The sequence below is a fragment of the Streptomyces sp. NPDC007907 genome (assembly GCF_042959365.1).
GTDB lineage: Bacteria > Actinomycetota > Actinomycetes > Streptomycetales > Streptomycetaceae > Streptomyces > Streptomyces indiaensis.
Genome location: NZ_JBIBKR010000003.1, coordinates 952818 through 1008164, shown reverse-complemented (window position 1 = coordinate 1008164; position 55347 = coordinate 952818). Strand labels below are relative to the sequence as shown.

The following is a 55347-nucleotide window of genomic DNA, read 5'->3' as shown; positions in this document are numbered from 1 at the left end:
CGTATGCACGGATCCCCGCGCTCCGCAAGGGCCGTCCGGGGGCGAGGCATGGCCGACAGGCGCCTGGCATCGAACCGGAACAAACTGGTACTCCTCCTGAGTCCGCCCGCAAACCCAGGGAGTCACCCATGCCCGAGGCCCCGCGCCGGGACAGCAGGACCGCACCGTCCGACGAGGAACTGCGCACGCTGGACGCCCACTGGCGGGCCGCCAACTACCTGGCGGCCGGTCAGATCTATCTGCTGGCGAACCCCCTGCTGACCGAGCCGCTGCAGCCCGAGCACATCAAGCCGCGGCTGCTGGGCCACTGGGGCACCTCACCCGGGCTGAACCTCGTCCACACCCACCTCAACCGGGTGATCAAGAACCGCGGGCTGGACGCCCTCTGCGTCTGGGGCCCGGGCCACGGCGGGCCGTCGGTCCTCGCCAACTCCTGGCTGGAGGGCAGCTACAGCGAGAAGTACCCGAACGCCTCCCGGGACGCGCGGGGCATGGAGCTGCTCATGCGGCAGTTCTCCTTCCCCGGCGGCGTGCCCAGCCACGTCGCCCCGGAGGTGCCCGGCTCCATCCACGAGGGCGGAGAACTCGGCTACTCCCTCGCCCACGCCTACGGTGCCGCCCTCGACAATCCGGATCTGCTCGTGGCCTGCGTGATCGGCGACGGGGAGGCGGAGACCGGGCCCCTCGCCGGTTCCTGGCACGCCAACAAGTTCCTCGATCCCGTCCACGACGGCGCCGTCCTGCCGATCCTGCACCTCAACGGCTACAAGATCGCCAACCCGACCGTGCTGTCCCGCCTCCCGCAGGAGGAACTGGACGCGCTGCTGCGCGGCTACGGCCACGAACCGCTCCACGTCGCCGGTGACGACCCGGCCACCGTCCACCGCGCGATGGCCGAGGCCATGGACACCGCACTGGACCGCATCGCCGCCGCACAGCACGCCGCCCGGGAGGAGGGCGCGACCGAGCGCCCGCGCTGGCCGGTGATCGTGCTGCGCACCCCGAAGGGCTGGACCGGCCCGGCCGAGGTCGATGGCGAACCGGTCGAGGGCACGTGGCGCGCCCACCAGGTGCCGCTGTCCGGCGTCCGCGACAACCCGGAGCACCTGCGGCAGCTGGAGTCCTGGCTGCGCTCGTACCGGCCGGAGGAGCTGTTCGACGCGGACGGCCGCCCGGTCGCGGACGTCCTCGCCTGCGTCCCCGAGGGCACCCGGCGCCTGGGCGCCACCCCGTACGCCAACGGCGGGCTGCTCGTCCGCGACCTGCCCGTTCCGTCGCTGGACGACTTCGCCGTGCCCGTCGACAAGCCCGGCACGACGCTGCACGAGCCGACCCGGGTCCTCGGTGACCTCCTCGCCCGGGTCATGCGCGACACCGCCGACCGCCGCGACTTCCGCCTGGTCGGCCCGGACGAGACCGCCTCCAACCGGCTCCAGGCCGTCTACACCGCCAGCGGCAAGACCTGGCAGGCCGAGACCCTGCCCGTGGACGAGCACCTGGAGCGGCACGGCCGGGTGATGGAGATCCTCTCCGAGCACCTCTGCCAGGGCTGGCTGGAGGGCTATCTGCTCACCGGGCGGCACGGGCTGTTCTCCTGCTACGAGGCGTTCGTGCACATCGTCGACTCCATGGTCAACCAGCACATCAAGTGGCTGCGCACCTCGCGCGGGCTGCCCTGGCGGGCCCCCATCGCCTCCCTCAACTACCTGCTCACCTCGCACGTGTGGCGGCAGGACCACAACGGCTTCTCCCACCAGGACCCCGGCTTCGTCGACCACGTCCTCAACAAGAGCCCCGAGGTCGTCCGGGTCTATCTCCCGCCGGACGCCAACACCCTGCTGTCGGTCGCGGACCACGCCCTGCGCAGCCGCGACTACGTCAACGTGATCGTGGCCGGCAAGCAGCCCTGCTTCGACTGGCTGTCGATGGACGAGGCCCGGGTGCACTGCGCGCGCGGCGCCGGCATCTGGGACTGGGCGGGCACCGAGGACGGCACCGAGCCCGACGTCGTGCTGGCCTGCGCCGGTGACGTCCCGACCCAGGAGACCCTGGCCGCCGCCCATCTGCTCCGCCGGCACCTGCCCGAGCTGTCCGTCCGGGTCGTCAACGTCGTCGACCTGGCCCGCCTGCTGCCCCAGGGGGAACACCCGCACGGCATGAGCGACTTCGAGTACGACGGCCTGTTCACCACCGACAAGCCGGTGATCTTCGCCTACCACGGCTATCCGTGGCTGATCCACCGGCTCGCCTACCGCCGCACCGGCCACAAGAACCTCCACGTGCGCGGCTACAAGGAGGCGGGGACCACGACCACGCCCTTCGACATGGTCGTCCGCAACGACCTCGACCGCTACCGGCTCGTCATGGACGTCATCGACCGCGTCCCCGGCCTCGCCGTCCGCGCCACGGCCGTACGCCAGCGGATGGCCGACGCCCGCACCCGCCACCACGCCTGGATCCGCGAGCACGGCACCGACCTGCCGGAGGTCGCCGAGTGGAGCTGGAACGCCTGAGCCCCGGGGGACGTCCTAGAAGCCGGTAGGCTTCCCGGGGTCGCAGGGAAGCTCAAGGAAAGGAACCGGCGTTGCACGTCCAGGAGTGGCTCGAAACCGTACCCGCGGTCGCCGTCTACGCGCTGGTCGGGCTGGTCATCGGCCTGGAAAGCCTGGGCATCCCGCTGCCGGGCGAGATCATCCTCGTCTCCTCGGCGCTGCTCGCCTCCCAGCACGGCGAGATCGACCCCGTCGTCCTCGGCGCCAGCGCCACGGCCGGCGCGATCATCGGCGACTCGATCGGCTACGCCATCGGCCGCAAGGGCGGGCGTCCCCTGCTGGCCTGGCTGGGCAACAAGTTCCCCAAGCACTTCAGCGAGGGCCACATCGCCACCGCCGAGCGCTCCTTCGAGAAGTGGGGCATGTGGGCCGTCTTCTTCGGCCGCTTCGTCGCCCTGCTCCGCATCTTCGCGGGCCCGCTCGCCGGTGTGCTGCGCATGCCGTACTGGAAGTTCCTCATCGCCAACGTCCTCGGCGGCATCGTCTGGGCGGGCGGCACGACCGCGGTCATCTACTACGTCGGCGTCGTCGCGGAGTCCTGGCTCAAGCGCTTCTCGTGGCTGGGCCTGGTGGCGGCGGTCCTGGTGGGCCTGACGTCCATGTTGGTGATCAAGCGCAAGGCGAAGAAGGCCAACCAGAACCTGGAAGCGACCGGGGCGCCGACTCCCTAGGGGCGCGGGGCTGTGTTCCCATGCGGCTCCGCCGCGTGGGCGCGACCAGCCCCCACGGCACCGCACCCGCCGATAACCCTACGCATGCACCTCACGATGGGCCTTCGCCAGCTCGGCGTACATCGTGCCGTTGAGGGTGACCCCCTGCCGCTCCTCCTCCGTCAGCTCCCGCCGCACCTTCGCGGGAACCCCTGCCACGAGTGACCCGGCCGGCACCACCATCCCCTGCGGCACCAGCGCCTGCGCCGCGACGAGCGAACCGGCCCCGATCACCGCGCCGTTCAGGACCGTCGCCCCCATCCCGATCAGGCAGTCGTCCTCGACCGTCGCCCCGTGCACCACGGCGTTGTGCCCGATGGACACGCGCTCTCCCACCGTCACGGGAAACCCGGGGTCGGCATGAAGTGTGCAGTTGTCCTGCACGTTGCTGCTCGCCCCGACGGAGATCGACTCGACGTCGCCGCGCACCACGGCCCCGTACCAGACGCTCGCGCCCGGCCCCAGCGTCACGCCCCCGATCACCGACGCCGTCGGCGCCACGAACGCCGACGCGTCGATCTCCGGCTCCCTGCCGCCGATCCCCGTGATCATCGCCCGCTGCGCCATGTCCGCCTCCAGGAACGTCGTAGACAACGCGCACACCGTACGCCACACGGTGGGGTGAAGATCACAGGCCTCCGACGCCGCGGCCGGGGCTACCGCTGAGTACCGTGAGCTCGTGCCGAAGCGCAAGAACACGTTCTCATCCTGGCGGCGGGGCCTCACCCAGCGGGCCGTCCACGCGGGCTGGGCCTGGGTGCAGCGCACGGGCTCGGTGACCGCCGAGCACCCCGGCCGCTACCGCTTCGGCGCCATGGGAACAGGTACCAGACTGGCCTTCCCGCTCGGCACGGTCTTCGGCGAACCCTGGATCCACGTCGGCTCCCACTGCATCATCGGCGAGCAGGTCACCCTCACCGCGGGGCTGATGCCCGACCTCGACCTCGGCCCGGACCCGATCCTGCGCATCGGCGACGGGGTCGTCCTGGGCCGCGGCAGCCACGTCATCGCGGACACCACCGTCACCATCGGCAGCGACTGCTACTTCGGTCCGTACGTCTACGTCACGTCCACGAACCACTCCTACGACGACCCGCACGAGCCGATCGGCAAGCAGTGGCCGCGGATGGAATCGGTGGAGATCGGGCCAGGCTGCTGGATCGGCACCGGAGCGGTCATCCTGCCGGGCGCGCGGATCGGACGGAACGTGGTGGTGGCCGCGGGCGCGGTCGTGCGGGGAACGGTGCCCGACCACGCCGTGGTGGCGGGCGCACCGGCGCGCGTCGTACGCCGCTGGACCCCCGCGGACGGCTGGCAGCCGCCCCTGCGCACACCGGCGCCGGTGCCCATACCGGAGGGCGTCACGCCCGAGCAGCTCCGGGCGCTGTCGGAGCTGGACGAGGAGACGGCGGCCCGGCTGGCCGCACTGGACGAGGAGACGGCGGCCGATCTCGCGCAGCTGGAGCCCGGTTCCTGAACCGCCCGGTTCAGCCCGACGCCAGCAGTACCGTCCCCACCAGGGCGAGCCCCGCTCCAGCGGCCTGGATCGCCCGCAGCCGTTCCCGCAGGACACCCCGCGCGGCCACGGCCGTCACCACCGGGTACAGGGAGGCCAGCACGGCCGCGACCGTCACCGGACCGTGCTGGGCGGCGATCGAGTAGGTGCCGTTCGCGGCGACGTCCGCGAGTCCGACGAAGGCCAGGGCGGGCAGCGAACGCCAGGGGAAGCCGTCCGCCGGCAGCGCGGGCGACCCGCGCCGCACCGAGACGCAGAGGGCCAGTCCGCCTGCGGCGACGTTCGTGACCCGCTGGACGAACAGCGCGAGGAACAGACCGGTCAGCGTCGTCGACGCCTCGGCGATCAGCGCCATCACCGCGCCGAAGCCGAACGCCGCGAGCAGGGTCAGGGCGATGGCCTGGCGCTGGACGGGGGCGCCGCGGAACTGGGGGCCTCCGGCGAGGCACACCCCGGCGACCGCCACGAGAATGCCGAGGAACTGCAGCAGGCCGGGCCGCTCGCCCAGCACCAGCCCCACCCCGACCGGCACGGCCACGCCGAGCGACCCCAGCGGCGAGACCACGCCCATCGGGCCGAGCGCGAGCGCCTTGTAGAAGGCGAGCATCGCCACCGGTCCGACCAGCCCGGCCGCCACGGCGAACCACAGCTGCGGCCCCGCCTCGCTCCAGCCGCCGGTCGCCACCACGACCGCGCCGAGCACCACCACCGCGATCGACTGCGAGACCACGACCACCGTGAGCGCGGGCGTGCGCCGGGTCAGCAGACCGCCGCCGAAGTCGGCCAGTCCCCACAACAGGCTGGTGGCCAGGGCGAAGAGCGCTGTCATGGGACGGATACCTCGCAGTACAGTTCAGTGAACGATCAGGTGAACCACACCATAGTGCAGCCCGCTGTACTGTGTCATACAGAATATTGGACGGAATGTGTCGGACCTCGACCTGCTGACCCAGTCCCTGGCGCGGAGCGTCAAGCACTGGCGCGCGGTACGCGGCTTCACCCTGGACGTGCTCGCCGCCCGGGCGGGTGTCAGCCGCGGCATGCTCATCCAGATCGAGCAGGCCCGCACCAACCCCAGCCTCGGCACCGTCGTGAAGATCGGCGACGCGCTCGGCGTCAGCATCACCACCCTGCTCGACTACGAGCAGGGCCCGAACGTCCGCATCGTCCCGGCCGAGCAGGCCGTACGGCTGTGGCACACCGACGCCGGCAGCTACAACCGGCTGCTCGCGGGCACCGAGGCGCCCGGCCCGCTGGAGATGTGGGACTGGCGGCTCATGCCCGGCGAGAGCAGCCCGTCGGACCCGCACCCCGCCGGCACGACCGAACTGCTCCACGTCACGGCGGGCGAACTGACCCTCACCGTCGACGGCGTCGAGCACCGCGTGCCCGCGGGTGCCAGCGTCCACTTCGAGGCGAACGTCCCGCACACCTACGGCAACACCGGCGACGCTCCCATGGAGATGGTCATGGCCGTCTCGGTGCCGCCCGTGACCTGAGCGGCCCGGTCCCGCACCGGCCCGCTGTTGTTAGCGTGCGGCCATGCGCGCACCCATCGGACACTTCGACGACGCCCGCCCGGCCCCCGCCTGCCTCGACGAACTCACCGCCCCGGTCGCCGACGCCGTACGCAACTGGCGGGGCAGCGTCCCGGCGGAGCAGATCGTCTACGTCGACACCGACCCAGAGTGGGCCGACACCGCCACCTTCGTGGAGCACTACGGGCAGGACCTGCTGGAGCGGTCCGCGAACTGTGTGGTGGTCTCCGGCAAACGGGGCGGCGAGTCCACGCTCGCCGCATGCCTCGTGCTGTCCACCACCCGGGTCGACGTGAACGGTGTCGTACGCCGCAGGCTCGGCGCCCGCAAGGCCTCCTTCGCCTCCATGGACACGGCGACCGGCGAGACCGGCATGGAGTACGGCGGCATCACCCCGCTCGGGCTGCCGGACGGCTGGCCGTTGCTGGTGGACGCGGCCGTCGTCGACCTGCCGTACGTGCTCGTCGGCAGCGGCCGCCGGCGCGGCAAGCTGCTGGTCCCGGGCAAGGCCTTCGCTGAACTGCCCGGTGCCGTGGTGCTGGAGGGCCTCGGGGTCTCCTGACACGACGCCACGGCGAGCCGGCCTGCGGTGGATCCGGCGGCAGCTTCTGTCTCTGCCGGTCTACGCCGCCATGTGGTGGGCCAGCGGCAGATGGGGGTCGCTCTCGCCCGGGGCCGGCTCCGGGTCCGCGTGCACCAGGGCCGCGGTCAGGCGCGGTACCGCGTGCAGCAGCGCGTGCTCGGCGTCCACGGCGATGCGGTGGGCCTCGCGCACCGTCACGTCGCCGTCCACCACGACCGCCACCTCGGCGCGCAGCCGGTGACCGATCCAGCGCAGCCGCAGTTCGCCCACCCCGCGCACCCCGGGCACCTCGGTCAGCGCCCGCTCGGCCCGGTCCACCAGGGCCGGATCGACGGCGTCCATCACCCGGCGGAACACCTCCCGGGCCGCGTCCCGCAGCACCAGGGCGATGGCCGCCGTGATCGCCAGTCCGACGATCGGGTCCGCGAGTTCCCACCCCAGGGCCGAGCCGCCGGCGCCCAGCAGCACCGCCAGTGAGGTGAAGCCGTCGGTGCGGGCGTGCAGGCCGTCGGCGACCAGTGCGGCCGAGCCGATCGAGCGGCCGACGCGGATGCGGTAGCGGGCCACCCATTCGTTCCCGGCGAAGCCGACGAGCGCGGCCACGGCCACCGCCGGGACGTGCTGCACCGGGCGCGGATCCAGCAGCCGGTCCACAGCCGTCCAGCCCGCGAAGGCGGCGGACGCGGCGATGGTCAGCACGATCACGAGACCGGCCAGATCCTCGGCCCGGCCGTAGCCGTAGGTGAAACGGCGCGTGGCCGCGCGCCGGCCCAGCACGAAGGCGATCCCGAGCGGGACGGCGGTCAGCGCGTCCGCGGTGTTGTGCACGGTGTCCCCGAGCAGCGCCACCGACCCCGACACGGCCACGACGACCGCCTGCGCCAGTGCCGTCACGCCGAGCACGGCGAGTGAGACCCACAGCGCCCGCATACCGCGGGACGAGGACTCGAGGGCGGAGTCGACCTTGTCGGCCGACTCGTGGGAGTGCGGCGTGAGGAGGTGGCCCACCCGATGACGCAGGCCATGGCGGTGCCCGTGGCCGTGCTCGTGCTCGTGTCCGTGGCCGTGCCCGTGATCCTTCCCATGCCCATGCCCATGCCCATGCCCGTGGCCGTGTCCGTGCTCGGGCGGGTGGGAGTGGGTGTGCTCGTGCCGGTCGTTCACGTGGATCCCCTTCCGGTGCGCGCGGGAGTGGACGTACCCGTGCCCTGGCGCCATTATGTGCGTATGAGCGCACGCATGCACCTGTCATCTGCGCACGATGCGCATCCGCGCAGCCCGGGCGAGGAGCAGTTCGCGCTCGCCGCGGAACTCCTCGCCCTGCTGGGGGACCGGACCCGGCTCGCCCTGCTGCACGCGCTGACCGGGGGAGAGGCCGACGTCACGACCCTCACGGAGGCGTGCGGGGCGGCCCGGCCAGCCGTCAGCCAGCACCTGGCGCGACTGCGTCTGGCGGGCCTGGTGAACACGCGCAAGGAGGGCCGCCGGGTGATCTACTCACTGCGCGACGGCCATCTGCGCCGCCTGGTCGACGAGGCGCTGAACGTGGCCGACCACCGCCTCAGCGACCGCCCCCTGCACGACTGACAACGGCTCGCACACCGGCGCCGCAGTCCCGGCGCGCCGCTCGCTCAGTAGCGTGTTGCCGTCCCCAGGTACCGCTCGGCGAAGGCGGCGGCCGCGAGGGGCGAGGTGAACAGACGGCGCATCCGGGCGAGCGCGGTCCCCGCACGGAACGGGTCGCCCGCCGCCGTGCCGTGGAACACCTCGGACAGCCACTGCGAGAACTCCTGGTAGTCCCACACCCGCCGCAGACACGCCTCCGCGTAGCCGCCGAGGCCGCTGTCGTCGCCGGTGGTCAGCCGGTCCACCAGGGCGTCGCCGAGCAGGAAGGCGTCGTGCAGGGCGAGATTCATGCCCTTGGCCGCGATGGGGGCGACCAGATGGGCCGCGTCTCCGGCGAGATGGAGCCGGCCGTGCACCATCGGCTCGACCACGTAGTCGTGCATGTCCAGCACGCGCTTCTCGATCAGCCGCCCCTCGGCCGGCGGCGGCACGCCCACCGCCCCGAGCCGCTGCCGGAGCTCCGACCAGACGCGCTCGTGCGGCCAGTTGTCCGGGTCGTCGCCCGGCGGGCACTGGAGGTAGTAGCGGGTCACCTCCGGGCTGCGGGGCATCTGGCCGGCGAACCCGCGCGGGTGGCAGCCGAACAGTACGCAGTCGGAGGACGGCGGCGCCTCGGCGAGCAGGGCCAGCCAGCCGATCCCGTAGTCGTGCCGCGCGATCCGGACCCGCTCGGGAGGGAGCGCGGCCCGGGTCGCTCCGCGTGCCCCGTCGCACCCGGCGACGAAGTCGCAGTGCACGACCCGGTGTTCACCCGTCTCGGCGCAGGTGTACGACACCGACGGCCGGTCGCTGTCGATGTCGTGCAGCTCCACGTCCCGGACGCCGAAGCGGATCTCGCCGCCTCGGACGTCGGCGTACTCGCGCACCAGGTCCGTCACGAGCAACGGTTGCGGGTAGACGAAGTGGTGACTGTCCGTCAGCTCACCGTAGGGGAACCGGTAGCGCTCCCCGTCGAAGCGGAACTCGCACGCGGTGTGCAGTTCCGCGCGGTCCAGGAGGTTCCGGGCGAGGCCCCGCTTCTCCAGGCCGCGTACGGCCCATTCCTCGATGACTCCGGCGCGGGGCCGCTGTTCGATGAACGCGCGGCTCTCCGCCTCCAGCACCAGACAGTCCACGGATGCGGCCCGCAGGATGTTGCCGACGGTCAGACCGGCCGGACCGGCGCCCACGACGACGACCGGGAAGCGTTGCGGGGCGCCGGAGTCGAGAGGCGGGGAGGGGCGCATGCGCACATTATGAAGGCCGGTCTCAAAACCGCGGGATCTCGATGGCCGGGCAGCGGTCCATCACCATCTCCAGGCCCGCCGCACGGGTCCGGTCGTACGCCGCCTCGTCGATCACGCCGAGCTGGAACCAGACGGCCTGCGCGCCCTTGGCGACCGCCTCGTCCGCGACGGCACCGGCGAGGTCGCTGTTCACGAACACGTCCACGACGTCCACGTCGAAGGGGATGTCCGCCAGGCTCGCGTAACCCTTCTCCCCGTGCACCGTCTCCGCCTTCGGGTGCACCGGCACGACACGCTTGCCGAAACGCTGGAGCACGGCGGCGACGCCGTACGCCGCGCGCTGCTGGTTCGACGACAGGCCCACCACGGCCCAGGTGTCGCCGAGCTCGGTGAGAATCCTGCGGACCGTTGCCTCGTCGCCGTACACCGGCGGCCTCCTCGTACGTCGTGGACGAACTGCTCTCCCTTTTCAACGGCGGCGGGTGCGGGGGGATTCCCCACAAGGCGGGTGCGCGGGGAATCCCCCGGACGGGCCCCGAGACGGCTTGCCGGGGCCAGTCGCACCCATGTGCGCGGGTCAGGGAATCCGGTGCGAATCGGGAACTGACGCGCAGCGGTGAGGGGGACGGGCGGGGCCTCGGCCACCGAGGCTGGTCCGATCGCGCCATGATGGCCGGAAAAGGTCGGTCCTGCCTGCGCAGGCCCGGCCACCCGCCTACGCTCGCCTCGTGCTGCGCATCATCGACGCCCGAACCCGTGAGCCGGTCGCCGCCGCTCCGGCCCGCCGGGGCCTGACCCGCGTCCAGGTGCACGCGTCGGACTCCGACACGACCAACCTGCGGGTGCTGCTCGTCGGCGACCTGCTCGTGCGGACCCTGGAACTCGGCGGCACACCGGTGTGGGCCCTGCTGACCGGCGGCACCCGTCAGGCGGAGTTGCGCGCGTACGCCACGACGCTCGGCGTCCGCCCCTTCGAGGACAGCCCCGACGTCGGTGCCGGCCTGGGCGAGTCCCAGGTCGTCCACGTCGCCGCCGAGGGCGGGACGGCACCCGACGGGGTGCGGATCGCCGTCGCGCCCGTGGAGTCGGGCCCGCCGGGCCCCTCCGACCCCGCCGTCCTGCGTCTCGCCCTGCTCACCCGGCACCACAGCGCCCCCCTCCGTCTGGAGACGCCCGCACTCGACGACGCCCGCGCCACCCTCGCCCGCTGGCGCACCGCGGTCGCCCGCTGGGCGGGCCGGCCCTCGCGGCCGGTCCCCGACGGCGTACGGGAGCGGCTGCGCGAGGCCTGGGAGGACGACCTGGACGTGCCCGGGGTGCTGGACGTCCTGCGGCAGGTGGAGACCGAGCCGGACCTCGCGGACGGCGCCCGCTTCGAGACGTACGCCTACGCGGACCGGCTCCTGGCCCTCGACCTCACGCGCGACCTGGGATCCTCGTCATGATCGAACGCGCCGGAGCCGGCCCGCTGCGCCGCCTGGTCCTGCTGCGGCACGCCAAGTCCGCCTGGCCCCTGGACGTCGCCGACCACGAGCGCCCCCTCGCCCCGCGCGGCCGGCGGGACGCCCCCGCCGCCGGGCGAGCCCTGGCCGACGCCGACCTCCTGCCGGACCTCGCCCTGTGCTCCACCGCGGTCCGCGCACGCCTGACCTGGGACCTGGCCGCCGCGCAGTGGGGCACGCCCCCTCCGGTCCGGCACGACCGGCGGCTGTACGCCGCCGGGCCGTCGGGCCTGCTGGCCGTCGTGCACGAGGTGCCCGCCGAGGTGGAGACGCTGCTGCTGATCGGGCACAACCCCGGACTGGAGGACCTCGTCCTGGCCCTCGCCGGGGACGGCCTCGACGACACCCTGGAGCAGGTCCGCACGAAGTTCCCGACCTCCGCGATCGCCGTCCTGTCCTGGCGCGGCACGACCTGGCGGGCGCTCGCCCCCGGCACCGCGCTCCTCACGTCCGTGACCGTGCCCCGGGGCCCCAGGCACTAGCCCGGACCGTGGGGCCCGAAGCCACGGCCCCGACCCAGCAGCCGGGTCCCGGCATGCGGCCTTTACGGTGATGTGTGCCCGGTGCGCGCTGCGCCCACGTCCCGCGGCGGGTAGGCGTCTGCGTCGAACGGCCTTGCCGATCCAGGAGGAGAGCAGCCATGCACGCAGTGATCCGGCGGTACGAAGGAGTGACCGACCCGGCCGAGGCGGGACGCCGGGTGGACGAGGAGTTCCTGCCGATCGTCCGCCAGGTCCCGGGGTTCGTGGCCTACTACTGGGTCGACGCCGGCGGCGGGGTGATGGTGTCGACCGGTGTCTTCCAGGATCGCTCCGGAGCCGAGGAGTCGACCCGCAGAGCCGGGGACTTCGTGCGGGACCGGCTCGCCGAACTGCTGCCCAACGCGCCCCAGGTCACGGCCGGTGAGGTCGTGGCCCACTCGTAGCGCCGGGCCGCCTGGCCTCGGGGGGGCGGAGCACCCCACCGGGGCGCTTCCGGCCACGCGACTAGGCTGGCCGGATGCAGGACGAATACCGCACGGTGGCCGCCGCCGGCGTGCACGAGACCGAGGTCAGCCGTTCCCGCTTCCTGTGTGCCCTGGCCCCGGCGGCCACCGAGCAGGAGGCGCAGGACTTCATCGCCGCGGTCCGCAAGGAGCACGCCGACGCCAACCACAACTGCTGGGCCTATGTCATCGGCGCCGACGCCTCCGTCCAGAAGGCGAGCGACGACGGCGAACCCGGCGGCACCGCCGGCGTCCCCATGCTCCAGATGCTGCTGCGCCGCGACATGCGGTACGTCGTCGCCGTCGTCACGCGCTACTTCGGCGGGGTCAAACTCGGCGCGGGCGGGCTCATCCGGGCGTACGGCGGAGCGGTCGGTGAAGCGCTGGACGCCCTCGGCACCCGCACCCGGCGCAGGTTCCGGCTGGCCACGGTCACCGTCGACCACCAGCGGGCCGGCAGGCTGGAGAACGACCTGCGCACCACCGGGCGCGACGTCCGGGCCGTGCACTACGGCGAGGCGGTGACGATCGAGATCGCCCTCCCGGACGCCGACGTCGACGCCTTCCGCTCCTGGCTCGCCGACGCGACCGCCGGGACGGCCGGTCTCGAAACGGGCGGGGAGGCGTACGGGGACGCGTGAGGGCCGCTCGCCGAAGTCCCCGGTTGCCCCGTCCCTGCATGCTCCCGTCCCGCATGCCCCCGTCCCCGCATGCTCCCCTCCCGGGTTTCAACGTGCCCCGGCGCTCCCGGGATGGTGATGCCGCCGCTCTGACGGCATCGCCCCGGGAATGGCCTGCCTCACAGCCCAGTTGTGGACATACCGCCTGAATTGCTGCCGGACAGGGGTGACAGTCCGGGGTTCGTGGTGGACCGGGTGCCCGCACGGGTTAGCGTGGTGGGGCTGACGGCGGGCCGGACCGGCTCCCGTCGCCGACGAACGGACAGTAGGGGGAGACATGCGGGTCGGAGCGGCGTCTTGAGGCTGCTGCACACCTCCGACTGGCATCTCGGCCGGGCCTTCCACCGGGTCAACATGCTCGGTGCCCAGGCCGAGTTCATCGGCCACCTCGTCACGACCGTGCGGGAGCGTGCCGTGGACGCCGTGGTCGTGTCGGGGGACGTCTACGACAGGGCGGTGCCGCCGCTCGCCGCGGTCGAGCTGTTCGACGACGCCCTGCACCGTCTCGCCGACCTCGGCGTGCCGACGGTGATGATCTCCGGCAACCACGACTCGGCCCGCCGGCTGGGCGTCGGAGCCGGGCTGATCGGGCGGGCCGGCATCCACCTGCGGACGGAACCCGCGGCGGCCGGCACTCCGGTCGTGCTGGCCGACGCCCACGGCGACGTCGCCTTCTACGGACTGCCCTACCTCGAACCGGCTCTGGTCAAGGGCGAGTTCGGGGTGGAGAAGGCCGGGCACGAGACCGTGCTGGCCGCCGCCATGGACCGGGTCCGCGCCGACCTCGCCACGCGCCCGCCCGGCACCCGCTCCGTCGTCCTCGCGCACGCCTTCGTCACCGGCGGCGAACCCAGCGACAGCGAACGGGACATCACCGTCGGCGGCGTCGCCGCGGTACCGGCCGGGGTGTTCGACGGCGTCGACTACGTGGCGCTCGGGCACCTGCACGGCTGCCAGACCCTCACCGACCGCGTCCGCTACTCCGGCTCCCCGCTGCCTTACTCCTTCTCGGAAGCCGCCCACCGCAAGAGCATGTGGCTGGTCGACCTGGCCACGGACGGCTCGGTCGAGGCGGAGCGCGTCGACTGTCCGGTGCCCCGCGCCCTGGTGCGGATCCGCGGCACGCTGGAGGACCTGCTCGCCGACCCCGCCCTGGCGCGGCACGAGGAGGCGTGGATCGAGGCGACCCTCACCGACCCCGTCCGCCCGTCCGACCCGATGGCCCGGCTCGCCGAACGCTTCCCGCACACCCTCAGCCTCGTCTTCGACCCCGACCGCGACGAGGACGAGTCCGAGGTGTCGTACGCACGGCGTCTCGCCGGCCGCAGCGACCAGCAGATCGCCGAGGACTTCGTCGCCCATGTGCGCGGCACCGGGCCCGACCCGCACGAACAGGGCGTGCTGCGCGACGCGTTCGACGCGGTACGGGCCGACGAGACCGTACGGGAGGTGGCCCGGTGAGGCTGCACCGGCTCGCGGTCACCGCCTTCGGTCCCTTCGGAGGCACACAGACCGTCGACTTCGACGAGCTGTCGAGCGCCGGGCTGTTCCTGCTGCACGGACCCACCGGAGCGGGCAAGACCTCCGTCCTGGACGCCGTCTGCTACGCCCTCTACGGCTCGGTGCCGGGTGCTCGGCAGGGCGGCGGCCAGGGCACGGCCCTGCGCAGCGACCACGCCGCACCCATGACCCGCACCGAGGTCACCCTCGACCTCACCGTCGCCGGGCGCCGCCTGGAGGTCACCCGCCAGCCGCCCTGGGAGCGCCCCAAGAAACGCGGCACCGGCACGACCCTGGACAAGGCCCAGACCTGGCTGCGCGAGTACGACGCGACGGCCGGGACCTGGAAGGACCTCAGCCGCTCCCACCAGGAGATCGGCGAGGAGATCACCCAGCTGCTCGGCATGAGCCGGGAACAGTTCTGCCAGGTCGTGCTGCTGCCGCAGGGCGACTTCGCCCGGTTCCTGCGCGCCGACGCCGAGGCCCGCGGGAAACTGCTGGGCCGCCTGTTCGACACCCGCCGCTTCGCCGACGTGGAGAAGCGCCTCGCCGAGCGGCGCCGCACCACCGAGGCCCAGGTGCGCGACGGGGACGCGGAACTGCTGGCCGACGCCCACCGCATGCAGCAGGCCGCCGACGACGCCATGGCACTGCCCGAACTCGCCCCGGGCGAACCGGGGCTGGCCGAGGCCGTACTGAGCGCCGCCGCCGTCGCCCGCAGCACCGCCCGCGAACAGCTCACCGTCGCCGCGTGCGCGCTCACCGCCGCCGAGTCCGCACAGGCCGCCGCCGGCCGCGTCCTGGACGAGGTACGCGAACTGGCCCGGCTCCAGCGGCGCCACGCGCAGGCCCGGGAACGGGCGGCGGGCCTGGAACAGGGAGCCGAGGCCTATCGGGAGGCCCAGGCGCTCATGGAGCGGGCCCGCAAGGCCGAAGCCGTCGCGCCCGCCCTCGACCTGCGGGAAGCCGCCGAAGCCGAACACCGCCGGGCGGCCGCCGCCGAGGAACGCGCGCGTGCCCTGCTGCCGGAGACCTTCGCCGACGCGGGCGCGGCCGGGCTCGCCGCAGCCGCACGCAGGGCCGCCGAGGAACTGGGCGGCCTCGACTCGGCCCGCCGCGCCGAGCGACGCCTCGCCGAACTCCTCGCCGAGCGCACCGACCTCGACCGACAGGACCGCGCGGACGCCGACCTGCTGCAGGACGCCGAGGGCTGGCTCGACGGCTGGGAGGAGCGGCGCACCACGCTCCAGGCCGGTGTCGACTCCGCGCAGCAGGCCGCCGCCCTCGCCGAACAACTCGCCGTGCGGCGGGAGCCCGCGCAGCAGCGGCTCCGGGCGGCCCGCCTGCGCGACCAGCTCGCCCAGGACACGGACCGTGCCGTCGCACGGGTGCGCACCGCGCAGGAGGCGACGCTGCGGGCCAAGCAGCACTGGCTCGAACTCAAGGAGCAGCGCCTGAACGGCATCGCCGCCGAACTGGCCGTTCACCTCGCCGACGGCGCCCCCTGCGCCGTCTGCGGCGCCACCGAACACCCCGCCCCCGCCCGCAAGGTCGCCGGGCACGTCGACCGCGAGGCGGAGGAGCGGGCCCTCACCGCCTACCAGCGGGCCGACGAACAGCGCGCGGACGCCGAGCGGAAACTGGGGGTCGCACGGGAGGCACTGGCCGCCGCCACCGCGGAGGCCGGTGACACCCCCACCGCGCAACTCGCGCGAGAAGCAGAGGAGTTGGACGAGCAGTACACGCGGGCCCGCGGCGCCGCCGCCGAACTCCACGCCGCCCAGGAGCGGCTGCGGCAGGCCGCGCAGGAGCACGAACGCCGCCTTGCCGCCCGGCAGGAGACGGCTGTGCGGACCGCTTCCCGGGTCGGTCACCGGGAGCGGCTGGACCGCGAACGGGCGGCCCTGGAGGAGGAACTGGACCAGGCCCGGGGGGCCCTGGGCAGCGTCGCCGCGCGGGCCGCACAGCTGGAGCGGCGCACCGCGCTGCTCACGGACGCCGCCGACACCGCCCGCGTCGCCGAGGACACCGCCCAGCGGCTGAAGGACGCCGACGCCCGCCTCGCCGACGCCGCCTTCCGGGCCGGCTTCGAGACCCCGCAGGCCGCGGCCGACGCCCTCCTCGACCGTGCCGCCCACCGCGAGCTGCAACGCCGCCTGGACGCGTGGCAGCACGAGGAGGCCGCCGTACGGGCCGTCCTCGCGGAGGCCGACACCGCCGCGGCGGCCCGCGAGCCGCAGGCCGACCCGGACGCGGCGCAACGGGCCGCCGACGTGGCGGCCCGGCGGCTGCGCGACGCCGCCTCCGCGCATGACGCCGCGCAGCGGCGCTGCGCCGACCTCGACCGCCTCTCCGCCCGGGCGGCCGCCGCCGTACGCCGGCTGGCACCGTTGCGCCAGGAGTACGACCGCGTCGCACGGATGGCGGGCCTCGCCGCCGGGACCTCGGCGGACAACGAACGCCGGATGCGCCTGGAGTCCTACGTCCTGGCCGCACGGCTGGAACAGGTCGCCGCCGCCGCGACCGTACGGCTGCGCCGGATGTCGTCCGGCCGCTACACCCTCGTCCACTCCGACGACCGCACCGGGCGCGGGCGCAGCGGGCTCGGACTGCACGTCGTCGACGCCTGGACCGGCCGTGAACGCGACACGGCGACGCTGTCGGGCGGCGAGACGTTCTTCGCCTCGCTCGCCCTGGCGCTCGGCCTCGCGGACGTCGTCACGGACGAGGCGGGCGGGGTGCGGCTGGACACCCTCTTCATCGACGAGGGCTTCGGCAGCCTCGACGACCAGACCCTGGACGAGGTCCTCGACGTCCTCGACTCCCTGCGGGAACGCGACCGGAGCGTCGGCATCGTCAGCCATGTCCCCGATCTGCGGCGCCGGGTCCACGCCCAGCTCGAAGTGGTCAAGGGCCGTTCCGGGTCGACACTGCGCCTGCGCGGCGCCGGCTGAGGTCAGCGGCCCACGGGGCGCCGGGGGAGGGGCGAGGAGTACACGACGCTCGTGGTCACCGAGCCGAGCGCCCCGATCCTGCCCGACACCTCCTCCAGGTGGCGCATCGAGCGGGCCGTGACCTTGATGACGAAACAGTCGTCGCCCGTGACGTGATGCGCCTCAAGGATCTCGGGCGTCACCGCGACCAGATCATGGAAGGGTTTGTAGTTGCCGTTCGGGTAGCGCAGGCGCACGAACGCCAGGATCGGCAGACCGAGCCGCTCCGGGTCGACCACCGCCGCGTAGCCCTGGATGACCCCGGCCTCCTCCAAGCGGCGCACCCGCTCGGTGACCGCACTCGCGGACATGGACACGGCACGGGCCAGCTCGGCGAAACTGGCCCGGCCCTCCCGCTGGAGGACCTCGAGGATGCGCCAGTCGGTGGCGTCCGGGGAATACGCGGTCATGCCCGAGAAATAGCAGGGGAATCACCGGCGGATCAAGCGGTTGGCCGGGGATCGTCCCTTCAGGGACTGGCAGCGCGGCCGTAGTTTTCTCGGCATGATCACCACCGTGAACCCCGTGCTGCGCGTCGCCCCCGCCGCTCCCGCCGCGGCCGCCGCCCACTTCCGCGCCGCTCTCGCCCTCCACACCGACGTGTCCGACGTCGCCGCCGCCCTCGCCGCCGGCGGTGACCCCGGTTTCGTCCTCGTCGACTCACGCTCCACCGAGGCCTGGGACCAGGGCCACGTCCCCGGCGCGCTCCACCTGCCGACCGCGCTCGTCCCCGAGCAGGCCGGGCAGCTCCTGGACCGGACGGTGCCGGTCGTGACGTACTGCTGGGGCCCCGGCTGCAACGGCGCCGCCCGCGCGGCCCTCGCCCTCGCCGAACTCGGTTACCAGGTCAAGGAGATGCTCGGCGGCTTCGAGTACTGGGTGCGCGAGGGCCTGGAGTTCGAGACCTGGCAGGGGCGCGAGCGCCGGGCGCGGGACCCCCTGACGGCCCCCGTGGGCGCCGATGACTGCGGCTGCTGAACCCCTCCTCCTGTGAAGCGGGTCGGCCCTGTAGGTTCTTGCGCCATGGTGCGATACGCGGAGCCGGGCGCGGTGCAGTGGGTGGAGTCGGGCGGCGGGCCGCTGATAGCGGTCCCGGAGACCGTCCTGCCGTTCTGGGCGGGCGCCGACGGCGAGGAGACGGCCTCCGACTACGACCGGGCCTGCGAGGTGGACGGCCACGTCGGCCTCCTCCCGGTCGGCGACTCCACCGCGCTGGTCCTGGGGGACGAACCCGCCGCGACCGCCTACCTGCCCGGCCACGGCGTGTTCGTCCGCTGGTGCGCCGGCGACTCCGAGGAGGAACTGCTGGCGAGCGTGCCGGCGGCGCTCGACGGGGCGGAGTGGGAGCCGGAGGTGCAGTGGAAGGTTCCGGGGACGGTGCTGCTGTTCGACGCGGCGTGGCCCGGATCCGACCCGTCGGGGGCCGATCACGTGCGGGTGGTGCTGGAACCGGGCCGGTACGCGGTGCGCGCGGCAAGGGTCCACCCCGGTCCGGAGACCTGGCTGAGCCTGGTCCGACTCCGGCTGCTCGCACGGCGATAGGCCCCGTCGCGGCGACAGACCCCGCACCACCGACGGGGAAAACCGTGTGCGGCGGCGATCCGGACCGATCACCATGAACGCATGCCACGCCGTCCCCACCCCACCCCTGAGGAACTGCGCCGCGACCCCCTGCCCCTGCGCGGCCGCACCGCGCTCGTCACCGGCGCCAGCCGCCGCGGCGGCATCGGACACGCCGTGGCCCGCCGCCTGGCCGCGTACGGCGCGAGCGTCTATCTGCACCACCACGTTCCGCACGACGCCGAACAGCCCTGGGGCGCGGACCGCCCCGAGGACGTCCTCGCATCCGTCCGCGACGCGGCCGGCGACCCCGGGGCCCGGATCGTCGCGGGCCCCGGCGACCTGGCCGACCCGGCCGTACCCGCCGAGCTCGTGGGCAGGGCGGCCCGCGCCCTCGGCGGACAGCTCGACATCCTCGTCGCCAACCACGCGCAGAGCGGGTTCGACGGCTCGCTGGACGAGATCGACGCGGCGATGCTCGACCGGCACTGGTCGGTCGACACCCGCGCGGTCCTGCTGCTGGTCCAGGCGCACGCCCGGTCGAGGCCGCCCGGCCCCGGAGGCCGCGTGGTGATGATGACCTCCGGTCAGGGCCTCGCGGGCGGCATGCCGGGCGAGATCGCCTACGCGCTCCAGAAGGGCGCCCTCGCCTCGATCACCCGCTCCCTGTCGACCACGCTCGCCGAGCGCGGCATCACGGTCAACACCGTCAACCCGGGCCCCGTGGACACGGATTACCTGACCGGGGAGTCCTACGACGCGGTCGCCGCCCGCTTCCCCTCGGGCCGGTGGGGCATGCCCGACGACCCGGCCCGTCTCATCGCCTGGCTCGCGACCGACGAGGCGGGCTGGATCACCGGCGAGGTCATCACCTCCGAGGGGGGATTCCGCCGCTGATCACAGGGCCGACAACTCGTCCACCAGGTCGTCCAGACCGAGCGAGCCCTGCGACAGCGCCGCCATGTGCCAGGCCTTCGGGTCGAAGGCGTCGCCGTGGCGGGCGCGGGCGTTCTCGCGGCCCAGCAGCCACGCCCGCTCGCCGAGCTTGTAGCCGATGGCCTGGCCCGGCATCGACAGGTAGCGGGTCAGCTCGCTCTCCACGAAGTCGGCCGGCCGGCTGCTGTGCGAGCCGAAGAACTCCTGCGCCAGTTCGGCCGTCCAGCGCTCGCCGGGGTGGAAGGGTGAGTCGTCCGGGATCGTCAGCTCCAGGTGCATGCCGATGTCGATGATGACGCGCACGGCCCGCATCATCTGCGCGTCCAGGTAGCCGAGCCGGCGCTCCGGGTCGGTCAGGAAGCCCAGTTCGTCCATCAGCCGCTCCGCGTACAGGGCCCAGCCCTCGGCGTTGGCGCTCACCATGCCGACGCTCGCCTGGTAGCGGGAGAGGTTCTGTGCCACGTGCTTCCACTGGGCCAGCTGGAGGTGGTGGCCGGGCACGCCCTCGTGGTACCAGGTCGACACCAGGTCGTAGACCGGGAAGCGCGTCTCGCCCATCGTGGGCAGCCAGGTGCAGCCCGGGCGGGAGAAGTCGTCCGACGGGGGCGTGTAGTAGGGGGCCGCGGCGCTGCCCGGAGGGGCGATGCGCGACTCCACCCGGCGCACCCGCTCGGCCAGGTCGAAGTGGGTGCCGTCGAGTGCGTCCATCGCCTCGTCCATGAGGCACTGCAGCCAGTCGCGGACCTCGTCGACGCCCTCGATGTGCGTGCCCTGCGCGTCGAGGTGGGCCAGCGCCTCCCACGGCGTGCCGGCGCCCGGCAGGATCTTCTCGGCCTCGGTCCTCATCTCGCCGAGGAGGCGGTGGTACTCGGACCAGCCGTAGGCGTACGCCTCGTCCAGGTCGAGGTCCGTGCCGTTGAAGTAGCGCACCCAGCGCGCGTAGCGCTCCCGGCCCACCACGTCCGGCGCGCCCTCGACGGTCGGCGCGTACACGTCCCGCATCCAGTCGCGCAGCCGGACCACGGCCTCGGTGGCCGAACGGGCGGCGGTGTCCAGCTCGGACCGCAGGGACTCGGGGCCGGCGGCCGCGTACTGCTCGAACCAGCCGTGGCCCTCGCCGTCCGCGTCGGCCCACTCGCCCAGCTGCTGCACGAAGGTGGCCGTGGCGCGGGGACCGCCGTACAGCTTGCGCTCCAGGCCGAGCGCCAGGGACTCCCGGTAGCCCTCCAGCGCCGCCGGGACCGCGCGCAGCCGCTCGGCGATCGCCGTCCAGTCCTGCTCCGTCTGTGCCGGCGTCACGGTGAACACCTGCCGCACCGCGTGCGCGACGGAGCTCAGGTTGCTGACGGACCGCAGGCTCTCGTCGGCCTCGTGCACCGCGAGTTCGGCGCCCAGCCGCTCGCGCAGCAGTCGCGCGCACCGGCGCTCGATGTCACTGTCCGCGCCGGGCAGCCGCTCGGCCTCCTCCAGCCGGGCCAGCGTCCGGCGCGCCAGCTCGGCGAGCGCCTCCTGACCCGCGGGCGAGGTGTCGGGCAACTTGCTCGAGCTTTCCGTGTCGCCGAGGTACGTACCGGTGATCGGGTCGAGGGCGACGAGCTCGTCGACGTACGCGTCGGCGACTTCACGGGGCAGCGGGCTCTTGATCTCAGACATGCGGCCATCCTCGTACGACGGACCGCACACGTCACGCGGATTGAGCCGAGGGCGGAGGCGGCAGCAGCGGCCCGCACTCCCACTGCTGGAAGATCAGCCGCGTCTCCACCCGGGCGACCTCCCGCTGCGACGTGAACTCGTCCAGCACCAGCCGTTGCAGGTCGGCCATGTCGGCGACCGCGACATGCACCAGATAGTCGTCGGGACCGGTCAGGTGGAACACCGTCCGCGACTCCGGCAGGGCCCGGATCCGCTCCACGAACGGCCCCACCAGCTCCCGCCGGTGCGGCCTGACCTGCACCGACAGCAGGGCTTCCAGCCCCCGCCCCAGCTTCGCCGGATCCAGCTCCAGCCGGTGCCCGAGGATCACGCCCGAGCGGCGCAGCCGTGTCACCCGGTCCAGACAGGTCGACGGCGCCACCCCGACCTGCGCGGCGAGATCCCGGTAGGTCGCCCGGGCGTCGTTCTGCAACAGCCGCAGCAGATGGAGATCCACCGGATCCAGTACGACAGATTCAGCCATTGGCCGAACGTAGCACGGGAGCCGCACGCGGCAGCCCGGCCGATGTTCACCCTTGCCCACCATGGACATGGACACAACGAGCACGCGCGCCGTCGACGACATACGCACCGCACCGCGAGCCCTCGCCACCGAGGCCGTGCACGCCGGCCGGGACGACCTCGCCCGCCAGGGGCTGCACGCCCCGCCGATCGACCTGTCCACCACCTACCCGTCGTACGACAGCCGCGGCGAGGCGGCCCGCATCGACGCCTTCGCCACCACCGGCGCCGAGCCGGCCGGCCCGCCCGTCTACGGACGGCTCGGCAACCCGACCGTGGCCCGTTTCGAGACGGCCCTGGCCCGCCTGGAGGGCACCGAGGCGGCGGTCGCCTTCGCCAGCGGCATGGCCGCGCTCAGCGCCGTGCTGCTCGTGCGCGGCTCCATGGGCCTGCGGCACGTCGTCGCGGTACGCCCCCTCTACGGCTGCAGCGACCACCTGCTCACCGCCGGGCTGCTGGGCTCCGAGGTGACCTGGACCGACCCGGCCGGCGTCGCCGACGCCCTGCGGCCGGACACCGGACTGGTCCTGGTCGAGTCCCCGGCCAACCCCACCCTCGCCGAGGTCGACCTGCGGGCCGTCGCACACGCCTGCGGTTCGGTGCCGCTGCTGGTGGACAACACCTTCGCCACGCCGGTCCTCCAGCGCCCGGCCGAGCACGGCGCCCGGCTGGTGCTGCACAGCGCCACCAAGTACCTCGGCGGCCACGGCGACGTCCTGGCCGGTGTGGTCGCCTGCGACGAGGAGTTCGCGGGCCGGCTGCGCCAGGTGCGCTTCGCCACCGGCGGCGTCCTGCACCCGCTGGCCGGCTACCTGCTGCTGCGCGGCCTGTCCACCCTCCCCGTCCGGGTCCGGGCGGCCTCCGCCACGGCCGCCGAACTGGCCGGGCGCCTCGCCGCCGACCCGCGGGTCGCCCGGGTTCACTACCCGCGCATCGGCGGCGCGATGGTCGCCTTCGAGGTGCACGGCGACCCGCACGAGGTGATCGGCGCGGTCCGCCTGATCACCCCGGCGGTGAGCCTCGGCAGCGTGGACACACTCATCCAGCACCCGGCGTCCATCAGCCACCGCATCGTCGACGAGGACGACCGCAGGGGAGCCGGTGTGAGCGACCGGCTCCTGCGCATGTCGGTGGGCCTGGAGGACGTGGAGGACCTCTGGTCGGATCTGGACGCCGCCCTGGGACGACGCCCCGAAAGGGGCACGGGGAACCGCGCGAGCGGGCACGAGGCACCCGCCCTCGCCAACTGACGCACGTCCCTACGGCGCGGAGGCGCTCCCCAGCTCCTCCGCGCCCGTCACGACCGCCTCACCCAGCCGCGCCGTGATCACCAGCGTCCCCTCCTCGACCTGATAGTCCAGAGGCAGCCCCAGCCCCCGCATCGCCGCGACCATGCCCGTGTTGGACGACTGCGTCACGGCGTACACGCTGGAGCACCTCGCCTCGACGGCCAGTGCCACGAGCCGCGCCAGCAGCTCCGCCCCGACACCCCGCCGCTGCCAGGCGTCCTCGACGAGCAGCGCGACCTCGGTCTCGTCCCCGTCCCACAGGAGGTGACCGAGTCCGACGATCCGCCCGGAGGCCGTCTGCACGGCGAGCGTGCGGCCGTAGCGCGGACTGAGCAGGTGGTTGAGGTACCGGTCGGCGTCACGGACGGGCCCGTGATAGCGCTGCTTCAGCGTGCGCGGCGAGCACCGCTCGTGCATCGCCCTGGCCGCTTCGAGGTCGCGTGTGTCGGCCCGCCGCACGGTGATGTCGCTGCCCTCGGCGAGCGTGAAGACGTCCTGCCCGTGCGGCAGCCGGGGCCCGAGCCGGGCGTCCAGCTCGACCAGGGCCCGCGCCCGGGCGAACTCGGTCGGGGTGAACGGCAGATACGGCCGCTCCACGATGATCAGGCCGCCTTCCGGAGCGCGCAGCCGCATCACCGTGTCGTCGAGGGCCCCCTCCACGGCGAGGCTCTCGGGCGCCCGGCCGGCACCGGATGGGGCGGGCCGGGACCGGATCGTGCAGCGGCCCAGCAACTGCCGCAGTGCGAGGGGGAGTTCCGCCGAGTCGAGGGCGGTGCGGGCGGCGAGTCCGAGGACCCGGGTCGGCGCGTCCACCAGGTCGTGGGCGTCGGCCCGCTCGATCCAGGTGTCGGTGCCGCCGGCCGAACCGACGGCCGTGGTGATCGCGGACGCCGGCAGATCCGCCGGGCCCCGCAGCAGGAACTCGTCGACCGTGCCCTCGGCGAGCGGGTGCGTCTGGAGGCTCACGATGTCGACGCGCTGCCCGGCCAGGGCGCCGCACAGCGCCGCCAGCGCCCCCGGCTCCTCCTGGACCGTGGTCCGCATCCGCCACAGCGTGTGCGCCCCCGGCACCGTCTCCGGCGCCGGGGACCCGGTATCACTCGTCGGCGGTGCGTGTTCCTGGCGCCGTGTCCGCCAGGCGTGGAACGCCGCCGCCACCCGCTGCCACGAGGTGGCGGGGCGGCAGTTGTCGTCGGTGTGCGTCACATGGGTCACTTCTCGCGTCATGCACCCACTGTGACGGAACGGTGTTGCGTGATCGCGAACGCATTGTGACCGGCGGGTAAAGGAGGCAGTTTGCCCCCTTTGTCGACGCTTCAAACGTTGCGCTGTGTGCCTACTGGCCGACCAGGCCCGGCCGGAGCGTCTTCGTGAACAGCACGGTGCCGTCCTGCTCGCGCAGACGCACCGTCAGCTCAGCGCTCTCGCCGTCGATGTCGACCTCGCCGAAGAACTGGTAGCCGCCGTCGGGAGAGACGTTGGCCGTGGCCGGGGCCTTCACGAACACGCGGTCCGGGCCGAAGGTGCCGTCGAGCGCGTTCGCGGGGAAGGCACCGGCGTTGAGCGGGCCCGAGACGAACTCCCAGAACGGCTCGAAGTCCGTGAAGGCGGCCTTCGACGGCTGGTAGTGCTGCGCCGAGGTGTGGTGGACGTCGGCCGTGAGCCACACGGTGCCGGTGATCCGCCGGTGCTTGACGAACCGCAGCAGTTCGGCGATCTGCAGCTCGCGGCCGAGGGGCTCGCCGGGGTCGCCCTGCGCGACGGCCTCGATGTTCGGCGCGTCCGGGACGACCAGTCCGAGCGGCATGTCGGAGGCGATCACCTTCCACACCGCCCGCGAGCGGGACAGCTCGCGCTTGAGCCACTCCAGTTGCTCACGGCCGAGGATGCCCTGCGGGTCGGTGGTCTGGTCGTCGGGCGAGTTCGCGTTGCGGTAGGTGCGCATGTCCAGGACGAACACGTCCAGCAGCGGGCCGTGGTGCTGCACGCGGTACACCCGGCCGTCGGGGCGGCGCAGCGTGGAGATCGGGAAGTACTCGGAGAACGCCCGGCGTGCGCGGGCGGCGAGCACGTCGACGCTCTTCTCGGTGTAGCGGGTGTCGGTGAGGATCTCGCCCGGGTACCAGTTGTTGACGACCTCGTGGTCGTCCCACTGGACGATGGACGGGACTCGCGCGTTGAAGGCGCGCAGGTTCTCGTCCAGCAGGTTGTAGCGGAAGTTGCCGCGGAACTCCGCCAGGGTCTCGGCGACCTTCGCCTTCTCCTCGGTCGTGACGTTGCGCCAGGTCCGCCCGTCGGGCAGGGCCACGGTCCCGGTGATCGGGCCGTCGGCGTAGATGTTGTCGCCGCTGCAGAGGAAGAAGTCCGGGTCCAGGGCGCCCATCGCGTCGTAGATGCGGTAGCCGCCGCGCTCCGGGTTGATGCCCCAGCCCTGCCCCGCGAGGTCGCCGGACCAGACGAACCGCACGCCGTCGCGGCGCTTGGCGGATGCCGTGCGGAACGTGCCGGTGACCGGCTCGCCGGCGCGGCGCGGGTCGTCCGGGTCGGCCAGCAGCACGCGGTAGTGGATCTGTTCGCCGGCCGGCAGACCGCGCAGCCGGGTCGTACCGGTGAAGTCGGTGTCCGCGCCCAGCAGGGGGCCGTGCCATCGGTGAGGGTTGCGGAACGACTCGGTCGCCGACGTCTCCACGATCATGCGGGCCGGGCGGTCCGAGCGCACCCACACCAGCCCGGAGTCGCAGGTCACGTCACCGGCCTGCACGCCCCACCGCGCGCTCGGGCGCCCGGAGCGTGCGAACGCGGGCGCCGCGCCGAGGGCGGTGGGCAGGGTCAGGGCGGCCGACGCGGCGAGGGAGCCCCTCAGGACGCTGCGGCGCCCGGGCGACGGTCGGTGGGACTGGGACATGGATACGCCTCCGGGGACGGGATCCGGCCAAGTGTGCAGAGCCACACCTACTGGCACGTCGCGGCGCACACACGAACCTCAAGTGAACAACTGACCGCAGGGTGAGGGAACGCGCGAACCGGTCGGCTCACCCGGTTGCGGCCTGCGCCATCAGGCGCACGCCCTCGGCGATCCGGGCGGGCGGCACATGGGCGTATCCCAGCACCAGCCGGACCTCGCCGGCCGGCCCGGTGGCGGCGGATCCGGCCGGTGTATGGGCGTAGGCCGAGAGCGCGCGCACCGCCACCCCGGCCTCCGCCATGCGCGCGAGGAACCGCTCCTCGGGCCCGTACCGCCGCGGCAGAGTGGTGATCACGTGCAGACCCGCGGCGATTCCCGACACCTCCGAGCCCGGGAAGTGGGCGTCCAGGGCGGCGACCAGCGCGTCCCGCCGGTCCCGGTAGGCGCGCTGGCAGCGGCGCAGTTGACGGTCGTAGTCGCCGCGCTCCAGGAAGCGAGCGAACAGCGCCTGGTCGAGGGCCGGGTGGCCGAGATCCATCGTCCGCTTGCGTTCGACGACCTCCTCCGTCCAGGACTCGGGCACCAGCAGCCAGCCCAGCCGCAGGCCCGGGGCGAGGGACTTGCTGACCGAGCCCGTGTAGGCCACGCGGTCCGGGTCGAGGCCCTGGAGCGCGCCGACGGGGGCACGGTCGTAACGGAAGTCGCCGTCGTAGTCGTCCTCCAGGACGATTCCGTCCACCGACCGCGCCCAGTCCAGCAGTTCGGCCCGCCGTTCGGCCGAGCAGGCGATGCCGGTGGGGAACTGGTGGGCCGGTGTCGTCACCACGGCCCGTACGCCGGACGCCCGCAGCGGCTCCAGGGCGACACCCTCGTCGTCCAGCGGCAGCGGTACGGCGGCGACCCCGGCCGAGGCGTACAGCGCGTCGTGCTGGGGACTGCCCGGGTCCTCCACGCCGACCGTGCGCAGTCCGCGCGCGTGCAGCGCGAAACCGAGCAGGGCCGTCGCCTGGGCCACGCCCGAGACGACCACGATCCGCTCGGGGTCGGCCACCACGCCGCGTCGCCGGGCGAGCAGTTCGGCCAGTGCGGTGCGCAGCCTCGGCAGCCCGCGAGGATCGGGGTAGCCCAGCTCCTGGTGCGGCAGTTCCGCGAGCACGGCGCGCTGCGCGGCGGCCCACGCCGCGCGCGGGAACAGTGCCAGGTCGGGCGTCCCGGGCACGAAGTCCGCGCGGGTGCCGGACGCGCGGGGAGCGAGATCGTGCGCCCGCGGGCGGACGGCCCGTACGGCCGCGCCCACCCACGTCCCGGCGCCCCGGCCGCTGCGCAGGTACCCCTCGGCCGCCAGTTGCTCGTACGCCTCGGTCACCAGCCCGCGCGACACCCCGAGGTCCGCCGCGAGGTCACGGCTCGACGGCAGCCGGGTGCCCGGCGCGAGACGGCCCGAGCGGACCGCCTCGCGCAGTGCCGCCTGCAGGGACCGGCCCCGCGTGCGTGCCGGAGCCGACGCGGCGGGGAGCAGCAGTTCCCAGGCGGCGGACGCGGAGCCGTCGCCCGGGTCCCTCTGCGGTGGCCTCATGAGGGGAGACCTTAGAGGCTGCGCCCCCTTCTACGGTCAGCGGCTGCCGTCGAGGACGACCCTGGCCACCAGAGCCGGGTCGTCGTTCATCGGGACGTGACCGCAGCCGGGCAGCCGCACCAGCCGGGCCCCGGGGATGACGCCCTTGGCGCGCACACCCTGGCGGGGGATCAGCAGCCGGTCCCGGTTGCCCCACGCCACGGTGACCGGGGTCCCCACGATGTCGTCGGTGAACCGCACGGTCCGGCCGGAGCGCAGGGTCTCGGAGAACCCCTGGGCCCGGGCCAGCGCGAGCGTCTCGGCGACCACCGCCTCGGGCGAACGGCGGCCCGGCCGGGCGTAGATGGTGCTCGTCAGCAGGGTGCGGCCGAGGGCCGGGCGGGCCAGCCGCTCCACCAGCGGCGGCGGCATCCGCCGGGCGATCTCCCGCATCGTGCTCAGCACGGTGAAGGCGTAGCGGCGCTCCGCCTCGTTCCAGAACCCGGCCGGTGACAGGGCGGTGACCGAGCGGACGAGCCGGGCCCGGGCCAGGTCGAGCGCCAGCAGGCCGCCCAGCGAGTTGCCCGCCACGTGCGGCCGCTGGATCTCCAGCGCCTCGAAGAGGGCCGCCAGGACCGTGCTCATCGTGGGCAGGTCGTGCGCCATGCCGTCCGGGAGCGCCGCCGACTCACCGCAGCCCGGCAGGTCCACGGCGATCACGTCGCGTTCGGCCGCCAGGGCCGGGATCACCGGGTCCCACACCTGCCGGTGGTGGCCGATGCCGTGCAGCAGGAGCAGCGGTTCGCCGCGGCCCCGGCGCGTGTAGGACAGGGTCACTCTCTGCTCGCCCCGCGCGGAGGCGACGGTGAAGGAGACGGTGGCGGACATGGGGTGCTCCTCGGCTGTACTCGCTGACGGACGCCGTAGACAGCTTGTCAGCAATTGCTACCGGCGGGTAGCCCCAAGGTGTCACCACCTTCATCCGGCCCGGACGCTCAACGCGCCCGCCGTACCTCCAGGTTGAACTCCGCGTGCCCGAACGTCCGCAACAGGCCGGCCCACAGCGGCAGCCACATCTCCACGGCACGGGACGCCCGGATGCCGCCGAGGTCGAGCACGCGCTCCGCCGGCCAGCCGAACTCCCCGAGCAGCGCCGTCACCTGTTCCTTGGCCGCCGGGTCGTCCCCGCAGACGAAGACGTTGTGCTCGCCCGGCACACTGCCCGGATCCACCATCACCCGGCAGTTGACCGTGTTCAGCGACTTCACCACGCGCGCCCGCGGAAACGCCCGCTGGATCTGCTCGCCCACACTGTCCGACTCGACGGGGGACAGCCGCAGCTCGCCCTCCTCGAGCGCCAGCGGATTGGACACGTCCACCAGCACCTTGCCGTCGACGTGCTCCGCGCCCGCCGCCTCCAGCGCGGCGAGCGCCACCCGCCCGCCGACCGCGTTCACCACGACCTCCCCGAACTCCGCCGCCTGCGCGAACGTCCCCGCGCCGGCCCGGGGGCCCGCGGCGGCGGCCCACTGCACGGCGGCCGCGTTGTCCGGCGTGCGCGAACCGAGCCGTACCTCGTGCCCCAGCTCCACCAGCCGTCCGCCGAGCGTGCGCCCGACCTGTCCCGTGCCCAGCACCGCGTACCGCATCGTCACCTCCGCAGCCGTCGCCGCCGATCAACGGCGCCCTGTCGGCCATTCTGTCCGGGAAGTGCCGGTTCCGCCTGGACAGGGCCGCACCGGTGGGCTGGGATGGAGCCGTGACCACCGAGACCCCGACCGATGTGTTCGAAGCCCACCGCCCCGTCCTGCTGGGCGTCGCCTACCGGATGCTGGGCCGTGTGGCCGACGCCGAGGACGTGGTCCAGGAGGCCTGGCTGCGCTGGTCCGGCAGTGACCGCGCAGGCGTGCGCGAACCACGCGGCTACCTCGTACGGATCACCACCCGCCTCGCCATCGACCGGCTGCGCCAGATCAAGGCCCGCGGCGAGACCTACGTCGGCCCCTGGCTGCCCGAGCCCTACGTCACCGACTTCGGCGACACCGTGCCGGACACCGCCGAACGGGCCGTGCTCGCCGACTCCGTCTCCCTCGCCGTCCTCGTCGTACTGGAGTCGCTGTCACCGCTGGAACGGGCCGTGTTCGTGCTGCGCGAGGCCTTCGGCTTCCCCTACGCCGACATCGCCACCATGCTCGACCGCGGCGAACCGGCGGTGCGTCAACTGGCCGGGCGGGCCCGCAAGCACGTCGAGGAGCGGCGTCCGCGCTTCGAGGTCGACCCCGCTCAGCGCCGCGACCTCACCGAACGCTTCCTCGCCGCGGCAGCCGACGGCGACCTCGAAGGCCTGATGGCGCTGCTCGCCCCCGAGGTCCGGCTCGTCGGCGACAGCGGTGGCAAGTCGCGGGCGCCGCTGCGGGTCCTGCAGACCGCCGACAAGGTGGGCCGGTTCCTCGTCGGGGCAGCGCAGAAGAGCGCCCCGGGCCGCCTGTCCGTGCGCTTCCTCGAACTCAACGGCGGCCCGGCCGCGCTGATCCTGACCGACGGCAGACCCGACTCCGTGCTCCAGATCGATGTCGCCGACGGCCGCGTCCAGTCCGTCTACATCATGCGCAACCCCGACAAGCTGCGGTCCCTGACGGCCCTTTAGATGCCTCGCCGGAGTGGCCCGCCGCCTTGCATGAACGGCCCGTGAACGTTCCCGGCCATTGGTCTTGACCAAGGATCAGGGCCGCCCTATGGTCGCAGAGAAGTGCAACAACCTTTAATAAACAAGGGCGCTAAAACGCCGCCGACCACGGCGATTGCGGAGGACAGGGTGGGGACCACGCAGCTGGAATCGGTGCAGGAACCGAAGTACTGGCATCTCAAGACGGTGCTCAGTGAAGCGCTCGACTCGGAGTTCTCGGTGGGCGAGATCCTGCCCAACGAGCGCGACCTCGCGGCCCGCTTCGGCGTCGCCCGCGCCACACTCCGCCAGGCCCTGGAACAACTCGAACTAGAAGGCAGGCTGCAGCGTCGCCGCGGTGTCGGCACGACCGTCGCACCGCCCCGCGTGGGCGTCTCCCTCGGCACCGGGCCGCACACCTGGCCGGGAGGCTCCGACGACGCCTGGCAGCCCGTCGACTGCGCGGCGGCCGTCCCGCCGGCGAGCGTCGCCGACGCGCTGGAGACCGGCCGTGACGAGTCCGTGCACATCGTGCGGCGCTCCCGCGTCTCGCACGGCCGGCCGGTGGCCGCGGAGCTGCTGTACATCCCGCAGCCCTCGGTGCCCGACCTCTCCGGCATCGACGCGCCGTCGGGGGCGGCACGGGCGCGCGCGGTGCTGCGGGAACTGCAGCGGCTGGAGCTGGAGCGGCAGGAGAACGCGGTGGAGCTGGGTTCCGCCGGGGCCGAGGAGGCGAAGGAGCTGGACCGGCTGCCGGGGGCGCCGGTCCTCGTCGTCACGACCCGCTTCGTCTCCCTGGGGCGTACGGCTGCGCTGTCCGTGGCGACCTATCGTGCGGACACGTGCCGCCTCACCTTCGGTGACCCGGGGGGTGTGGAGATCCACGCCGGGATTCAGCGGCGGGCGTCCTGAGCCCGGCGACGCAGGGGTGCGGAGTGCGGACGGCTGCCGGCGCGCTGTGGCTTGTCGCGCCGTTCCCCGCGCCCCTTCGGGGCGCTGTCGTCAGGGGCGTTCCACAGTGAACAGCTGCTCTTCCACGTGGTCCAAGGCCAGACGCAGGGCCCCCGTCGCCACGGCTGCGTCTCCCAGGGCTGAGAGGGTCACCTCCGGGGGACGCAGGCAGTAACGGGCCAATTCCTCGCGGAGGGGGGCCAGGACACCGTCCAGGCCCGCCGCCCAGCCGCCGATCACGACCAACTCCGGGTCCAGGGCGAGGACGAGGGCGGCCACGTCGTGGACGAGGCGCTGGATGAAGCGGTCGACGGCCGCGCGGGCCCGCTGGTCGCCCTCGCGGGCCTGTGCGAAGACCTCGGCGACCGCCTGCTCGTCGAGGGGGTGCAAGGGCTCGTCCGTGGTGGACAGGAGCGTCTCGGGCGTGACTCCGCGGCCCAGCAGATGCAGCGCGCCGATCTCGCCGGCCGCGCCGCCGTAGCCCCGGTGCAGCCGGCCCCCGATCAGTGAACCGGCGCCCGGGCTGAGCCCCGCCAGCACGAACACCACGTCGTCCGACTCGGTGGCCGCACCCTTCCAGTGCTCGGCGACGGCAGCCGCGTTGGCGTCGTTCTCCACCAGCACCGGACACTTGAACGACCGGCCCAGCCGCTCACCCAGCCGCAGCCCCGTCCAGCCCGGCAGCGCCGTGCCCAGCCGCACCCGGCCGTCGGCCTCCACGATCCCCGGGGTCGCCACGCCCACGGCCCGCAGCGAACCGCGGGCCACCCCGGCCCGCCGCAACAGCTCGGCGACGGCCCCGCGCAGCCGCTCCAGCCGCTCGTCGGCCCCCGCCGTCTCGGGCACCTCCTTGGCCTGCGCGCCGATCACCCGGCCGTCCAGGTCGGACAGCAGCGCCGCCACCCGGTGCGCCCCGATCTCCAGCCCGAGCAGATGCCCGGCCTCCGCCCGGAACCGGAAGCGCCGCGCCGGACGCCCCTGCCGCCGGGCGGCACCCTCCTCGGCCGCCTTCTCGACGACGAGCCCGGCCTCGATGAGCCCTTCGACGACGCCCTCGACCGTGGGCCGGGACAGCCCCGTCACCCGTGTGATCTCGGTCAGCGTCGCGCAGTCCGTGGCACGCAGCGCATGCAGCACCACCGCGGAGTTGATCCTTCGCAGCAGCGAGGGATCCCCGCCGGTCAGCCGCCCCACCGTCCGTCCTCCCAGGTCGTGCGCGTGATGGCCGGATCGTACTTCGGCAGGGCGCACCCCGGCGAGGGGCGGGCACCCCCGGCCGGTCAGCCCGGCGCCACGAACCCCGACTCGTACGCCGCGATCACCGCCTGGGTGCGGTCCCGCGCCCCCAACTTGGCCAGTACCGCGCTGACGTGTGACTTCACGGTCTCCGTCCCCACGACCAGCCGGGCGGCGATCTCCGCGTTCGACAGGCCGCGCGCCATCAGCCGCAGCACCTCCGCCTCGCGCTCGGTCAGCCCGGCCCGCTCCAGCACGGCCCGTGCCGCCCGGTTCCCGCCAGTGTCGCCGTACTCGGCGGCGAGCTGTCGCACCGACGCCGGGAACAGCAGGGACTCGCCCTCGGCGATCAGCCGCACCGCATGCACGATCTCGGCCGGCCGGGCCCGCTTCAGCAGGAAGCCGTCGGCGCCCGCCCGCAGCGCCTCGTACACGTACTCGTCGTTCTCGAAGGTCGTCACCACGAGGATCCGGGGCGGATCGTCGACCGTCCGCAGCAGCGCCCGGGTGGCCTCGATGCCGTCCAGCAGCGGCATCCGCACGTCCATGGCGACCACGTCCGGCCGCAGTCGCCGCACCAGGGGGATCACCGCCGCCCCGTCCGCAGCCTCGCCGACGACCTCGATGTCGGGCTGTGCCTCCAGCACGGCCCGCAGACCCGCGCGCACGAGGGGTTCGTCGTCGACGAGGAGAACGGTGACCGGCATCGGGCCAGCGTAGATCAACTCAGCGGCAATTCGGCATGGACCTGCCAGTCGCCCGCGTCGGGTCCGGTCCGGGCCCGGCCGCCGAGCAGGGCCGCGCGTTCCCGTATCCCGCGCAGGCCACTGCCGCGCCCGGCGCCGGACACACCGGCCGGCAGCGGATTGCGGACCGCGAGGACGACGGTGCCGTCGGCGACGTGGACGCGGACGCGCACCGGGACGGCGCCCGCGTGCCGCAGCACGTTGGTCAGCGACTCCTGGAGGATGCGGTAACCCTCCCGGGACACCGGCCCGGGCACCGTCTCCACCGGCCCGGTCACCTCGGCGTCGACCTTCGCCCCGGAGGCGCGGGCGGACTCCAGCAGCCGGTCGGCGTCCGCCAGCGTCGGTCTGCCGCTCGCCGGCTTCTCCGACTCGCGCAGCACCCCGAGCACCCGCTCCAGATCCTCCAGGGCGGCCCGGCCGGTCTCCTCGATGGCCTCCAGCGCGCGGTCGGTGAAGGCGGGATCACCCGCCGCCCGGGCGGCCCCCGCCTGCACGACCGCGACCGTGAGCGCATGACCGATGGAGTCGTGCAACTCGCGCGCGATCCGCGTGCGTTCCAGCAGCTGCTCGGTGCGCTCCTCCAGCGCCGCCATCCGCTCGGCCCGCGACGGCCCGAGGAGGCGCCCCGCCAGGGCGGTCGTCAGACGGCCCGACCAGACCACGACCACGGCGAGGAGGACCAGCGGCAGGGGGGACAGCGCCGCGTACCACCAGTGGGTCCCCTCCACGGGCACGAATCCGCCGGCGGCGGGCCCACGGCCGAGGCCCGCCGTCAGCAGGTCGACCGCCAGGAGGGGCAGCTGGACGGAGACATGGGCCACCGCCCAGCCGAGGCACAGCCGCGTCTCCAGCCACACCACCGTCCGCCCACGATCGGCCCAGGTGAGCGACGGGGTGGTCACGATCTCCGGGCTCTCGGCACCCTGCCGGGGCCCGGTCAGCAGCAACCTGGCCTGGAACCCCTCCACGACCCGCGCGACGGGCACGAGGCCGGCGAGTCCGAGCACCACGGCGGCCGTGACCTGGGTCCACCAGGCCTCCTCGACGAACAGCCACAGCGACGGCCACACGATGGCCACCACGATGTGCAGCCAGCGCTTGTACGTGACCGCCCGCGTGAGCGGGCGCAGCATCCGGACCATCGCGCCATCGTGCCAGCCACCCCGACCGCGAGCCTCCCCCGCACGGGGGAGACGATCTCCACCGCCGGGGGAGGCCGGTACCCCCTGCGCAAGGCCACGCTGCTGCCATGACCAGCATCGACGTCCAGGACCTCACCAAGGAGTTCGGCGACCGGCGAGCCGTGGACGGGCTCACCTTCCGCGTTCTGCCCGGCCGCGTCACCGGCTTCCTCGGCCCCAACGGCGCCGGAAAGTCCACCACCATGCGACTGGTGCTCGGCCTCGACCGGCCGACCGCCGGCTCCGCCACGATCGGCGGCCGGGCCTACCCGGCGCTGCGTGAACCCCTGCGCCATGTGGGCGCCCTGCTCGACGCGCAGGCCGCGCACGGCTCCCGCACCGCCCGCGACCACCTCCGCGTCCTCGCCGCGAGCAACCGCATCCCGGACCGGCGGGTCGACGAGGTCCTGGAGGAGACGGGCCTGGCATCGGTGGCCCGGCGCCGCGTACGGACGTACTCCCTGGGCATGCGCCAGCGTCTCGGCATCGCCGCCGCCCTGCTGGGCGATCCCGAGGTGGTCATGCTGGACGAACCGTCCAACGGCCTCGACCCCGAAGGCATCGTGTGGGTCCGCCGGTTGCTGCGCCGACTGGCGGGGGAGGGCCGCACGGTCCTGGTCTCCAGCCATCTGATGAACGAGACCGCGTCCTTCGCCGACCACCTGGTCGTCCTCGGCCGGGGCCGGCTCCTCGCCGACACCCCGATGCGGGACTTCATCGACGCGCGCGTGCGGCCCCGGGTCCGCATCCGCACGTCCGAGCCGGGTGCCCTCACGTCGGCCCTGGCCCGGCACGGCCACGACGCCGAGGAACACCCGGACGGGCACTGGACCGTGCGCGACGCCCGCGTGGACGACGTCGGCCGCATCGCCTCGGCCGCGGGTGTGCCCGTCCTGGAACTGGCCGCCGAGGAGGGCACCTTGGAGCAGGCCTACTTCGACCTCACCGGGGCCGAGACCGAGTTCACCGCACAGCCTCAGGAGGCCTGACGATGGAAGTCACACCCGTACTGCGCTCCGAGTGGCTGAAGGTCCGCACGCTGCGCTCGCTGCCGGGGCGCTGCTGGCGCTGTTCGCGGCGACCACGGCGTTCTCAGCGCTCGCCGGAGCCTCCGCCTCCGATGTGTCCGACCCGGGGTTCGATCCGCTGTTCACGGCCCTGTCCGGCGTGATTCCCGGCCAGATCGCGGCCGTCACCTTCGGGGCCATGGCCGTGTCGTCGGAGTTCCACCGGGGCGGGTTGCGGCTCTCCCTGGCCGCGGTGCCGCGGCGTGGCCGGTGGTTCGCGGCGAAGGCGGCCGTCATCGCCGTGCCGGCGCTGCTGGCGGGGCTGGTGACGGCCTTCGCCGCCCTCCTCGTGGGGCGGGCGGGGCTCGGCGCGGCGGCCGACGGGCTGAGCGCCGGTGAGCAGGTGCGCGGGGTCGTGGGCTGCGGTGTCTACCTGATGCTGATGGCCCTGTTCGCCGCGGGGATCGCCGCCCTGCTCCGCAGCGGCGTGGCGACCCTCTCGCTGCTGGTGCCGTTCATCCTCGTCGTGTCGTTCGTGATCGGCGACGCGACGGGCACCGTCGCCGACTTCCTGCCCGACAAGGCAGGCCAGTTGGTCCTCCGGGAGACGTACGACGGCACCCTCGGACCGTGGTCGGGGCTCGCGGTGACCGCGCTGTGGTCGGCCGCCGCACTCCTGGCGGGAGCCTGGAGGGTGCGCCGCGCGGACGCCTGAAGGAGGGCCGGCCGGCGCACGCCGGGGAGGGGCGCCGCCGTGGGCGATCAGCCTTCGGCGGCTTCCCGCAGCCGGGCGAACTCCTCGGCCATCGTCTCGATCGTCCAGTGCGCGTTCAGCCCGCTCGGATTGGGCAGCACCCACACGCGGGTGTCACCGATCGTCCGCGCCTGTGGCCCCACCCGCGCCTTGCGGTCGTCGAAGGCGGCGCGGTACGCGGTCACGCCGACCACGGCCAGCCAGCGCGGCCGCAGCCGTTCCACCTTCGCCGTGAGCAGCCGCCCGCCCTCCCGGTACTCCTCGGCGCTCAGCTCGTCGGCCCGGGCGGAGGCCCGCCCGACGACATTGGTGATGCCGAGCCCGTACGACAGCAGCTCCTGCTGCTCGGACGGTTTCAGCAGGCGCGGCGTGAACCCGGACCGGTGCAGCGCCGGCCAGAAGCGGTTGCCCGGCCGGGCGAAGTGATGGCCCGTGGCGGCCGTCATCAGGCCGGGGTTGATGCCGCAGAACAGGACGTGCAGACCCTCCGCGACCACGTCGGGCACGACGCGGTCGCGGGCGGCCTCCAGCTCCTCGGGCGTGAAACGCACCACCAGGGAAGGCGCGTCAGAGGATCGCGCCGGGCGTGTAGCCCGCGGCCTCGGGGTGCTGCTTGACGATCTCCTCGACCCGGGCGACGACGGCGGCGACCTGGTCGCCCGCGGCGCCGGTGAAGGACAGCTTGTCGGCCATCAGCGCGTCGAGCTGGTCCCGGTCCAGCGGGATGCGGGTGTCGGCGGCCAGCTTGTCGAGCAGCTCGTTGCGCTCGGCGCCCTGTTCGCGCATGGCGAGCGCGGAGGCGACGGCGTTCTCCTTGATCGCATCGTGCGCGAGCTCCCGGCCGACACCCGCCCGCACCGAGCCCATGAGGACCTTGGTGGTGGCGAGGAACGGCAGGTAGCGGTCGAGCTCACGGGCGACGACCGCCGGGAACGCGCCGAACTCGTCGAGCACCGTCAGGAAGGTCTCCAGCAGACCGTCCAGCGCGAAGAACGCGTCCGGCAGCGCGACCCGGCGCACCACCGAGCAGGAGACGTCGCCCTCGTTCCACTGGTCGCCCGCCAGCTCGCCGGTCATCGAGGCGTAGCCGCGCAGGATGACCATGAGGCCGTTGACGCGCTCGCAGGAGCGGGTGTTCATCTTGTGCGGCATCGCCGAGGAGCCGACCTGGCCGGGCTTGAAGCCCTCGGTGACCAGCTCGTGCCCGGCCATCAGCCGGATCGTCTTGGCCAGCGACGACGGGGCCGCCGCCAGCTGCACCAGCGCGGTGACGACCTCGTAGTCCAGGGAGCGCGGGTAGACCTGGCCGACCGAGGTGAACGCCTGCGAGAAGCCCAGGTGGGTGGCGATCCGCTGCTCCAGGTCCGCGAGCTTCGCCGCGTCCCCGCCCAGCAGGTCCAGCATGTCCTGCGCGGTGCCGACCGGGCCCTTGATGCCGCGCAGCGGGTAACGGCCCAGCAGCTCCTCGATCCGGCCGAACGCGACGAGCAGCTCGTCGGTGGCGGTGGCGAAGCGCTTGCCGAGGGTGGTGGCCTGGGCGGCGACGTTGTGCGAGCGGCCGGCCATGACCAGCTCGCCGTACTCGCCGGACAGCTTGCCGAGCCGGGCCAGGACGGCGACCGTGCGGTCGCGCACCAGCTCCAGCGACAGACGGATCTGCAACTGCTCGACGTTCTCGGTGAGGTCGCGGGAGGTCATGCCCTTGTGCACGTGCTCGTGCCCGGCGAGAGCGTTGAACTCCTCGATCCGCGCCTTGACGTCGTGCCGCGTGACCTTCTCGCGCTCGGCGATGGAGGCCAGGTCGACGGTGTCGAGGACGCGCTCGTAGTCGGCGAGCGCCGCGTCCGGCACCTCGATGCCGAGGTCCTTCTGGGCCCGCAGCACGGCGAGCCAGAGCTGCCGCTCCAGCTTCACCTTCTGCTCGGGCGACCAGAGCGTGGCGAGCTCGGCGGAGGCGTAGCGTCCGGCGAGGACGTTCGGGATGCGGGGCTTGGCGGGAGCGGAAGTCACGTGGACGGATTCTACTGGCGATTCGTGCAGGCCAGCGCCGCGGGTGTCTTCGTCGGAACCTACGAGAGCACCGCGGGCGCGTCCACCTGCGGCTACGCCGGGTCCTCGTACGGCAGCAGGTCCGGCCGCTTCGGGGGCAGTCCGTCGCCCGAGGAGCGGCCCGTCAGGCGGCGGCCTATCCACGGCAGCAGGTGCTGCCGGGCGAACCGCGCGTCCGCCACCCGCCGCGTCATCCAGCCCGGCGGCAGCGTCGCCGGCATCGGCGTGCGCCACTCGGCGTCCTCCGGGTCGTGGCCCAGCGTCTGCCAGACCGCCTCGGCGACCCTGCGGTGGCCTTCGGCCGTCAGATGCAGCCGGTCCACGTCCCACATCCGCGGGTCGCTCAGGGAGGGCGCGCCGTACAGGTCGACGACGATCGCGCCGTGCCGGGCGGCCAGCTCGTCGACGCAGGCGAACAGCTCCTCCATGCGCGGCCGGAAACGCTCCAGGACGGGGCCCTGACGGCCCGGGCTGCGCATCAGGACGAGCTGCCGGCAGGCGGGGGCCAGCTTCTCCACGGCCTCCGTGAGCAGCGCGCGGACCCGGCCCATGTCGCACTTGGGCCGCAGCGTGTCGTTGAGCCCGCCGACCAGGGTGATCACGTCGGCGCCCATGGCCGCCGCGACGTCGACCTGTTCGTCGACGATCTGCTGGATCAGCTTGCCGCGCACCGCGAGGTTGGCGTACCGGAAGCCGGGCGTACGGGCCGCCATCCGTGCGGCGAGCAGGTCGGCCCAGCCCCGGTAGGTGCCGTCGGGCATCAGGTCCGACATGCCTTCGGTGAAGGAGTCGCCGAGGGCGACCAGGCTGCTGTACGTGGGATTCGTCTGCATGGCGACGGAAATGGTATCCCGTGCACATACCCATCAGTCGGTCGGTCCCGTCGGAGGGGTCCCGGACGCCTGACCGACCTGCTCCCGCTCCCTGCCGGACCTGTTCCTCAGGCCCGCTGGCCGAACAGCTCCCGCAGGACGTCCTCCATGGTCACGAGCCCGGCCAGCCGCCCGTCCGCCCCGAGGACGGCCGCGAGGTGGGTGCGGCTGCCCCGCATCGCCGTGAGGACGTCGTCGAGGGGTGTGTGTTCCCGCACACGGGCGATGGGGCGCATGTCCCGCAGCCGGAACGGCGTGGTGCGCCCGGCGGCGTCCAGGGCGTCCTTCACATGCAGGTAGCCGACGATCCGCCGCCCCTCGTCCACCACCGGGAAGCGCGAGAACCCGGACTCCGCCGACAGCCGCTCCAGCTCCTCCGGGGTCACCCCCACACTCGCGTACACCACGCGCTCCAGCGGCAGCACCACGTCCCGCACCGGGCGGCGGCCCAGCTCCAACGCGTCACGCAGGCGTTCCTGGGCGCGCTCGTCGATCAGGCCGGCCTCGCTGGAGTCCTTCACGATCTGCGCTATCTCGGCGTCCGAGTAGGAGGCGGCGACCTCCTCCCGGGCCTCCACCCGCAGCAGCTTCAGCAGGGCGTTGGCGAACGCGTTCACCGTGAAGATCACCGGGCGCAGGGCGCGGGACAGCGCCACCAGGGGCGGTCCGAGCGCCAGCGCGCTGCGCACCGGCTCGGCGAGCGCGATGTTCTTCGGCACCATCTCGCCGAGCAGCATGTGCAGATAGGTCGCCAGCGACAGCGCGATCACGAAGGACACCGCGTGTCCCGCGCCCTCGGACACGCCCACCGCGTGGAACACCGGCTCCAGCAGGTGCGCGATCGCGGGCTCGGCCACCACGCCCAGCACCAGCGTGCACAGCGTGATGCCGAGCTGGGCGGCCGCCATCAGCGCGGACACGTGCTCCAGGCCCCACAGCACGCTCTTGGCGCGCCGGTCGCCCTGGTCGGCGTAGGGCTCGATCTGGCTGCGGCGCACGGAGATCAGTGCGAACTCGGCACCCACGAAGAAGGCGTTGACGACCAGCGTCGCCAGTCCGATCAGCAGCTGGACGGCGGTCACAGCTCCACCCCCTTCTCGTCGGGCTTTTCGTCGTCGAGGGGGGCGCGAAGCCGGACGCGGGCGGCCCGGCGCCCCGTCGCGTCCAGCACCTCAAGGTGCCAGCCGTTGACCTCCAGGGTGTCCCCGGCGGCCGGTATCCGGCCGAGCACCGACGCCACCAGCCCGGCGAGCGTCTCGTAGGGCCCTTCCGGCGCGCGCAGCCCGATCCGTTCCAGGTGGTCCACGCGCGCGGAGCCGTCGGCCGAGTACAGCGCGTGCCCGGACTCGTCGGTGCCGGCCGCGGCCAGGTCGGGCGTCTCGTGCGGGTCGTGCTCGTCGCGCACGTCGCCGACGACCTCCTCGACGATGTCCTCCAGCGTGGCCACGCCCGCCGTGCCGCCGTACTCGTCGATCACGACGGCCATCGTGCGCTTGCCGGAGAGCCGGTCCAGGAGCCGGTCGACGGTGAGCGTCTCCGGGACCAGCAGGGGTTCGCGCATCAGCTCCGAGACGTGGATCCGGGTCCGGCGCTCGGCGGGCACCGCCAGCACGTCCTTCACGTGCGCCGTGCCGACGACCGAGTCGAGGGTGCCGCGGTAGACCGGGAACCGGGACAGACCCGTCGCCCGGGTCGCGTTCGCCACGTCCTCCAGGGTCGCCTGCACCTCCAGCGCGACGACCTGCACCCGGGGCGTCATGACGTTCTCCGCCGTCAGGTCGGCGAGGTTCAGGGTCCGCACGAACAACTCGGCGGTGTCCGCCTCCAGGGCGCCCTCCTTGGCGGAGTGCCGGGCGAGGGCGGCCAGCTCCTGCGGCCCGCGCGCCGAGGCGAGTTCCTCGGCAGGCTCGACACCGATCCGGCGCACCACCCGGTTCGCCGTGTTGTTCAGGTGCGTGATGAAGGGCCGGAACGCGGCGCTGAACCAGCGCTGCGCGTTGCCCACCGTCTTGGCGACCGTCAGGGGCGAGGAGATCGCCCAGTTCTTGGGCACCAGCTCGCCGACGACCATCAGGAACACCGTGGACAGGGCGGTGCCGATCACCAGCGCGACGCTGTGCGACGCCGAGCGCGAGACGCCGAGGTCCTCCAGCGGCCCCGCGATCAGGGCGGCGATCGACGGCTCGGCGAGCATGCCGACCACCAGGTTCGTCACGGTGATGCCGAGCTGCGCCCCGGAGAGCTGGAACGTCAGGTTCCGTACGGCCTTCAGTGCTCCCTGCGCACCCCGCTCGCCGCGCTCAGCGGCCCGCTCCAGCTCGGCGCGCTCGACCGTGGTGAGGGAGAACTCGGCCGCGACGAAGGCACCGCAGGCGAGCGAGAGGGCGATCGCCGCCAGGAGGAGGAGCACTTCGGTCATCGGTTCACCCCCGGTCCATGGTTCTCCAGGACGGGGCGGAACGCGCGATGTCGCGCACGGGGAGGCTCGCCCATGGGCGGAGGCTCACAACCTTTCATGCCGGACCGAGTGGCCATTCAAGAGTAAAGGATGGGTAAAGTCCTCTTGCGGGTGCGGCCACCACCTCGTGGCCGCGCCTACCCGGTGAGCGGCTTCACCCAGCGTCGCCACTGCTCCTCTGCCCCGTAACCCGCCGCTCCCCACGTCCGGTGCGCGGTCTCGTTGCGCGTGAGCACCATCGCGTCCGCGCGGCGTCCGCCGAGCCGTACGAACCGCTCCTCCGCGGCGGCGAGGAGCGCGGTCGCGATGCCCCGGCGGCGCCGGTCCGGGTGCACGGCCAGCCGGTACAGGTGGCAGCGCCAGCCGTCGAACCCGGCGATCACCGTGCCGGCCAGTTCACCGCACACTTCGGCCAGGATCAGCGCCCCCGGGTCGCGCTCCACCAGCCGCTCCACCCCGCCGCGGTCGTCACTGATGCTCCTGCCCTCGGCGGCCACCTTCCAGAAGGCCAGCACGGCGTCGAGGTCCTCGGGCGTCGCGGCCCGGATGCGCACATCGGTCATCGCATGATCACAGCACTCGCGCCCACCCGCGTCAGACCGTTTCACCATCCGGACGTCACTCGTGCGCGATGGCCGCCAGGACGTTCATCCGGGAGGCGCGCAAGGCCGGCAGCAGCGCCGCCACGACACCGACCACCGCCGAGCCGACCACCACCAGGGCGATCGTGAGCCACGGGATCGCGAGGGCCGTCATGCCCTGGAGCGCGAGCACCTGATGCATGCACACGCCCCACACCAGCCCGAGCGCGAGCCCGAGGACGGCGCCGAACACCGCGATCACCACCGACTCCAGCCGGATCATCCGCCGCAGCTGGCGCCGGGCCAGCCCGATCGCCCGCAGCAGGCCGATCTCCCGGGTGCGCTCGACGACCGACAGGGCGAGGGTGTTGACCACGCCCAGCACCGCGATGATGATCGCCAGCCCGAGCAGCGCGTACACGAGGTACAGCAGGACGGCGATCTGGTCGTGGACCAGCCGCTTGTAGTCGGCCATGTCCCGCACCTGCACCTGCGGATACGGGTCGAGGGTCTTCTCCAGGGCCGCGCGCAGGGCGTCGTCGCTCGTGCCGGCGGCGGCGTTGACGTACAGCGCGGAGTCCTGTCCGCCCGGCGCGTACCGCTCCAGGGTGCCCAGGCCGAAGAACAGCCCGCCCTGGGTGCCGAATCCCTCGGCGGCGTCCTGGTCGGTGAGCGCGCCGACCGTCAGCCGGGCCGAGCGTCCGCCCGGGAACTCCACGGGGAGGGTGCTGCCCACGCGGACGTCGTGGTCGCGCGCGAAGTCCCGGTCCATGGCCAGGTGCCCGCTCGCGAGCGCGGCCGCCGAGTCGCCCTGGGTGTACGTGATGTTGGCGACCTCGTCGAGCCGCGGACCGTAGCCCGCGGCCGTGGTCTCCACGCGGTCGCCGTCGGGGAGACGCACCGCGACCGGTGTGAACCGCCCGCGTACGACCAGGCCCACGCCGGCGGTGCGGCGCACCTTGTCGGTGACCTCCCGCGGGAACGTCTGGAAGTTGCTGTTCTGGACGACGAAGTCGGCGCCGAGCGTCTTGTCGATCTGCCGGTCGAACGAGGCGGTCATCGACTCGCTCGCCACCGACATCCCGCCGACCAGCGCGATCCCCACCATCAGAGCCGCCGCGGTGGCTCCGGTGCGGCGGGGGTTGCGCAGGGCGTTGCGCTGGCTCATCCGGCCGATCGAGCCGAACAGGGCGGGGAAGGCCGCGCCGAGCACCCGGATCACCGGGCGCACCAGCAGCGGCCCGGCGATCACCGTCGCGATCAGGGTGAGCGCCACCCCGAGTCCCAGCAGGGAAGCCGCCGACGACGTCTGCTGCGACACCGCGCAGCCCGCGAGCGCCGCCGCACCGGCCGCCCCGACGACCGCGCCCGCCACCGCGCGCATCCGCAACGGCCGGCCCACCCCGGCGACCTCGGCGTCCGAGAGGGCGGCCATCGGGGAGACGCCCGCGGCCCGCCGGGCCGGAAGGTACGCGGCGACGAAGGTGACGCCGAGCCCGACGACGTACGCGGCCACCGGGGTCACCCAGCCGATCGCCATCTCGCCGGCGTCGATGTTCATGCCCAGCAGGCCCATCAGCCCGATCAGCCCGGCCGCCAGAGCGATGCCCGCGGCGAGCCCCAGGGTGGAGCCGATCAGCCCGAGCAGCAGGGCTTCGGTGAGCACCGACGCCCGGACCTGGCGCCGCTCGGCGCCCAGCGCGCGCAGCAGGCCCAGCTCACGGGTGCGCTGGGCGATGAGCATGGAGAAGGTGTTGACGATCAGGAACACACCGACCAGCACGGCGACCCCGGCGAAGCCGAGCATCACGTACTTGATGACGTCGAGGAACCCGCCCAGCTGCTCGACGTCCGACTCGGCCTGTTCGCCGGCCGTCCTGAAGTCGTAGGTGTGCGAGCCGAGCGCCCCGGCGACCCGCCGTTTGAGCTGGTCGTCGCCGACGCCCCGGGCCGCGTCGACCGAGATGCCGGTCGCCGTACCCGGCCGGCCGAGCAGCTTCGCCTGTGCCGTGGGCGGGTCGAAGTAGAGCAGCGCGGAGCCGGGATTCGTCGTCCTGAACGTGACGATGCCGACCACCCGGACCCTGAACGAGCCCGGGGGCGCGATCACGGTGAGGGTGTCGCCGACGCGCACGTCCTTGCGGCCGGCGGTCTCCGCGTCGAGCAACGCCTGGCCGGGTCCGCGCGGGGCGTGGCCCGAGTCCAGCCGCACGGGGCTGCGCTCGTTCGGGTTCCAGGCGTTGCCGATCGTCGGCGCCCCGGTGGTCGGGCCCACCGGTTCGTTGTCCTCGTTGACGACCGTGAGGCCGTTCACCTTCACGTCGGCGCGGGCCGCCGCGACCCCGTCGACCTGCCGGACCCGTGTGGCGAGCGCGGCGGGCAGGGTGGCCGTGCGGCCGGAGGGCACCGCCTCGTCGAGTTCCTCCTTCGGACTGACCGTGACGTCCGCTGCGGTGGACGCGAACAGCCGGTCGAAGGTGCGGCTGACGGTGTCCGAGAAGATCAGGCTCCCGGTGACGAACGCGACGGACAGCACGACGGCGAGCGCGGAGAGCAACAGCCGCCCCTTGTGCGCCAGGAAGCTTCGCAGGGTCGCCTTGAGCACGGGCTCAGTTCTCCTCTGGCGAGGCCGGGGCGCCGCTGTCGCCGGGGCGGGTACGGATCACGTCGAACCTCTTCATCCGCTCCAGGACCGCCTCGGCGGTGGGGCGCCGCATCTCGTCGACGATCCGGCCGTCCCCGAGGAAGAGCACCAGGTCCGAGTGGGCGGCGGCGCCGGGGTCGTGGGTGACCATGACGACGGTCTGCCCGAGCTGGTCCACCGCCTCGCGCAGGAAACCGAGGACCTCCAGACCGGCCCGCGAGTCGAGGTTGCCGGTCGGTTCGTCCGCGAAGATCAGCTCGGGCCGGGAGGCCAGCGCCCGCGCGCAGGCCACGCGCTGCTGCTGCCCGCCGGAGAGCTGCGAGGGCCGGTGCCCGAGCCGGTCCCGCAGGCCCAGGGTGTCGATGACCTGGTCCAGCCACGTCGTGTCGGGCTTCCGGCCCGCGATGTCCATCGGCAGGGTGATGTTCTCCAGCGCGTTCAGGGTCGGGATGAGGTTGAACGACTGGAACATGAACCCGATCCGGTCTCGGCGCAGCCGCGTCAGCTCGCGCTCCCGCAACCCGGTGATCTCCGTGTCGCCGAGCCACACCTGACCGGCCGAGACGGTGTCGAGCCCCGCCAGGCAGTGCATCAGGGTGGACTTCCCCGAACCCGACGGGCCCATCACCGCGGTGAACCGGCCCCGGACGACGTCCACGTCCACCGAGTCGAGCGCGAGCACGGCCGTCTCGCCCGCGCCGTACGCCTTGGTGAGGCCGCGGGCGCGGGCCGCGATCCCGTCGGCCGGTGCGAGGCCGGGAGCGTGCTCCGCAGCAGGTGTGGACAAGGCCGCCTCCTCTGGCTGGATGTCAGTATCCCGACCCTGCCCGAGGGTAATGTGACCCGGCCCACACTCGGTATCCTCCGCGGGTCGGACTCGGCTTGCCGGTGCCGGCACCCTCCGCGCCGGCTTCGAGGGAGGGCGAAGACCCGGCTGAACGTGCGCGTCGACGACACCACCGCCCGCGCCGCCCCCGAGCGGGTCCGCGACCTCGCCCGGATGGTCGAGAGCGGCGAGGCGTCCGTACGGGACATCGAGCGGGAGCCGCGCCGGTGGACCCGGTGACTACCCGTCGGCCGGGCGCCACGCCGTGCCGAGCACGCAGTACGAACTCGGCAGCCTCGGCCCCTCCTCCGGCATGAGCACCTGCCGGTAGGGCCCGAGTTCGAACCCGGCCTCCCGCAGCGCCCGCACCGGCTCCCGCGCGACATGGCAGCCCCCGCTCAGCACCGGCCACACCGTCCGGTCCAATGCATGCTGCGCGAGGGTCATCGCCCGGCCGCCGCCCCGGCCGTGCTCGAAGAACCGCACCTCGCCGCCCGGCCGCAGCACCCGCCGCAGCTCCCCGAGCGCCCGGGGCACGTCCCGCACACTGCACAGCACCAGGGACACGACGGCGGCGTCGAAGCCCTCGCTCTTGACCGGCAGCGCCTCGGCCACGCCCGGCACCACGTCCACCGGCACCTCGGCGCGCAGCGCGGCCTCCACGGCCAGGTGCCTCAGCCGCCGCTCCGGTTCGATGGCCACGACCTCCGCGACGGTGCCCGGGTAGTGCGCGAAGTTCAGCCCGTTGCCCGCGCCGATCTCGATCACCCGCCCGGACAGCCCGTCGAGCAGTCTCCCGCGTATCCGGCCCATGCCCATCCGGGTCTCGGCGGCCACACTGATCCTCGCGTAGCAGCGGGCGAACAGCGGATGGTGCACGGCGTCCCGTGGCACCTTGCCGGAGCGCAGCGGCATGGGGAACCTCCCTGACGAGGCCGGCCTTATGCGTCGGGGGGATTCTCCCCCGTCCGGGCCCGCCGCACCCCTGCGGCCCACCGCGCGAGGACGCGAGGATCCGGCCCCGCGCGGGCGCAGGGCCCACATGGCGGCGGGCCAAGAGAAGGCGCTACATGGCGGCGGGTCGTGAGCAGGGCCCACGCGGCGGCGGCGGGTCGTGAGGCAGGGCCCACGCGGCGGCGGGTCGTGAGCAGGGCCCACGCGGCTCCGGTGTCGTTTCGCCGGCCCGCTAGGCGAGCTCCGCCGCCAGCAGCGCGGCTGTCCGGGCCACCAGCGGGTTGTCGGCCGCGGCGTCCTCCTCCGGCTGCGTGGTCAGGACCGACAGCACGACCGGCGGGCCGTCCGGAGGCCAGGTGACGCCCACGTCGTTGTTGGTGCCGTACCGTCCGCCACCCGTCTTGTCGGCGAGCAGCCAGTCGGCCGGCAGACCTTTGCGGAACCTCTCCACGCTCGTGGTGTTGCGCAGCAGCCAGTCCGTGAGCCGGGCCCTGTCCCGGGGCTCGAGCGCGTCGCCGAGCACCAGCCGGGCGTAGGTCAGGCCGATGGCGCGCGGGGAGGTCGTGTCGGTCACGCGCCACGGCTCCGCGGAGTTGAGCTCGGGCTCCCAGCGGTCCAGCCGGGTGACGCGGTCGCCGACCGAGCGGCAGAACCGTGTCACGGCGGTCGGACCGCCCAGCTCCTTCAGCAGCAGGTTGCCCGCGGTGTTGTCGCTGAAGCGGATGGTGGCGTCGCACAGTTCGCCGACGGTCATGCCGGTCGCGACGTGTCGCTCGGTGACGGGGGAGTAGCCCGACTTCGTGACGTACTCCTGGGTGTAGTGGACGCGCCGGTCCAGGAACTCGCCGTCGCGGTCGAGGTCACGCAGGACGGCCGCGGCGGCGAGCGTCTTGAACACCGAGGCCATCGGGAAGCGCTCGTCGGCCCGGTACACCACCGCCCGGCCCGTGCGCAGGTTGCGGGCATACACGCCCAGCCGCGCGGTGTGCTCCCGCTCCAGTTCCCGCAGCCGCGCGGTGACGCCGGCGGTGCCGGGTGACGCGTGGGCGGTACCGCCGCCGAGCGCGAAGGCGGCGGCCGTGCCCAGCGTGAGGGCCGTACGGCGGGACGGGTGTGGTGTGTTCGTGTGCACGGTGGTCCCTTCAGAGGCGATCACGTTCGTAGTGCACCACGCGATCACGTCCGCGTCGGTTTCACCGCCGGCCCGTCCGGCCCCTCAGAACGCCTCGGGTGCCTCCCGTACCCGGAACGCCTCCGCGTCCCACGAGCCGTCCAGCCGGGGCGCCAGCCAGTGCGGCGCGGCCGCCCGGAAGGCAGTGGGGGAGAGGGCGCCCGATCCGGCCGGGACGGAACCCAGCAGCGGGGCTCCGGCCACGTCCGGCAGGTCCGCGAGATTGCAGCGTGCCGCGAGGTCCGGGGCCGTCGGCCAGCTCCCGATCACGATCCCGGCCGGTACCAGCCCGCGGGAGCGCAGTTCACGCGTCGTCAGCTCCGTCGCGTTCAGGGTGCCGAGTCCCGCGGGCGCCACCACCAGCACCGGCGCCGACAGCAGCCGCGCCGCGTCCGCCAGGGTCCCTCCGGCGGCGTCGAACCGGACGAGCAGTCCGCCGGCGCCCTCGACCAGCACCAGGTCGTGCTCGGTGGCCAGTTTGGCGGCGGCCTCCGCGACCTCGTGCGGATGGACCGGGGTCAGGCCGGCCCGGCGCGCCGCCGTGGCCGGGGCCAGCGGTTCGGGAAAGCGGGCGAGTTCGGCCGTCGTCACCGCGCCCGCGAGGCGCGCCACCTCGGCGGCGTCCCCGTGTTCGTCCGGCCCCACGCCCGTCTGGGCCGCCTTCAGCACGGCCACCGTGCGGCCGGCGGCCAGGGCCGTCGCGGCGAGGGCGGCGGTCACGACCGTCTTGCCGACCTCCGTGCCCGTGCCCGTGATCACCAGTACCGGCATGTCATCCCTCCCGCGCCGCCGCGCAGACGGCCCGCGCGATCCGCGCCAGGTCCGCGTCGCCCGTCACGTACGGCGGCATGGTGTAGATCAGATCGCGGAACGGCCGCAGCCACACGCCCTCGCGCACGGCCGCCGCCGTCGCCGCCTCCATGTCCACGGCGTGGTCCAGCTGGACGACCCCGATGGCGCCGAGAACCCGTACGTCCTTCACGCCCGGCAGGTCCGAGGCGGCCGAGAGCCCGTCCCGCAGCCCCGACTCGATCCGCTTGACCTCCGCCAGCCAGTCCTGACCGAGCAGCAGCTCGATCGAGGCGCAGGCCACCGCGGCCGCCAGCGGATTGCCCATGAACGTCGGGCCGTGCGCGAGCACCGGCACCTCGCCCCGCGAGATCCCGTCGGCCACCCGCGCGGTGCACAGCGTCGCCGCCATCGTCAGGTAACCGCCGGTCAGCGCCTTGCCCACGCACATCACGTCGGGCGTGACGGCCGCGTGCTCCGCCGCGAACAGCGCACCCGTACGCCCGAATCCGGTCGCGATCTCGTCGAACACGAGCAGCACGTCGTGCGCGTCGCACGCCTCGCGCAGCACCCGCAGATAGGCGGGGGAGTGGAACCGCATCCCGCCCGCGCCCTGTACCACCGGCTCGACGATCACCGCGGCGAGCTCATCCGCGTGCCGCTCGATCAGCGACCGAAGCTGCTTGGCGTACGCCTCGTCGTACTCCGCCGGGGGCGGGTCGGCGAACACCTGACGGTGCAGCACCCCGGTCCACAGGTCGTGCATCCCGCCCTCCGGATCGCACACCGACATGGGCTGCCAGGTGTCGCCGTGGTAGCCACCGCGCCAGGTCAGCAGCCGCTGCTTGCCGGGGCGGCCCAGCGAACGCCAGTACTGCAGGCACATCTTGACCGCGACCTCGACCGACACCGACCCCGAGTCGGCGAGGAAGACGTGCTCCAGGCCTTCGGGCGACATGTCGACAAGGAGCTTCGCCAGCCGTACGGCGGGCTCGTGGGTGAGCCCGCCGAACATCACGTGACTCATCCGCCCGAGCTGCTCGCGGGCGGCCTCGTTCAGCACCGGGTGGTTGTAGCCGTGGATCGCCGACCACCAGGACGACATCCCGTCGATCAGCTCGCGCGGACCGGCCGGATCTCCCGGACCGGCCGCCGCTCCCGGGCCGCTCGGCTCCTTGCCACCGCCCGGCACTCCCGAGCCGTCGGCGAGCCGCAGCCGTACCCCGCTCGCCGACTCCACGACGAGCGGTTCCTGCCGTCCGGGCATCGGGCCGTACGGGTGCCACACGTGCCGCCGGTCGAGCTCCAGCAGCTCGGCGGCGGTCAGCTCAGGCATTGGGCGCGAGGTCCGTCCCGGCGCCCCGGCGGCGCACCGCGACCAGGTCGGTGCGCGGTTCGGCGGCCGTGGAAGAGTCGGCGGTCTGCGGTTCCGCATCGGAGCCGCACGCCCCACCGCCGGAGCCGCACACGCCGCCCCCGTCGTGGCACCCGCCGGCGGCCCGGTGCTCGGGCAGCGTCACCTGGTCGGTGCCCTCCACCTCGAACCCGGCGTCCGCGATCATCTCCAGGTCGGCCTTGCCGGCCTGGCCCTCACTGGTGAGGTAGTCGCCGAGGAAGATCGAGTTGGCCAGGTGCAGGGCGAGCGGCTGCATCGTGCGCAGATGGACCTCGCGCCCGCCCGCGATCCGCACCTCGACGTCCGGGCAGACGAACCGCGTCATCGCCAGGATCCGGAGGCACCGCTGCGGCGTCAGGTTCCACTCCTTGCCGAGCGGAGTGCCCTCGAAGGGGATCAGGAAGTTGACCGGAACCGAGTCCGGGTCCAGCTCACGCAGCGAGAAGACCACGTCCACCAGGTCCTCGTCGGTCTCGCCCATGCCCGCGATCAGCCCGGAGCAGGCGGACAGACCGGCCGCGTGCGCCTTCTGCACGGTGTCGACCCGGTCCTCGTAGGTGTGCGTGGTGGTGATCTCGCCGTACGTCGCCTCGGACGTGTTGAGGTTGTGGTTGTAGGCGTCGGCCCCGGCCTCGCGCAGCCGCTCCGCCTGACCGTCCGAGAGCAGTCCGAGGCAGGCGCACACCTCGACGCCCTCGTTGTTGTCCTTGATCGCCTTGATCGTCTCGGAGACCCGGTCCACGTCCCGGTCGGTCGGGCCGCGCCCGCTCGCCACGAGACACACCCGCTTGGCCCCGCCGGCCACACCCGCCGCCGCCGCGTCGGACGCCTGGTCGGGCTTCAGCCAGGTGTACTTCAGGATCCCGGCCGTCGAACCGAGCCGCTGCGAACAGTAGGAGCAGTCCTCGGGGCACAGGCCGGACTTGAGGTTGACGAGATAGTTGAGTTTCACCCGTCGGCCGAACCAGTGCCGACGCACCTTTCCGGCCGCGGCCACCACATCGAGCAGATCGTCGTCGGACGTCGCGAGGACGGCCAGAGCCTCGTCGCGGGTCGGCAGCTCGCGCCGAAGCCCCTTGTCCACCAGCGTGTTCAGCAGGTCCATGAAAGCCGATCCTGTCCTAAGGAGGTGCTCGGGGCAAAGGAGAGTTCGCACAACAGAGTCGCTTCGAGGTGTGGGTATTGCCACACACTGACCTGCTGGTGGTCCCGCTAGTGTCTGTGCACTGCCTACAAATTCCCCGGAGGACCACCCATGGCGTTCGGCTGGATCGACGAGCAGGCGGAGCTGCGCGCCCGCGCCGGACTCGTACGGACTCTGCGCCCCCGTCCGGCCGATTCGCCGCTCCTGGACCTGGCGAGCAACGACTACCTCGGGCTGGCCCGCCATCCGGAGGTCACCGAGGGCGCCGCCCGGGCGGCGCGGACCTGGGGCGGCGGCTCGACCGGCTCCCGGCTCGTCACCGGCACCACCGAACTGCACACCGAACTCGAGCGGGAACTGGCCGATTTCTGCGGGTTCGAGGCGGCCCTCGTCTTCTCTTCCGGTTATGCCGCCAACCTCGCGGCGGTCACCGCGCTGGCCCCGCACGGCTCCCTGATCGTCTCCGACGCGGGCAACCACGCCTCGCTCATCGACGGCTGCCGGCTGGCCCGCGGCAGCACCCAGGTGGTGGCGCACGCCGAACCGGACGCCGTGGCGAAGGCGCTGGCGACGCACGACGGCACGGCGATCGCCGTGTCCGACACCGTCTTCTCGGTCGACGGCGATGCCGCCCCCCTGACCGCGCTGGCGGAGGCCTGCCGGGAGCACGGCGCCGGGCTGGTCGTCGACGACGCCCACGGTCTGGGTGTCCTCGGCGACGGCGGCCGCGGCGCCGCGCACGCCGTGGGGCTCGCGGGCGCGGACGACGTCGTCGCGACGGTCACGCTGTCCAAGTCGCTGGGCAGTCAGGGCGGGGCGGTCCTCGGCCCGGCCCGGGTCGTCGACCACCTGATCAACGCTGCCCGGACGTTCATCTTCGACACCGGTCTGGCCCCCGCGGCGGCGGGGGCGGCGCTCTCGGCCCTGCGGCTGCTGCGCCGCGAGCCGGAGCGGGCGGCACGAGCCCGCGCGGTGGCGGGCGAACTGCACGCACGCCTGACCGCCGCGGGACTGGAAGCGGTACGTCCGGACGCCGCGGTGGTCTCGGTGCGGGCGGCCTCTCCCGAGGACGCCGTGCGCTGGGCGGCACAGTGCCGCGCGGCGGGCCTGGCCGTGGGGTGCTTCCGGCCCCCTTCCGTGCCGGACGGCATCTCACGGCTCAGGCTGACCGCACGCGCGGACCTGACCGGTCAGCAGATCGAACGCGCTGTACGACTGATCGGCGAGACGCGGCCATGAGTCGGCGTGACACGGCCGTGCGTCGCACGATGACGGTCCGATCGACCACGGTCCGATCGACCCAGGTCTGACCGGCCACGGTCACATACGGTCCACCCCGGCCGCGAAGGCCGCCCAGCTCCTCGCGGAGAAGAGCAGCGCGGGTCCGGCCGGGTCCTTGGAGTCGCGCACGGCCAGCAGCCCGGCCCAGGGCGGGGTGGCCGGACAGGCGGTCTCGACGCAGTTGTTCGCTCCGGTGCTGTAGCTGCTGCGCAACCACCGCACGCCGTTCAGTTCGATGCTTGAGGGGACGTGACGAGGCAGTGCACGCATGGTGCCTCCTTACGCGCCGGTGGCTGTCCCGGCGATGAAATCCAACGAGTCCTCGGGCGAAAGGGCGTGGATCTGAAGGGCGTTGAAGGCCTCCGTGTAGGCCTGGAGGTCTTCTTTCCGTTCGAGGTAGAGGCTACTCGTCAAGTGGTCGAGAACAACCACATCCAGATCAGAAGCGTTCGAAAATGACAAGATAACGAAAGGTCCGGTGACGCCGATGTGCGCCCCGGCGGCGAACGGCAGTACCTGGAGGCGCACTTGGGGCAGCCGGGCCGCCTCGACCAGTCGTTCCAGCTGACGGGCCATGACGCCCGGCCCGCCCACCTCCCGCCGCAGCACGGCCTCGTCCAGGACGGCGCTCAGTTCCAGCGGGGGATCCGCGCGCAGTACGTCCTGCCGGGCCAAACGCACCTCGACCAGCGTGTCGAGCCTCTCCTCCGAGAGCCCCTCCACCGCTGCCCGCGTCACCGCACGCGCGTACTCGGGCGTCTGGAGCAGGCCGGGGACGACGGTGGTCTCCAGCGTGCGCATCGCGCCGGCCTGCGACTCCAGGCTGATGAAATCCCGGTAGGTCGGCGGCAGCACGCCGCGGTAGGCGTGCCACCAGTGGTGCCGGCCGTCGTGGTCGTCGGAGCCCGCCAACACCATGAGCAGCTCGCGGAGCTGGGCGTCCGCCACCCCGTAGGCGTCGAGAAGTAACCGGACGTCGGCCGGTTTCACCCCGCTCGTGCCCGTCTCGATCCGGCTGACCTTGGACTGGTGCCAGCCCACCTGCCGGGCCGCCTCACCGCTCGTGAGCCCCGCCGAGGAGCGCAGCGCACGCAGTTCGGCGCCCAGTTTTCGGCGGCGCACCGCGGGACCGTGCTGCATGGGCTCCTCCTTACTCCTTCGGACCCACCCACATACGGTCTCGCGTCGCAGAGTTCACCGCTTTGAGCGACAGATATATGCATATCTTGGGGGATCCCCGGCCTTGACGGGTGTTCTGGTGGCAGTCTGGCGACGAAGCACCAGTCCGGGACCGTACTCGAACCATCCGCTCCGTGTCGGGCTGCGGTCCCGTGGGAAAGGGACGAGGTCGCCATGGCAGACCATTTGGAAGCATCCGTCACTCTGCCGAGCGATCCCGCCTCGGTCTCCGCCGCGCGTGCCTATGTGGTGGGCACGCTGGCGGAGTGGGGCCTGCCGGAGGGCACGGAGGTGTCCTACACCGTCCGGCTCATCATCTCCGAACTCGCCACCAACGCCGTCCAGCACACCTTCGGCCAGTCGCCCACCTTCACCGTGGACGTCCAGCTGGACCGCGACGAACGGCTGCGCATCGGTGTCACGGACAGCCACCCGCGTCTTCCCAGACGCCTGCCCGCGGCCGTCCAGCAGGACAACGGCCGGGGCCTGGTCATCATCCGCTGGCTGACCGCCGAGTGCGGCGGCAGACTGCGCATCCGCCCGACTCGTGAGGGTGGCAAGACCATCTCGATCGAGCTTCCGTGGGCCGTCCCGGTCCAGCCGATGACGACGGCGGGCCAGCAGGAGCCGTAACCGGTCACGGCACGGCCTCCAGGATCCCCGGCAGGACGAGACCCCCAGCAGGACAAGACCTGAAAGACCTCCCGGCGGGTGCCCTCGACGCATCCCGGCCCGCGCGCCCTACATCCGGGCCCCACCCACCGCTACGACGACCGCTCCGCGCCTTTCGGCCCGCCGGAGCCCGCGGCCGTCACCGATGCCGTGCCGACGTCTCTGGATGCGCTTGCGCTCCCCGAAGCCCCGACGGCTGCCCCACGGTCCGCCGCATCGGCGCGGGGATCTCCACGCCGCCCCCTTCCGGCTCCTCCCCGGAGCCGTCCGCCTCCCCCCGCAGTCCCGCCCGTCGCACCAGCCGCGGAAGCACCCCCCACAGGCCGACGCAGACCAGGAAAGTCGCGACGCCCGCGATGATCCCGCCGGACCGGCCCGTGGTCACGTCGACCACCAGCAGCACGGAGCCGCTGAAGGCGAACACCAGCACGCTCAGGCCGGTCGTGGCCAGGCGGGAGGAGACCTGCACGATGCGGGGCTTGGCGCCCTGCTGGAACAGGGAGCGGTGCAGCGCGGCCGGTGCCGTGAAGAGAGCGGCGGCCAGGACCGCCAGCAGCAGCGTGACGACGTAGGTGACGCGCTGGACCGTGTCGAGGTCCCCGAAGCGCGAGGTGAAGGCCAGCGACAGCAGGAAGGCGAAGAGGATCTGTACGCCCGTCTGCGTGACGCGCAGTTCCTGCAGCAGCTCGACGAAGTTGCGGTCGGCGCGTTGCAGCGGGGTCTCGTTGCGCGCGGTGCAGGGACGGTGCTCGGCCATGGAGTGACGGGTATCCATCCGGGCCCGTGTCACGCCCCGGCGTGGGGGGGGGGGGGCGGGCCCCCCCCCCCCCCCCGCCGGTAAAATGACGCCGCCCCACCACACCCGACTTGTGGAAATGATATAGGGGCGCCACACCGGCCCCGTGAAGGGGGGGGTCC

At 73.3% G+C, this 55347-nt stretch carries 53 protein-coding genes and 2 pseudogenes; 23 read left to right on the top strand and 32 right to left on the bottom strand.

Annotated elements, in window-relative coordinates; all coding sequences use genetic code 11:
* Positions 1–128: 128 nt before the first annotated feature.
* Together ACFZDI_RS16055 and ACFZDI_RS16050 are read left to right on the top strand one after the other, a co-directional pair.
* Positions 129–2513: a phosphoketolase gene (locus tag ACFZDI_RS16055; protein WP_234749289.1), complete on the top strand. Its 2385-nt coding sequence runs from the start codon at positions 129–131 to the stop codon at positions 2511–2513.
* Between the two features lie 71 nt (positions 2514–2584).
* Positions 2585–3223, top strand: a complete 639-nt coding sequence (locus ACFZDI_RS16050; RefSeq protein WP_391250983.1) for a VTT domain-containing protein — start codon at positions 2585–2587, stop codon at positions 3221–3223.
* Positions 3224–3301: 78 nt separating this feature from the next.
* Here the strand turns inward: ACFZDI_RS16050 and ACFZDI_RS16045 are convergent, their stop codons facing one another.
* Positions 3302–3829: a gamma carbonic anhydrase family protein gene (locus tag ACFZDI_RS16045; RefSeq protein WP_361114240.1), complete on the bottom strand. Its 528-nt coding sequence runs from the start codon at positions 3827–3829 to the stop codon at positions 3302–3304.
* A gap of 112 nt (positions 3830–3941) precedes the next feature.
* On the opposite strand from ACFZDI_RS16045, the gene ACFZDI_RS16040 reads away from it, so the two are divergent.
* The gene (locus tag ACFZDI_RS16040) at positions 3942–4739 is read left to right on the top strand and encodes a DapH/DapD/GlmU-related protein (RefSeq protein ID WP_391250981.1); all 798 of its coding nucleotides are present in this window, start codon (positions 3942–3944) and stop codon (positions 4737–4739) included.
* 10 nt (positions 4740–4749) lie between these two features.
* Here ACFZDI_RS16040 and ACFZDI_RS16035 read toward each other — a convergent pair whose 3' ends face one another.
* Positions 4750–5607, bottom strand: a complete 858-nt coding sequence (locus ACFZDI_RS16035) for a DMT family transporter (RefSeq protein ID WP_234749295.1) — start codon at positions 5605–5607, stop codon at positions 4750–4752.
* 97 nt (positions 5608–5704) lie between these two features.
* Here ACFZDI_RS16035 and ACFZDI_RS16030 point away from each other — a divergent pair, with 97 nt between their 5' ends.
* Positions 5705–6277, top strand: a complete 573-nt coding sequence (locus ACFZDI_RS16030; RefSeq protein ID WP_104781916.1) for an XRE family transcriptional regulator — start codon at positions 5705–5707, stop codon at positions 6275–6277.
* Positions 6278–6320: 43 nt separating this feature from the next.
* Positions 6321–6878: a YbaK/EbsC family protein gene (locus tag ACFZDI_RS16025; protein ID WP_391250978.1), complete on the top strand. Its 558-nt coding sequence runs from the start codon at positions 6321–6323 to the stop codon at positions 6876–6878.
* A gap of 60 nt (positions 6879–6938) precedes the next feature.
* On the opposite strand, the gene ACFZDI_RS16020 is transcribed toward ACFZDI_RS16025, so the two are convergent.
* Complete coding sequence (locus tag ACFZDI_RS16020; RefSeq protein ID WP_391250976.1) at positions 6939–8063, bottom strand: cation diffusion facilitator family transporter; 1125 nt, start codon at positions 8061–8063, stop codon at positions 6939–6941.
* Between the two features lie 63 nt (positions 8064–8126).
* Between ACFZDI_RS16020 and ACFZDI_RS16015 the strand changes: the two genes are divergently transcribed.
* Complete coding sequence (locus tag ACFZDI_RS16015) at positions 8127–8486, top strand: metalloregulator ArsR/SmtB family transcription factor (RefSeq protein ID WP_391250974.1); 360 nt, start codon at positions 8127–8129, stop codon at positions 8484–8486.
* A gap of 44 nt (positions 8487–8530) precedes the next feature.
* On the opposite strand, the gene ACFZDI_RS16010 is transcribed toward ACFZDI_RS16015, so the two are convergent.
* Positions 8531–9751, bottom strand: a complete 1221-nt coding sequence (locus tag ACFZDI_RS16010; RefSeq protein WP_391250972.1) for a 4-hydroxybenzoate 3-monooxygenase — start codon at positions 9749–9751, stop codon at positions 8531–8533.
* A gap of 22 nt (positions 9752–9773) precedes the next feature.
* The gene (locus tag ACFZDI_RS16005) at positions 9774–10178 is read right to left on the bottom strand and encodes a CoA-binding protein (RefSeq protein WP_391250970.1); all 405 of its coding nucleotides are present in this window, start codon (positions 10176–10178) and stop codon (positions 9774–9776) included.
* Positions 10179–10479: 301 nt separating this feature from the next.
* Here ACFZDI_RS16005 and ACFZDI_RS16000 point away from each other — a divergent pair, with 301 nt between their 5' ends.
* From ACFZDI_RS16000 to ACFZDI_RS15975, 6 genes are all read left to right on the top strand, one after another.
* Positions 10480–11196 carry a hypothetical protein gene (locus ACFZDI_RS16000; protein WP_234749308.1) on the top strand — a complete coding sequence of 239 codons (717 nt, stop codon included), beginning with the start codon at positions 10480–10482 and terminating at the stop codon, positions 11194–11196.
* Entirely contained in the window at positions 11193–11735 is a 543-nt protein-coding gene (locus ACFZDI_RS15995) for a histidine phosphatase family protein (RefSeq protein WP_234749310.1), read from the top strand. Before ACFZDI_RS16000 ends, ACFZDI_RS15995 begins: the two co-directional genes overlap by 4 nt.
* 158 nt (positions 11736–11893) lie before the next feature.
* Positions 11894–12178 carry a hypothetical protein gene (locus tag ACFZDI_RS15990; protein WP_234749312.1) on the top strand — a complete coding sequence of 95 codons (285 nt, stop codon included), beginning with the start codon at positions 11894–11896 and terminating at the stop codon, positions 12176–12178.
* Positions 12179–12252: 74 nt separating this feature from the next.
* The gene (locus ACFZDI_RS15985) at positions 12253–12879 is read left to right on the top strand and encodes a YigZ family protein (protein ID WP_234749314.1); all 627 of its coding nucleotides are present in this window, start codon (positions 12253–12255) and stop codon (positions 12877–12879) included.
* A gap of 336 nt (positions 12880–13215) precedes the next feature.
* Positions 13216–14379, top strand: a complete 1164-nt coding sequence (locus tag ACFZDI_RS15980; protein WP_391250966.1) for an exonuclease SbcCD subunit D C-terminal domain-containing protein — start codon at positions 13216–13218, stop codon at positions 14377–14379.
* On the top strand, positions 14376–17372 hold the full coding sequence (locus ACFZDI_RS15975) for an AAA family ATPase (protein WP_391250964.1): 2997 nt from the start codon (positions 14376–14378) through the stop codon (positions 17370–17372). The genes ACFZDI_RS15980 and ACFZDI_RS15975 overlap by 4 nt, the downstream gene beginning before the upstream one ends.
* 2 nt (positions 17373–17374) lie before the next feature.
* On the opposite strand, the gene ACFZDI_RS15970 is transcribed toward ACFZDI_RS15975, so the two are convergent.
* Positions 17375–17821 (bottom strand): winged helix-turn-helix transcriptional regulator, encoded by a 447-nt coding sequence (locus ACFZDI_RS15970; RefSeq protein ID WP_391250962.1) that lies wholly within the window; start codon positions 17819–17821, stop codon positions 17375–17377.
* Positions 17822–17915: 94 nt separating this feature from the next.
* On the opposite strand from ACFZDI_RS15970, the gene ACFZDI_RS15965 reads away from it, so the two are divergent.
* The 3 genes from ACFZDI_RS15965 (at position 17916) to ACFZDI_RS15955 (ending at position 19868) form a co-directional block, all read left to right on the top strand.
* A complete protein-coding gene (locus tag ACFZDI_RS15965) occupies positions 17916–18389 on the top strand; it encodes a rhodanese-like domain-containing protein (protein ID WP_234749322.1) in 474 nt (157 codons plus the stop codon).
* A 45-nt stretch (positions 18390–18434) separates the two neighbouring features.
* Positions 18435–18953, top strand: a complete 519-nt coding sequence (locus ACFZDI_RS15960; protein WP_234749324.1) for an immunity 21 family protein — start codon at positions 18435–18437, stop codon at positions 18951–18953.
* A gap of 81 nt (positions 18954–19034) precedes the next feature.
* Positions 19035–19868 carry an SDR family oxidoreductase gene (locus tag ACFZDI_RS15955; RefSeq protein ID WP_391250960.1) on the top strand — a complete coding sequence of 278 codons (834 nt, stop codon included), beginning with the start codon at positions 19035–19037 and terminating at the stop codon, positions 19866–19868.
* Here ACFZDI_RS15955 and ACFZDI_RS15950 read toward each other — a convergent pair whose 3' ends face one another.
* A complete protein-coding gene (locus tag ACFZDI_RS15950; RefSeq protein ID WP_391250958.1) occupies positions 19869–21560 on the bottom strand; it encodes a DUF885 family protein in 1692 nt (563 codons plus the stop codon).
* Between the two features lie 31 nt (positions 21561–21591).
* The gene (locus ACFZDI_RS15945; protein ID WP_234749330.1) at positions 21592–22083 is read right to left on the bottom strand and encodes an Lrp/AsnC family transcriptional regulator; all 492 of its coding nucleotides are present in this window, start codon (positions 22081–22083) and stop codon (positions 21592–21594) included.
* A gap of 67 nt (positions 22084–22150) precedes the next feature.
* On the opposite strand from ACFZDI_RS15945, the gene ACFZDI_RS15940 reads away from it, so the two are divergent.
* Positions 22151–23371 carry a PLP-dependent transferase gene (locus ACFZDI_RS15940; protein ID WP_391251141.1) on the top strand — a complete coding sequence of 407 codons (1221 nt, stop codon included), beginning with the start codon at positions 22151–22153 and terminating at the stop codon, positions 23369–23371.
* A 9-nt stretch (positions 23372–23380) separates the two neighbouring features.
* Here ACFZDI_RS15940 and ACFZDI_RS15935 read toward each other — a convergent pair whose 3' ends face one another.
* The 5 genes from ACFZDI_RS15935 to ACFZDI_RS15915 all read right to left on the bottom strand — a co-directional run bounded on the left by ACFZDI_RS15935 (position 23381) and on the right by ACFZDI_RS15915 (position 29519).
* A complete protein-coding gene (locus ACFZDI_RS15935; RefSeq protein WP_234749332.1) occupies positions 23381–24637 on the bottom strand; it encodes a GNAT family N-acetyltransferase in 1257 nt (418 codons plus the stop codon).
* A gap of 109 nt (positions 24638–24746) precedes the next feature.
* Positions 24747–26315 (bottom strand): alkaline phosphatase D family protein, encoded by a 1569-nt coding sequence (locus ACFZDI_RS15930; RefSeq protein ID WP_391250954.1) that lies wholly within the window; start codon positions 26313–26315, stop codon positions 24747–24749.
* A gap of 127 nt (positions 26316–26442) precedes the next feature.
* Positions 26443–27891, bottom strand: coding sequence for an aminotransferase class I/II-fold pyridoxal phosphate-dependent enzyme (locus tag ACFZDI_RS15925; RefSeq protein ID WP_391250952.1), 1449 nt, complete (start codon positions 27889–27891; stop codon positions 26443–26445).
* Positions 27892–27927: 36 nt separating this feature from the next.
* A complete protein-coding gene (locus tag ACFZDI_RS15920; RefSeq protein WP_234749338.1) occupies positions 27928–28758 on the bottom strand; it encodes an alpha/beta fold hydrolase in 831 nt (276 codons plus the stop codon).
* A 107-nt stretch (positions 28759–28865) separates the two neighbouring features.
* Positions 28866–29519, bottom strand: coding sequence for an NADPH-dependent F420 reductase (locus ACFZDI_RS15915; protein ID WP_234749340.1), 654 nt, complete (start codon positions 29517–29519; stop codon positions 28866–28868).
* A 110-nt stretch (positions 29520–29629) separates the two neighbouring features.
* On the opposite strand from ACFZDI_RS15915, the gene ACFZDI_RS15910 reads away from it, so the two are divergent.
* Positions 29630–30517, top strand: coding sequence for an RNA polymerase sigma-70 factor (locus tag ACFZDI_RS15910; protein WP_391250948.1), 888 nt, complete (start codon positions 29630–29632; stop codon positions 30515–30517).
* A gap of 168 nt (positions 30518–30685) precedes the next feature.
* Complete coding sequence (locus ACFZDI_RS15905; RefSeq protein ID WP_391250946.1) at positions 30686–31447, top strand: GntR family transcriptional regulator; 762 nt, start codon at positions 30686–30688, stop codon at positions 31445–31447.
* A gap of 90 nt (positions 31448–31537) precedes the next feature.
* Here the strand turns inward: ACFZDI_RS15905 and ACFZDI_RS15900 are convergent, their stop codons facing one another.
* From ACFZDI_RS15900 to ACFZDI_RS15890, 3 genes are all read right to left on the bottom strand, one after another.
* A complete protein-coding gene (locus tag ACFZDI_RS15900) occupies positions 31538–32680 on the bottom strand; it encodes an ROK family transcriptional regulator (RefSeq protein ID WP_234749346.1) in 1143 nt (380 codons plus the stop codon).
* 86 nt (positions 32681–32766) lie between these two features.
* Complete coding sequence (locus ACFZDI_RS15895; RefSeq protein WP_234749348.1) at positions 32767–33429, bottom strand: response regulator transcription factor; 663 nt, start codon at positions 33427–33429, stop codon at positions 32767–32769.
* Between the two features lie 14 nt (positions 33430–33443).
* Entirely contained in the window at positions 33444–34613 is a 1170-nt protein-coding gene (locus ACFZDI_RS15890; protein ID WP_234749350.1) for a sensor histidine kinase, read from the bottom strand.
* A 107-nt stretch (positions 34614–34720) separates the two neighbouring features.
* Between ACFZDI_RS15890 and ACFZDI_RS15885 the strand changes: the two genes are divergently transcribed.
* A complete protein-coding gene (locus ACFZDI_RS15885) occupies positions 34721–35641 on the top strand; it encodes an ATP-binding cassette domain-containing protein (RefSeq protein ID WP_391250943.1) in 921 nt (306 codons plus the stop codon).
* 2 nt (positions 35642–35643) lie between these two features.
* Positions 35644–36374 (top strand): annotated as a pseudogene (locus ACFZDI_RS15880) (ABC transporter permease).
* A gap of 47 nt (positions 36375–36421) precedes the next feature.
* Here the strand turns inward: ACFZDI_RS15880 and mug are convergent.
* From mug to ACFZDI_RS15840, 8 genes are all read right to left on the bottom strand, one after another.
* Positions 36422–36967 carry a G/U mismatch-specific DNA glycosylase gene (mug, locus tag ACFZDI_RS15875; RefSeq protein ID WP_234749357.1) on the bottom strand — a complete coding sequence of 182 codons (546 nt, stop codon included), beginning with the start codon at positions 36965–36967 and terminating at the stop codon, positions 36422–36424.
* A 13-nt stretch (positions 36968–36980) separates the two neighbouring features.
* On the bottom strand, positions 36981–38423 hold the full coding sequence (purB, locus tag ACFZDI_RS15870) for an adenylosuccinate lyase (RefSeq protein ID WP_391250940.1): 1443 nt from the start codon (positions 38421–38423) through the stop codon (positions 36981–36983).
* A 92-nt stretch (positions 38424–38515) separates the two neighbouring features.
* Entirely contained in the window at positions 38516–39295 is a 780-nt protein-coding gene (locus ACFZDI_RS15865) for an SGNH/GDSL hydrolase family protein (protein ID WP_234749362.1), read from the bottom strand.
* Between the two features lie 107 nt (positions 39296–39402).
* Complete coding sequence (locus tag ACFZDI_RS15860; protein ID WP_234749365.1) at positions 39403–40416, bottom strand: hemolysin family protein; 1014 nt, start codon at positions 40414–40416, stop codon at positions 39403–39405.
* Positions 40413–41753 (bottom strand): hemolysin family protein, encoded by a 1341-nt coding sequence (locus ACFZDI_RS15855; protein WP_234749367.1) that lies wholly within the window; start codon positions 41751–41753, stop codon positions 40413–40415. The genes ACFZDI_RS15860 and ACFZDI_RS15855 overlap by 4 nt, the downstream gene beginning before the upstream one ends.
* 176 nt (positions 41754–41929) lie before the next feature.
* Positions 41930–42355 (bottom strand): GNAT family N-acetyltransferase, encoded by a 426-nt coding sequence (locus tag ACFZDI_RS15850; RefSeq protein WP_391250937.1) that lies wholly within the window; start codon positions 42353–42355, stop codon positions 41930–41932.
* Positions 42356–42410: 55 nt separating this feature from the next.
* Entirely contained in the window at positions 42411–44978 is a 2568-nt protein-coding gene (locus tag ACFZDI_RS15845; RefSeq protein WP_391250935.1) for an FtsX-like permease family protein, read from the bottom strand.
* A gap of 4 nt (positions 44979–44982) precedes the next feature.
* Positions 44983–45804 carry an ABC transporter ATP-binding protein gene (locus ACFZDI_RS15840; protein WP_234749373.1) on the bottom strand — a complete coding sequence of 274 codons (822 nt, stop codon included), beginning with the start codon at positions 45802–45804 and terminating at the stop codon, positions 44983–44985.
* A gap of 183 nt (positions 45805–45987) precedes the next feature.
* On the opposite strand from ACFZDI_RS15840, the pseudogene ACFZDI_RS15835 reads away from it, so the two are divergent.
* Positions 45988–46083: pseudogene (locus ACFZDI_RS15835) on the top strand (fic family toxin-antitoxin system, toxin component); the annotation flags it as partial.
* On the opposite strand, the gene ACFZDI_RS15830 reads toward ACFZDI_RS15835, so the two are convergent.
* From ACFZDI_RS15830 to bioB, 5 genes are all read right to left on the bottom strand, one after another.
* A complete protein-coding gene (locus ACFZDI_RS15830) occupies positions 46084–46758 on the bottom strand; it encodes a methyltransferase domain-containing protein (protein ID WP_391250932.1) in 675 nt (224 codons plus the stop codon). It lies immediately after the preceding pseudogene.
* 271 nt (positions 46759–47029) lie between these two features.
* Entirely contained in the window at positions 47030–47929 is a 900-nt protein-coding gene (gene bla, locus ACFZDI_RS15825) for a class A beta-lactamase (RefSeq protein WP_391250930.1), read from the bottom strand.
* 84 nt (positions 47930–48013) lie between these two features.
* Positions 48014–48739, bottom strand: coding sequence for a dethiobiotin synthase (bioD, locus tag ACFZDI_RS15820; RefSeq protein WP_391250928.1), 726 nt, complete (start codon positions 48737–48739; stop codon positions 48014–48016).
* 1 nt (position 48740) lies between these two features.
* Complete coding sequence (locus ACFZDI_RS15815; RefSeq protein WP_391250926.1) at positions 48741–50093, bottom strand: adenosylmethionine--8-amino-7-oxononanoate transaminase; 1353 nt, start codon at positions 50091–50093, stop codon at positions 48741–48743.
* The gene (gene bioB / locus ACFZDI_RS15810; protein WP_234749387.1) at positions 50086–51258 is read right to left on the bottom strand and encodes a biotin synthase BioB; all 1173 of its coding nucleotides are present in this window, start codon (positions 51256–51258) and stop codon (positions 50086–50088) included. Before bioB ends, ACFZDI_RS15815 begins: the two co-directional genes overlap by 8 nt.
* A 150-nt stretch (positions 51259–51408) precedes the next feature.
* Here bioB and ACFZDI_RS15805 point away from each other — a divergent pair, with 150 nt between their 5' ends.
* The gene (locus tag ACFZDI_RS15805; protein WP_391250923.1) at positions 51409–52536 is read left to right on the top strand and encodes an aminotransferase class I/II-fold pyridoxal phosphate-dependent enzyme; all 1128 of its coding nucleotides are present in this window, start codon (positions 51409–51411) and stop codon (positions 52534–52536) included.
* 81 nt (positions 52537–52617) lie between these two features.
* Here ACFZDI_RS15805 and ACFZDI_RS15800 read toward each other — a convergent pair whose 3' ends face one another.
* Both ACFZDI_RS15800 and ACFZDI_RS15795 read right to left on the bottom strand, forming a co-directional pair.
* Positions 52618–52848 (bottom strand): DUF397 domain-containing protein, encoded by a 231-nt coding sequence (locus tag ACFZDI_RS15800; RefSeq protein ID WP_234749391.1) that lies wholly within the window; start codon positions 52846–52848, stop codon positions 52618–52620.
* Positions 52849–52857: 9 nt separating this feature from the next.
* The gene (locus ACFZDI_RS15795) at positions 52858–53718 is read right to left on the bottom strand and encodes a helix-turn-helix transcriptional regulator (RefSeq protein WP_234749394.1); all 861 of its coding nucleotides are present in this window, start codon (positions 53716–53718) and stop codon (positions 52858–52860) included.
* Between the two features lie 213 nt (positions 53719–53931).
* Between ACFZDI_RS15795 and ACFZDI_RS15790 the strand changes: the two genes are divergently transcribed.
* Complete coding sequence (locus tag ACFZDI_RS15790) at positions 53932–54390, top strand: ATP-binding protein (protein WP_391250920.1); 459 nt, start codon at positions 53932–53934, stop codon at positions 54388–54390.
* A 178-nt stretch (positions 54391–54568) separates the two neighbouring features.
* Here the strand turns inward: ACFZDI_RS15790 and ACFZDI_RS15785 are convergent, their stop codons facing one another.
* The gene (locus ACFZDI_RS15785) at positions 54569–55186 is read right to left on the bottom strand and encodes a DUF6328 family protein (protein WP_391250918.1); all 618 of its coding nucleotides are present in this window, start codon (positions 55184–55186) and stop codon (positions 54569–54571) included.
* Positions 55187–55347 lie beyond the last annotated feature (161 nt).

Excerpts from the sequence above, each read along its gene's own strand:
- ACFZDI_RS16055 (WP_234749289.1), top strand. The coding sequence starts at position 129 with ATGCCCGAGGCCCCGCGCCGGGACAGCAGGACCGCACCGTCCGACGAG.
- ACFZDI_RS16045 (WP_361114240.1), bottom strand. The coding sequence starts at position 3,829 with ATGGCGCAGCGGGCGATGATCACGGGGATCGGCGGCAGGGAGCCGGAG.
- ACFZDI_RS16035 (WP_234749295.1), bottom strand. The coding sequence starts at position 5,607 with ATGACAGCGCTCTTCGCCCTGGCCACCAGCCTGTTGTGGGGACTGGCC.
- ACFZDI_RS16025 (WP_391250978.1), top strand. The coding sequence starts at position 6,321 with ATGCGCGCACCCATCGGACACTTCGACGACGCCCGCCCGGCCCCCGCC.
- ACFZDI_RS16015 (WP_391250974.1), top strand. The coding sequence starts at position 8,127 with ATGAGCGCACGCATGCACCTGTCATCTGCGCACGATGCGCATCCGCGC.
- ACFZDI_RS16010 (WP_391250972.1), bottom strand. The coding sequence starts at position 9,751 with ATGCGCCCCTCCCCGCCTCTCGACTCCGGCGCCCCGCAACGCTTCCCG.
- ACFZDI_RS15995 (WP_234749310.1), top strand. The coding sequence starts at position 11,193 with ATGATCGAACGCGCCGGAGCCGGCCCGCTGCGCCGCCTGGTCCTGCTG.
- ACFZDI_RS15990 (WP_234749312.1), top strand. The coding sequence starts at position 11,894 with ATGCACGCAGTGATCCGGCGGTACGAAGGAGTGACCGACCCGGCCGAG.
- ACFZDI_RS15985 (WP_234749314.1), top strand. The coding sequence starts at position 12,253 with ATGCAGGACGAATACCGCACGGTGGCCGCCGCCGGCGTGCACGAGACC.
- ACFZDI_RS15970 (WP_391250962.1), bottom strand. The coding sequence starts at position 17,821 with ATGACCGCGTATTCCCCGGACGCCACCGACTGGCGCATCCTCGAGGTC.
- ACFZDI_RS15965 (WP_234749322.1), top strand. The coding sequence starts at position 17,916 with ATGATCACCACCGTGAACCCCGTGCTGCGCGTCGCCCCCGCCGCTCCC.
- ACFZDI_RS15960 (WP_234749324.1), top strand. The coding sequence starts at position 18,435 with ATGGTGCGATACGCGGAGCCGGGCGCGGTGCAGTGGGTGGAGTCGGGC.
- ACFZDI_RS15955 (WP_391250960.1), top strand. The coding sequence starts at position 19,035 with ATGCCACGCCGTCCCCACCCCACCCCTGAGGAACTGCGCCGCGACCCC.
- ACFZDI_RS15950 (WP_391250958.1), bottom strand. The coding sequence starts at position 21,560 with ATGTCTGAGATCAAGAGCCCGCTGCCCCGTGAAGTCGCCGACGCGTAC.
- ACFZDI_RS15945 (WP_234749330.1), bottom strand. The coding sequence starts at position 22,083 with ATGGCTGAATCTGTCGTACTGGATCCGGTGGATCTCCATCTGCTGCGG.
- ACFZDI_RS15940 (WP_391251141.1), top strand. The coding sequence starts at position 22,151 with ATGGACACAACGAGCACGCGCGCCGTCGACGACATACGCACCGCACCG.
- ACFZDI_RS15935 (WP_234749332.1), bottom strand. The coding sequence starts at position 24,637 with ATGACGCGAGAAGTGACCCATGTGACGCACACCGACGACAACTGCCGC.
- ACFZDI_RS15930 (WP_391250954.1), bottom strand. The coding sequence starts at position 26,315 with ATGTCCCAGTCCCACCGACCGTCGCCCGGGCGCCGCAGCGTCCTGAGG.
- ACFZDI_RS15925 (WP_391250952.1), bottom strand. The coding sequence starts at position 27,891 with ATGAGGCCACCGCAGAGGGACCCGGGCGACGGCTCCGCGTCCGCCGCC.
- ACFZDI_RS15920 (WP_234749338.1), bottom strand. The coding sequence starts at position 28,758 with ATGTCCGCCACCGTCTCCTTCACCGTCGCCTCCGCGCGGGGCGAGCAG.
- ACFZDI_RS15915 (WP_234749340.1), bottom strand. The coding sequence starts at position 29,519 with ATGCGGTACGCGGTGCTGGGCACGGGACAGGTCGGGCGCACGCTCGGC.
- ACFZDI_RS15895 (WP_234749348.1), bottom strand. The coding sequence starts at position 33,429 with ATGCCGGTCACCGTTCTCCTCGTCGACGACGAACCCCTCGTGCGCGCG.
- ACFZDI_RS15890 (WP_234749350.1), bottom strand. The coding sequence starts at position 34,613 with ATGGTCCGGATGCTGCGCCCGCTCACGCGGGCGGTCACGTACAAGCGC.
- ACFZDI_RS15885 (WP_391250943.1), top strand. The coding sequence starts at position 34,721 with ATGACCAGCATCGACGTCCAGGACCTCACCAAGGAGTTCGGCGACCGG.
- ACFZDI_RS15865 (WP_234749362.1), bottom strand. The coding sequence starts at position 39,295 with ATGCAGACGAATCCCACGTACAGCAGCCTGGTCGCCCTCGGCGACTCC.
- ACFZDI_RS15855 (WP_234749367.1), bottom strand. The coding sequence starts at position 41,753 with ATGACCGAAGTGCTCCTCCTCCTGGCGGCGATCGCCCTCTCGCTCGCC.
- ACFZDI_RS15850 (WP_391250937.1), bottom strand. The coding sequence starts at position 42,355 with ATGACCGATGTGCGCATCCGGGCCGCGACGCCCGAGGACCTCGACGCC.
- ACFZDI_RS15830 (WP_391250932.1), bottom strand. The coding sequence starts at position 46,758 with ATGCCGCTGCGCTCCGGCAAGGTGCCACGGGACGCCGTGCACCATCCG.
- bioD (WP_391250928.1), bottom strand. The coding sequence starts at position 48,739 with ATGCCGGTACTGGTGATCACGGGCACGGGCACGGAGGTCGGCAAGACG.
- ACFZDI_RS15815 (WP_391250926.1), bottom strand. The coding sequence starts at position 50,093 with ATGCCTGAGCTGACCGCCGCCGAGCTGCTGGAGCTCGACCGGCGGCAC.
- bioB (WP_234749387.1), bottom strand. The coding sequence starts at position 51,258 with ATGGACCTGCTGAACACGCTGGTGGACAAGGGGCTTCGGCGCGAGCTG.
- ACFZDI_RS15805 (WP_391250923.1), top strand. The coding sequence starts at position 51,409 with ATGGCGTTCGGCTGGATCGACGAGCAGGCGGAGCTGCGCGCCCGCGCC.
- ACFZDI_RS15800 (WP_234749391.1), bottom strand. The coding sequence starts at position 52,848 with ATGCGTGCACTGCCTCGTCACGTCCCCTCAAGCATCGAACTGAACGGC.
- ACFZDI_RS15795 (WP_234749394.1), bottom strand. The coding sequence starts at position 53,718 with ATGCAGCACGGTCCCGCGGTGCGCCGCCGAAAACTGGGCGCCGAACTG.
- ACFZDI_RS15790 (WP_391250920.1), top strand. The coding sequence starts at position 53,932 with ATGGCAGACCATTTGGAAGCATCCGTCACTCTGCCGAGCGATCCCGCC.
- ACFZDI_RS15785 (WP_391250918.1), bottom strand. The coding sequence starts at position 55,186 with ATGGCCGAGCACCGTCCCTGCACCGCGCGCAACGAGACCCCGCTGCAA.